Origin of the sequence: Arthrobacter psychrochitiniphilus (genome assembly GCF_003185915.1) — a bacterium.
In the GTDB taxonomy this organism is placed as follows: Bacteria; Actinomycetota; Actinomycetes; order Actinomycetales; family Micrococcaceae; genus Specibacter; species Specibacter psychrochitiniphilus.
Genome location: NZ_QHLZ01000010.1, coordinates 57,672 through 114,435, shown reverse-complemented (window position 1 = coordinate 114,435; position 56,764 = coordinate 57,672). Strand labels below are relative to the sequence as shown.

General features: G+C 61.7%; 55 protein-coding genes and 1 tRNA gene (2 of these 56 only partly in view). 22 read left to right on the top strand and 34 right to left on the bottom strand.

The genetic code is table 11. From position 1 onward, the window contains the following. Both CVS29_RS14735 and CVS29_RS14730 read left to right on the top strand, forming a co-directional pair. Positions 1-989, top strand: partial view of an AAA family ATPase gene (locus CVS29_RS14735; RefSeq protein ID WP_245932259.1) — the 3' portion only. The gene continues 142 nt to the left of window position 1, outside the view; the window shows 989 of its 1,131 coding nt (coding positions 143-1,131); its start codon lies off the left edge, out of view; its stop codon occupies positions 987-989. A gap of 12 nt (positions 990-1,001) precedes the next feature. After that, positions 1,002-2,294, top strand: coding sequence for a DUF58 domain-containing protein (locus CVS29_RS14730; RefSeq protein WP_110107083.1), 1,293 nt, complete (start codon positions 1,002-1,004; stop codon positions 2,292-2,294). 28 nt (positions 2,295-2,322) lie between these two features. Here CVS29_RS14730 and CVS29_RS14725 read toward each other — a convergent pair whose 3' ends face one another. The 11 genes from CVS29_RS14725 to CVS29_RS14675 form a co-directional block, all read right to left on the bottom strand. Next, positions 2,323-3,555, bottom strand: coding sequence for a uroporphyrinogen decarboxylase/cobalamine-independent methonine synthase family protein (locus tag CVS29_RS14725; RefSeq protein WP_308467747.1), 1,233 nt, complete (start codon positions 3,553-3,555; stop codon positions 2,323-2,325). Further along, positions 3,552-4,031 carry a chorismate mutase gene (locus CVS29_RS14720; protein WP_110107082.1) on the bottom strand — a complete coding sequence of 160 codons (480 nt, stop codon included), beginning with the start codon at positions 4,029-4,031 and terminating at the stop codon, positions 3,552-3,554. Before CVS29_RS14720 ends, CVS29_RS14725 begins: the two co-directional genes overlap by 4 nt. Positions 4,032-4,109: 78 nt before the next feature. Beyond that, complete coding sequence (locus CVS29_RS19115; RefSeq protein WP_110107081.1) at positions 4,110-5,834, bottom strand: ABC transporter ATP-binding protein; 1,725 nt, start codon at positions 5,832-5,834, stop codon at positions 4,110-4,112. Then, the gene (locus tag CVS29_RS14710) at positions 5,831-6,781 is read right to left on the bottom strand and encodes an ABC transporter permease (RefSeq protein WP_110107080.1); all 951 of its coding nucleotides are present in this window, start codon (positions 6,779-6,781) and stop codon (positions 5,831-5,833) included. Before CVS29_RS14710 ends, CVS29_RS19115 begins: the two co-directional genes overlap by 4 nt. A gap of 3 nt (positions 6,782-6,784) precedes the next feature. Further along, complete coding sequence (locus tag CVS29_RS14705) at positions 6,785-7,876, bottom strand: ABC transporter permease (RefSeq protein ID WP_110107079.1); 1,092 nt, start codon at positions 7,874-7,876, stop codon at positions 6,785-6,787. A 134-nt stretch (positions 7,877-8,010) separates the two neighbouring features. Continuing rightward, positions 8,011-9,645, bottom strand: a complete 1,635-nt coding sequence (locus tag CVS29_RS14700) for an ABC transporter substrate-binding protein (RefSeq protein ID WP_110107078.1) — start codon at positions 9,643-9,645, stop codon at positions 8,011-8,013. 182 nt (positions 9,646-9,827) lie between these two features. Beyond that, a complete protein-coding gene (locus CVS29_RS14695) occupies positions 9,828-10,451 on the bottom strand; it encodes a TIGR03086 family metal-binding protein (RefSeq protein ID WP_110107077.1) in 624 nt (207 codons plus the stop codon). A gap of 180 nt (positions 10,452-10,631) precedes the next feature. After that, positions 10,632-11,771: a tRNA 2-thiouridine(34) synthase MnmA gene (gene mnmA / locus CVS29_RS14690; protein ID WP_110107076.1), complete on the bottom strand. Its 1,140-nt coding sequence runs from the start codon at positions 11,769-11,771 to the stop codon at positions 10,632-10,634. A 51-nt stretch (positions 11,772-11,822) separates the two neighbouring features. Beyond that, complete coding sequence (locus CVS29_RS14685; RefSeq protein ID WP_110107075.1) at positions 11,823-13,043, bottom strand: cysteine desulfurase family protein; 1,221 nt, start codon at positions 13,041-13,043, stop codon at positions 11,823-11,825. A gap of 26 nt (positions 13,044-13,069) precedes the next feature. Further along, entirely contained in the window at positions 13,070-13,822 is a 753-nt protein-coding gene (locus CVS29_RS14680) for a hypothetical protein (RefSeq protein ID WP_110107074.1), read from the bottom strand. A gap of 64 nt (positions 13,823-13,886) precedes the next feature. Then, entirely contained in the window at positions 13,887-14,624 is a 738-nt protein-coding gene (locus CVS29_RS14675; protein ID WP_110107073.1) for a helix-turn-helix transcriptional regulator, read from the bottom strand. A 118-nt stretch (positions 14,625-14,742) separates the two neighbouring features. On the opposite strand from CVS29_RS14675, the gene folE reads away from it, so the two are divergent. Genes folE through CVS29_RS14655 form a run of 4 tightly spaced genes read left to right on the top strand, consistent with a single transcriptional unit; the run spans position 14,743 to position 18,442 of the window. After that, positions 14,743-15,348, top strand: a complete 606-nt coding sequence (gene folE, locus CVS29_RS14670; RefSeq protein WP_110107072.1) for a GTP cyclohydrolase I — start codon at positions 14,743-14,745, stop codon at positions 15,346-15,348. 57 nt (positions 15,349-15,405) lie between these two features. Further along, a complete protein-coding gene (locus tag CVS29_RS14665) occupies positions 15,406-16,677 on the top strand; it encodes an NAD(P)/FAD-dependent oxidoreductase (RefSeq protein ID WP_245932258.1) in 1,272 nt (423 codons plus the stop codon). A gap of 8 nt (positions 16,678-16,685) precedes the next feature. Then, complete coding sequence (gene folP, locus CVS29_RS14660; RefSeq protein ID WP_110107071.1) at positions 16,686-17,657, top strand: dihydropteroate synthase; 972 nt, start codon at positions 16,686-16,688, stop codon at positions 17,655-17,657. Between the two features lie 29 nt (positions 17,658-17,686). Continuing rightward, a complete protein-coding gene (locus CVS29_RS14655) occupies positions 17,687-18,442 on the top strand; it encodes a pyrimidine reductase family protein (protein ID WP_110107070.1) in 756 nt (251 codons plus the stop codon). Between the two features lie 51 nt (positions 18,443-18,493). Here the strand turns inward: CVS29_RS14655 and CVS29_RS14650 are convergent, their stop codons facing one another. Continuing rightward, complete coding sequence (locus CVS29_RS14650) at positions 18,494-19,612, bottom strand: DUF2855 family protein (RefSeq protein ID WP_110107069.1); 1,119 nt, start codon at positions 19,610-19,612, stop codon at positions 18,494-18,496. A 55-nt stretch (positions 19,613-19,667) separates the two neighbouring features. Continuing rightward, positions 19,668-20,396 carry a hypothetical protein gene (locus CVS29_RS14645; RefSeq protein WP_146213069.1) on the bottom strand — a complete coding sequence of 243 codons (729 nt, stop codon included), beginning with the start codon at positions 20,394-20,396 and terminating at the stop codon, positions 19,668-19,670. A gap of 116 nt (positions 20,397-20,512) precedes the next feature. Between CVS29_RS14645 and CVS29_RS14640 the strand changes: the two genes are divergently transcribed. The 3 genes from CVS29_RS14640 to CVS29_RS14630 all read left to right on the top strand — a co-directional run bounded on the left by CVS29_RS14640 (position 20,513) and on the right by CVS29_RS14630 (position 22,937). Next, on the top strand, positions 20,513-21,493 hold the full coding sequence (locus CVS29_RS14640) for a J domain-containing protein (protein ID WP_110107067.1): 981 nt from the start codon (positions 20,513-20,515) through the stop codon (positions 21,491-21,493). 86 nt (positions 21,494-21,579) lie between these two features. Then, on the top strand, positions 21,580-22,053 hold the full coding sequence (locus CVS29_RS14635) for a tRNA (cytidine(34)-2'-O)-methyltransferase (protein ID WP_110107066.1): 474 nt from the start codon (positions 21,580-21,582) through the stop codon (positions 22,051-22,053). Positions 22,054-22,130: 77 nt separating this feature from the next. Then, positions 22,131-22,937 (top strand): class I SAM-dependent methyltransferase, encoded by an 807-nt coding sequence (locus CVS29_RS14630; RefSeq protein ID WP_110107065.1) that lies wholly within the window; start codon positions 22,131-22,133, stop codon positions 22,935-22,937. Between the two features lie 13 nt (positions 22,938-22,950). Here CVS29_RS14630 and CVS29_RS14625 read toward each other — a convergent pair whose 3' ends face one another. The 3 genes from CVS29_RS14625 to CVS29_RS14615 form a co-directional block, all read right to left on the bottom strand. Next, complete coding sequence (locus CVS29_RS14625; protein WP_146213068.1) at positions 22,951-23,427, bottom strand: hypothetical protein; 477 nt, start codon at positions 23,425-23,427, stop codon at positions 22,951-22,953. Positions 23,428-23,921: 494 nt separating this feature from the next. Continuing rightward, the gene (locus CVS29_RS14620) at positions 23,922-24,890 is read right to left on the bottom strand and encodes an electron transfer flavoprotein subunit alpha/FixB family protein (protein ID WP_110107063.1); all 969 of its coding nucleotides are present in this window, start codon (positions 24,888-24,890) and stop codon (positions 23,922-23,924) included. Between the two features lie 12 nt (positions 24,891-24,902). Beyond that, entirely contained in the window at positions 24,903-25,694 is a 792-nt protein-coding gene (locus CVS29_RS14615) for an electron transfer flavoprotein subunit beta/FixA family protein (RefSeq protein WP_110107102.1), read from the bottom strand. Between the two features lie 288 nt (positions 25,695-25,982). Here CVS29_RS14615 and CVS29_RS14610 point away from each other — a divergent pair, with 288 nt between their 5' ends. Both CVS29_RS14610 and CVS29_RS14605 read left to right on the top strand, forming a co-directional pair. Further along, positions 25,983-26,753, top strand: coding sequence for an ABC transporter ATP-binding protein (locus tag CVS29_RS14610; RefSeq protein WP_110107062.1), 771 nt, complete (start codon positions 25,983-25,985; stop codon positions 26,751-26,753). Between the two features lie 5 nt (positions 26,754-26,758). After that, the gene (locus tag CVS29_RS14605) at positions 26,759-28,096 is read left to right on the top strand and encodes an FtsX-like permease family protein (protein ID WP_110107101.1); all 1,338 of its coding nucleotides are present in this window, start codon (positions 26,759-26,761) and stop codon (positions 28,094-28,096) included. 255 nt (positions 28,097-28,351) lie between these two features. Here the strand turns inward: CVS29_RS14605 and CVS29_RS14600 are convergent, their stop codons facing one another. After that, positions 28,352-30,157 carry a trypsin-like peptidase domain-containing protein gene (locus CVS29_RS14600; protein WP_110107061.1) on the bottom strand — a complete coding sequence of 602 codons (1,806 nt, stop codon included), beginning with the start codon at positions 30,155-30,157 and terminating at the stop codon, positions 28,352-28,354. Between the two features lie 276 nt (positions 30,158-30,433). On the opposite strand from CVS29_RS14600, the gene CVS29_RS14595 reads away from it, so the two are divergent. Both CVS29_RS14595 and CVS29_RS14590 read left to right on the top strand, forming a co-directional pair. Then, on the top strand, positions 30,434-32,461 hold the full coding sequence (locus tag CVS29_RS14595) for a TPM domain-containing protein (protein WP_110107060.1): 2,028 nt from the start codon (positions 30,434-30,436) through the stop codon (positions 32,459-32,461). A gap of 232 nt (positions 32,462-32,693) precedes the next feature. Next, entirely contained in the window at positions 32,694-33,470 is a 777-nt protein-coding gene (locus CVS29_RS14590) for a PspA/IM30 family protein (protein ID WP_110107059.1), read from the top strand. 117 nt (positions 33,471-33,587) lie between these two features. Here the strand turns inward: CVS29_RS14590 and CVS29_RS14585 are convergent, their stop codons facing one another. Then, positions 33,588-34,445, bottom strand: a complete 858-nt coding sequence (locus tag CVS29_RS14585) for an aldo/keto reductase (RefSeq protein ID WP_110107058.1) — start codon at positions 34,443-34,445, stop codon at positions 33,588-33,590. A 151-nt stretch (positions 34,446-34,596) separates the two neighbouring features. On the opposite strand from CVS29_RS14585, the gene CVS29_RS14580 reads away from it, so the two are divergent. From CVS29_RS14580 to CVS29_RS14565, 4 genes are all read left to right on the top strand, one after another. After that, on the top strand, positions 34,597-35,007 hold the full coding sequence (locus CVS29_RS14580; protein ID WP_110107057.1) for a TOBE domain-containing protein: 411 nt from the start codon (positions 34,597-34,599) through the stop codon (positions 35,005-35,007). A gap of 44 nt (positions 35,008-35,051) precedes the next feature. Further along, positions 35,052-35,882: a molybdate ABC transporter substrate-binding protein gene (gene modA, locus CVS29_RS14575; protein WP_110107056.1), complete on the top strand. Its 831-nt coding sequence runs from the start codon at positions 35,052-35,054 to the stop codon at positions 35,880-35,882. A gap of 103 nt (positions 35,883-35,985) precedes the next feature. Further along, positions 35,986-36,774, top strand: coding sequence for an ABC transporter permease (locus CVS29_RS14570; RefSeq protein ID WP_245932261.1), 789 nt, complete (start codon positions 35,986-35,988; stop codon positions 36,772-36,774). Next, positions 36,771-37,901 carry a sulfate/molybdate ABC transporter ATP-binding protein gene (locus CVS29_RS14565; RefSeq protein WP_110107055.1) on the top strand — a complete coding sequence of 377 codons (1,131 nt, stop codon included), beginning with the start codon at positions 36,771-36,773 and terminating at the stop codon, positions 37,899-37,901. The genes CVS29_RS14570 and CVS29_RS14565 overlap by 4 nt, the downstream gene beginning before the upstream one ends. Positions 37,902-37,914: 13 nt before the next feature. Here CVS29_RS14565 and CVS29_RS18250 read toward each other — a convergent pair whose 3' ends face one another. From CVS29_RS18250 to CVS29_RS14540, 6 genes are all read right to left on the bottom strand, one after another. After that, positions 37,915-38,250, bottom strand: coding sequence for a hypothetical protein (locus CVS29_RS18250; protein ID WP_146213067.1), 336 nt, complete (start codon positions 38,248-38,250; stop codon positions 37,915-37,917). A 107-nt stretch (positions 38,251-38,357) separates the two neighbouring features. Next, positions 38,358-38,434 (bottom strand) — tRNA-Met (locus CVS29_RS14560). A gap of 202 nt (positions 38,435-38,636) precedes the next feature. Next, the gene (locus CVS29_RS14555; protein ID WP_110107054.1) at positions 38,637-39,413 is read right to left on the bottom strand and encodes an enoyl-CoA hydratase; all 777 of its coding nucleotides are present in this window, start codon (positions 39,411-39,413) and stop codon (positions 38,637-38,639) included. Between the two features lie 54 nt (positions 39,414-39,467). Then, positions 39,468-40,430 (bottom strand): 3-hydroxyisobutyrate dehydrogenase, encoded by a 963-nt coding sequence (gene mmsB, locus CVS29_RS14550; protein WP_110107053.1) that lies wholly within the window; start codon positions 40,428-40,430, stop codon positions 39,468-39,470. Between the two features lie 21 nt (positions 40,431-40,451). Further along, positions 40,452-41,513, bottom strand: a complete 1,062-nt coding sequence (locus tag CVS29_RS14545; RefSeq protein WP_110107099.1) for an enoyl-CoA hydratase/isomerase family protein — start codon at positions 41,511-41,513, stop codon at positions 40,452-40,454. Positions 41,514-41,531: 18 nt separating this feature from the next. Further along, positions 41,532-42,668, bottom strand: a complete 1,137-nt coding sequence (locus CVS29_RS14540) for an acyl-CoA dehydrogenase family protein (protein ID WP_110107052.1) — start codon at positions 42,666-42,668, stop codon at positions 41,532-41,534. Between CVS29_RS14540 and CVS29_RS18525 the strand changes: the two genes are divergently transcribed. Beyond that, a complete protein-coding gene (locus CVS29_RS18525) occupies positions 42,667-42,831 on the top strand; it encodes a hypothetical protein (protein WP_170120998.1) in 165 nt (54 codons plus the stop codon). The genes CVS29_RS14540 and CVS29_RS18525 overlap by 2 nt on opposite strands. Before the next feature lie 4 nt (positions 42,832-42,835). On the opposite strand, the gene CVS29_RS14535 is transcribed toward CVS29_RS18525, so the two are convergent. Next, on the bottom strand, positions 42,836-43,789 hold the full coding sequence (locus tag CVS29_RS14535; protein ID WP_110107051.1) for a cytochrome b/b6 domain-containing protein: 954 nt from the start codon (positions 43,787-43,789) through the stop codon (positions 42,836-42,838). Positions 43,790-44,208: 419 nt separating this feature from the next. On the opposite strand from CVS29_RS14535, the gene CVS29_RS14530 reads away from it, so the two are divergent. Beyond that, entirely contained in the window at positions 44,209-44,745 is a 537-nt protein-coding gene (locus CVS29_RS14530; protein ID WP_110107050.1) for a MarR family winged helix-turn-helix transcriptional regulator, read from the top strand. 199 nt (positions 44,746-44,944) lie between these two features. Here CVS29_RS14530 and CVS29_RS14525 read toward each other — a convergent pair whose 3' ends face one another. From CVS29_RS14525 to CVS29_RS14505, 5 genes are all read right to left on the bottom strand, one after another. After that, the gene (locus CVS29_RS14525) at positions 44,945-46,006 is read right to left on the bottom strand and encodes an MBL fold metallo-hydrolase (protein ID WP_146213066.1); all 1,062 of its coding nucleotides are present in this window, start codon (positions 46,004-46,006) and stop codon (positions 44,945-44,947) included. 166 nt (positions 46,007-46,172) lie between these two features. Beyond that, the gene (locus tag CVS29_RS14520; RefSeq protein ID WP_211315151.1) at positions 46,173-46,397 is read right to left on the bottom strand and encodes an AMP-binding enzyme; all 225 of its coding nucleotides are present in this window, start codon (positions 46,395-46,397) and stop codon (positions 46,173-46,175) included. 98 nt (positions 46,398-46,495) lie between these two features. Then, positions 46,496-47,362, bottom strand: a complete 867-nt coding sequence (locus tag CVS29_RS14515) for a crotonase/enoyl-CoA hydratase family protein (RefSeq protein WP_110107048.1) — start codon at positions 47,360-47,362, stop codon at positions 46,496-46,498. After that, positions 47,362-49,542: a 3-hydroxyacyl-CoA dehydrogenase NAD-binding domain-containing protein gene (locus CVS29_RS14510; protein ID WP_179442458.1), complete on the bottom strand. Its 2,181-nt coding sequence runs from the start codon at positions 49,540-49,542 to the stop codon at positions 47,362-47,364. The genes CVS29_RS14515 and CVS29_RS14510 overlap by 1 nt, the downstream gene beginning before the upstream one ends. A 4-nt stretch (positions 49,543-49,546) precedes the next feature. After that, a complete protein-coding gene (locus tag CVS29_RS14505) occupies positions 49,547-50,770 on the bottom strand; it encodes an acetyl-CoA C-acetyltransferase (RefSeq protein WP_110107047.1) in 1,224 nt (407 codons plus the stop codon). A gap of 317 nt (positions 50,771-51,087) precedes the next feature. On the opposite strand from CVS29_RS14505, the gene CVS29_RS14500 reads away from it, so the two are divergent. Continuing rightward, complete coding sequence (locus CVS29_RS14500) at positions 51,088-51,966, top strand: enoyl-CoA hydratase-related protein (protein WP_245932256.1); 879 nt, start codon at positions 51,088-51,090, stop codon at positions 51,964-51,966. After that, positions 51,930-52,577: a TetR/AcrR family transcriptional regulator gene (locus CVS29_RS14495; RefSeq protein WP_110107046.1), complete on the top strand. Its 648-nt coding sequence runs from the start codon at positions 51,930-51,932 to the stop codon at positions 52,575-52,577. Before CVS29_RS14500 ends, CVS29_RS14495 begins: the two co-directional genes overlap by 37 nt. A 31-nt stretch (positions 52,578-52,608) precedes the next feature. Here the strand turns inward: CVS29_RS14495 and CVS29_RS14490 are convergent, their stop codons facing one another. From CVS29_RS14490 to CVS29_RS14485, 3 genes are read right to left on the bottom strand one after another with little or no spacing between them, the layout of a single operon-like run. Continuing rightward, positions 52,609-53,514, bottom strand: a complete 906-nt coding sequence (locus tag CVS29_RS14490; protein WP_110107045.1) for an SDR family oxidoreductase — start codon at positions 53,512-53,514, stop codon at positions 52,609-52,611. Next, the gene (locus CVS29_RS18700) at positions 53,498-53,854 is read right to left on the bottom strand and encodes an AMP-binding enzyme (RefSeq protein WP_211315150.1); all 357 of its coding nucleotides are present in this window, start codon (positions 53,852-53,854) and stop codon (positions 53,498-53,500) included. The genes CVS29_RS14490 and CVS29_RS18700 overlap by 17 nt, the downstream gene beginning before the upstream one ends. Then, a complete protein-coding gene (locus CVS29_RS14485; protein ID WP_211315149.1) occupies positions 53,820-54,776 on the bottom strand; it encodes an AMP-binding protein in 957 nt (318 codons plus the stop codon). The genes CVS29_RS18700 and CVS29_RS14485 overlap by 35 nt, the downstream gene beginning before the upstream one ends. 285 nt (positions 54,777-55,061) lie before the next feature. On the opposite strand from CVS29_RS14485, the gene CVS29_RS14480 reads away from it, so the two are divergent. After that, positions 55,062-55,796, top strand: a complete 735-nt coding sequence (locus CVS29_RS14480; RefSeq protein WP_170120997.1) for an AI-2E family transporter — start codon at positions 55,062-55,064, stop codon at positions 55,794-55,796. Positions 55,797-55,864: 68 nt separating this feature from the next. Here the strand turns inward: CVS29_RS14480 and cls are convergent, their stop codons facing one another. Next, positions 55,865-56,764: the 3' portion of a cardiolipin synthase gene (cls, locus tag CVS29_RS14475; protein WP_110107043.1), read on the bottom strand. 558 nt of this gene lie beyond the right edge of the window; 900 of the gene's 1,458 nt are visible here — the last part of the coding sequence; the start codon falls outside the window, past its right edge; it ends in the stop codon at positions 55,865-55,867.

The following is a 56,764-nucleotide window of genomic DNA, read 5'->3' as shown; positions in this document are numbered from 1 at the left end:
AAGCACAGTACTCAGAGTCTGCTCAGATTCCAGCCGCGCCCAGCCCGGCGGCTCTGGCCCTGTTGGCGGTTCGTGCCGAGGTGGCCAAGGCCGTGGTGGGTCAGGATGACACCGTGACCGGTCTGCTCATTGCGTTGCTGGCCGGTGGGCATGTGCTCCTTGAAGGCGTGCCCGGTGTGGCTAAGACACTGCTGGTGCGGACACTGTCAACAGCGTTAAGTTTGGACACCAAACGCGTACAGTTCACCCCGGATTTGATGCCCGGCGATGTGACAGGCTCACTGATTTACGATTCCAGCACCTCTGCCTTCACCTTCCGTGAGGGTCCCGTGTTTACTAATATCCTGCTGGCCGATGAAATCAACAGGACACCTCCCAAAACGCAGGCGTCCTTGTTGGAGGCGATGGAGGAACACCAGGTGTCCGTGGATGGGATCTCGCGCAAGCTGCCGGCTCCGTTCATGGTGGCTGCCACGCAGAACCCGGTCGAATACGAGGGTACGTACCCCCTGCCCGAAGCTCAGTTGGACCGTTTCCTACTCAAACTCACCATGGATCTGCCGGGCCGGGATGATGAAATTGAAGTGATACGCAGGCACAGCTTGGGCTTTGACCCGCAGGATCTGCACGCCGCCGGAGTACGCCCTGTGGCCGGTGCCTCCGAGCTGGAGCAGGCTCGTGAGGAAGTTGCACAGGTCACTGTGGCGGGCGAAATCCTGGCCTATGTGGTGGACTTGGTGCGGGCTACCCGCACGGCGCCTTCTTTCCAACTGGGTGTTTCGCCCCGTGGGGCCACAGCCATCTTGAAGTCCGCCCGGGCGTATGCCTGGCTCTCTGGGCGGGCCTTTGTCACCCCCGATGACATCAAGGCGCTGGCGCTGCCCACCCTCCGCCACCGTGTTGCCCTGCGCCCCGAAGCCGAGATGGACGGGGTTGCCGTAGACGGGATACTTCTCTCAATCCTGGCCACCGTGCCGGTCCCGCGCTGATCGGCACACGCTATGGCTATTTCGGGCAGGTTTTTCTTTTTGGCGCTGGCAGCCCTAATCCCTATCGTCGCCTTTCCCGGTCTACTGACGTGGGTTCTGGCCGTATCCGTTCTGCTTCTGGTCCTTGTGGTGGATGTGGCGCTGGCGGCCTCACCCCGTCAAGTTGCCGTGCGCCGAACTCTGCCTTCCGGAGTCCGGCTGGGCGAGCCCGCAACAGCCGTGCTGCGGCTCTTCAACAACTCATCCGTCATGTTGCGGGCCCAGGTCAAGGACGGCTGGCAGCCCTCAGCCGGTGCTCTCAATGCACTGGCGCAGGTCCGGATCAGGGCCGGCGAAAGAGCAGCGCTCAACGTTGACTTATTGCCCACCCGGCGAGGAGATTTAGCAACCCACCACGCCACTATCCGCTCCTTTGGCCCCCTGGGGATGGCCGCACGGCAACACACCATTACGGCACCTGGAGTGTTGCGCGTGCTGCCGCCCTTTCACTCCAAACGTCACCTGCCCTCCAAATTGCGCAAACTGCGTGAGCTCGATGGCAAGGCCGCCGTACAGATCCGCGGTGCCGGCACGGAGTTCGATTCGCTGCGTGATTACGTCCGTGGCGATGATGTGCGCTCTATCGATTGGCGCGCCACTGCCCGGCGCCAGGACGTAGTAGTGCGCACTTGGCGGCCGGAACGTGACCGCAGGGTAGTCATTGTGTTGGATACTTCCAGAACCTCCGCCACCCGGATTGAGGATGAGAGCGCCCTCGACACAGGCATTGAAGCGTCCTTGCTGCTGGCCGTCTTGGCCGAGCGGGGCGGGGACCGTGTGAGCTTGGTGGCCTACGACCGGCGTGTCCGGGCCAAGGTTTCCTCCACCGGCAAGGGCAATATGCTCAATGCCATGGTGCAGGGCCTGGCACCCTTGGAGCCTGAACTGATTGAGCTCAACGCCCAAGGCATCGCCGGGCAGGTCCGCGACGTCACTGCACACCGCGCCTTGGTGGTTTTGGTGACTTCCCTCGATGCCGGAGCCGCCGAGGAAGGCCTCATTCCCTTAGTCACCACGCTCTCACAGAAGCATCTGGTGGTTGTGGCCTCAGTGCGAGATCCCGCGCTGGAGCGGGCGCGCTTGGACCGCTCCACCAGCACCCTTGCCTACCGGGCCGCCGCCGCCGAATTCGCTCTCAACCGGCGTGAAGCCATCACGGCCTATCTCAAACAGGCGGGCGTGGAAGTGGTTGACGCTGCGCCCCAAGAACTGCCGCCCAAACTGGCAGACCTGTACATCCGGCTCAAGGCGGCCGGCCGGCTCTAGGGCTGGCCAGCTCCAAGGCAGAGAAACGCTAGGAGTTGCGAGTATCCCCGAGCGCCGCCGCCACCTCCAACGACCTGCCCAACACCGCCCGTGCCGCCTGAGGAGAGACGCCCGCGAGGCTTCCCTCCGGGGTGATCCGCAGCTGGTTGAGCCCGGAGTCGGCCAGCCCCAGCTTCCGCCACGGGCGCATAATCCGCTCCACCAAAACAGCATACGACGGCGGAACCTGCCCGGCACTGGCCGCCCCAGCCCCAGCGGGTAGCGTCCCAGCTGTCAGCAGCCCCGCGGGCACAGTCCCAGCCCAGATACCCAGGCCCGATTCGATGGCACCCGCCAGATGCTCCCAGTGCCCGGCGTCAAGAAGCTGCAGTGGCAGCGCCACTGCATCAACACCGCATTCCAGAGCCATTTCCAGTCCACGGCGCCACTGCTCGGACTCCGCGGACAAACCGTTGGTGTTTCCACTGCTTTTTTGGCCGTTGGCCCCGTTGGCAGGACCTGGCAGAGACAGACTCGAGGCCTGGCCCAATCCTGTCTCGGCGGGGGTCAGATTCAACGCCACCTGCTCGAATCCGGCGTTCCGCGCCGCTGCGCACAAATCATTCCAGCACTGGCGAACTTCGGCACGGCCAACAGAACGCAATGTCCGGTATCCCGATGCGGTGGGGATACTGCCGGCCAGGATTGCTCCAATATGCGGCTCATCCACTTGCAGTGTCAGTGCGGCCCCGGGTACGGCGGCCTGCACCTTCCGGGCATGGACCTCTAATCCGGCAGCCAGTGACTGGGCAATATCTCGCCGGGCCCCGTAGTCCGCCAGTGCGCGTTCGCCATAATGCAGGTGGATGGCTGCCGCCAACGAGAACGGGCCCACCACCTGGACCTTCAACGATTCCGGTGAGAGCCCGGCGGCACCAACCACGTCAGCGAGTACATTGATATCCGTGGACAGAGCAGATTCAGCACGCCTAAAGTCCAGCCCTGGTCTGTCAACAAAGCGCCAACCATACGGCTGGGTGTCCACGGCCAGTTCTTGGAGCAGCACAGCCGTACGCCCAACTTGTTCCGAACCCGGGCCACGGGCTGGCAGCTGGGGAAGGAATGGCAGGTGCGGGCCGGGGAATACGCCCACGGAAACCTTGGCGGCCTCCTCCGGATCTACTCCGGGCCAGGGGCCCAGGGCTGTTGCGGTGGGTGCTTCAGGGAAGGCCGGGGCCTGCTCCTGTGAGGGGGCCGGGGTGTGCTCGGGTGAGGGGATCACTGAGGCGCCGTGCCGCTGGCGTCCATTCTGGCAGCAGTCTGCGGATCCGCCACAAACCCCTGCCCATCTAGGCTGACTACGGGAACGCCACCCGTGGCCGCCGCCGCAGAATGGCTTTGCGAAATGGCCTGGTGGTGGTGAATGACCTCGCTGATGATGAAATTCAGGAACTTCTCCGCGAAGGCGGGGTCCAAATTGGCTGACTCGGCCAGGGCACGCAGGCGGTGGATCTGCGCCTTCTCACGGTTGGGATCACCGGCAGGCAGCCTGTGCTTGGCCTTGAGAATCCCCACGCGCTGGGTGGCCTTGAAACGCTCAGCCAGCAGGTACACCAAGGTGGCATCAAAGTTATCGATGCTGGAGCGGATGGACAATAGCTCAGCCATGACGGCCGGTTCCACGGCTCCGGTCAGCGAACTGGCCGCCGGGTCAAAGTCGTCGACGGACAGGTGTTGTGCGTGGCTCGATTCGCTCATGAAAACAGTTTAGGCGGTGCCCGGCGCGGACAAAAATACTGTCCATGCCAGGCACCGCCTCTTACTGTGCCAGCTAGTTTACTTTGCGCCCAGCAATGCTTGGTGGAGCGCCCGGCGTTTGGCCTGCTCCTCCGGGTTGGGCACAGGCAGTGAGGCGATCAGACGCTTGGTGTAGGCGTCCTGCGGGTTGCCCATGATCTGGTTCCCGATCCCCTGCTCCACCATCTTGCCCTTGTAAAGCACCCCAACCCACTCGGCCAGGATGTCCACCACGGCAAGGTCGTGGCTGATGAACAGTGCCGCAAAGCCCAGTTCGTTCTGAATCTCGCGGAATAGCTCCAGTACCTTCGCCTGCACCGAAACATCCAGGGCAGAGGTTGGCTCGTCCGCAATGAGCAGCTTGGGCTTGAGCGCCAGGCCGCGGGCCAGTGAGGCTCGCTGACGCTGCCCGCCGGAGAGCTCGTGCGGAAAGCGCTTGGCGTAGGCCGCCGGCAACTGCACCGATTCCAGCAAATCGGCAACCTTCTTGGAGACCGCCTGGCTGTTCAGATCGGTGTGAATAAGCAGCGGTTCCGCCACACATTCGCCAATGGTCAGGTGCGGGTTAAAGGACGCCGCGGGATCCTGGAAGACAAAGCCAATGTCTTTGCGCAATGGCCTAAAAGAACGCTCCTTGTAGTTGAGCATCTCGTAGCCGAGCACGTTCAAGGAACCGCCTGTGGTGCGGTTCAGCCCTGCAATGGCACGGCCAATGGTGGTTTTGCCCGAACCGGACTCCCCCACCAGACCAAAGACTTCTCCGGCACTGATAGTGAAGGAAACCTTGTCCACTGCCTTAAAGGCGGGGCTGCCCAGACGGCCAGGATACTCAATTTCCAGATCCGTGGCCCGGACCAAAACTTCCTTATCCTGGAAGGCTCGTTCGGTGAAACCGGCAGAGGCAGAATCGCGGCCCAGGTGCGGCACAGCGGCCAGAAGCTTCTGCGTGTAGGCCTCTTTGGGCGCGGCAAACAAAGCTGATGCGCTGGCTTCTTCCACCACATCACCTTCGAACATGACCACCACCCGATCGGCCAGGTCAGCCACCACCCCCATGTTGTGGGTAATCAGGACAATGGAAGTTCCGTAACGGTCCCGCAGATCACGGAGCAACTCCAGAATTTCAGCCTGCACGGTGACATCCAGCGCCGTGGTGGGTTCATCGGCCACAATCAGGCCCGGGTTCAGAGCCAGTGCCGCGGCGATGACAACACGCTGTTTCTGTCCACCGGAGAACTGGTGAGGATAATAATCCACACGCTTCTCCGGCTCCGGAATGCCCACCTTGCCCAGCGCCTCGATGGCCAACTTGCGGGCTTCCTTCCTGCCCACACGCTTTCCCTCGGGACGGTGGGCGCGCAGCCCCTCAGCAATTTGCCAGCCCACCGTGTAGACCGGGTTCAGGGCCGTTGAGGGTTCCTGGAACACCATGGCCACGTCGCGTCCACGGATCTTACGCAGTTGTTGCGGGCTGACCGTAAGGACGTCGTTACCGCTGATGATCACGGCGCCGCTGCCCTGGGCGGTCTCTGGCAGCAGACCCAAAATGGCCTTGGCCGTCACCGTCTTACCGGAGCCCGATTCACCCACAATGGCCACAATCTCCCCCGGGGCCACGGTGAAGGAAACATCCTTCACAGCGGGAACATCCCCTTGGTCCGTGGCGAAGGTGACACGCAAATCATCGATCTTCAGGACCGGCCGCGGTGTGCTCTCCCCGGAGGGTGTCCCACTAACGGCTGCCTTTTCTGTGGAGCGGCTCATGCTTCCACCAACTCCTCTTGCTTCTGAGCGCCGTTTTTCTTGGCCTTCTTGCGCCCCCGCAGTCGCGGATCGTTGAGATCATTCATAGATTCACCCAGCAACGTCAGGCCCAGCACCGTCAGCACAATGGCGGCACCCGGGAACACACCCGTCCACCAGATACCGGCGGTGGCGTCCGACTGCGCATGGTTGAGGTCATAACCCCACTCTGCCGCCGCGGATGGTTCAATACCGAAGCCCAGGAAGCCCAAGCCGGCCAGGGTCAAAATGGCCTCGGACGCGTTCAAAGTGAAAATTAGCGGCAGCGTCCTGGTGGCGTTCTTGTAGATGTGCCGGGCCATGATGCGCACGCTGGAGGCGCCCACCACAATGGCAGACTCCACAAACGGCTCAGCCTTCAGACGGATAGTCTCGGCGCGGATCACTCGGAAGTACTGCGGGATGAACACCACCGTGATGGAGATGGCGGCCGCAAAAATACCCGACCACATATCCGAACGGCCCTGGCTCAGCGCAATGGACATGACCATGGCCAGCAGCAGTGTGGGGAACGCGTAAATCGCATCCGCAACCACCACAAGAATCCTGTCCAGCCAGCCGCCAATATAGCCGGAGACCAGACCCAGAATCACACCAATGAAAATAGAGAGCGCAACGGCAACAACAATCACTATGAAGGCAGTCTGGGCCCCCCAAATGGTGCGGGAGAAAACATCGTAACCTCCCGCCGTCGTGCCCCAAATATGGGCCGACGACGGCGCTGCCTGGGTCAGATCAAAGCGTTGGGTTGCACCGTAGGGGGCAATCAACGGCGCCAAGGCGGCGGTCAGCAAGAAGATCAGTGTCAGAACAATGCCGGCAACGAGCATGCCGCGCTGGAGTCCCACACTCTTTTTGAGTTGGGAAATGACGGGTAAGCGGGAAAAAAGTGACTTTTTATTCTCCACGGCCTAGTACCTCACCCTCGGGTCAATCAAGGCAGCAATAACATCCACGATGAAGTTGGTGACGGCTACAATGACGGCCAGCAAAGCGACAATGCCCTGAACAGCTACGAAGTCACGCGCTGTGAGGTAGTGGGCCAGCTGGAACCCGAGTCCCTTCCATTCGAAAGTTGTCTCGGTCAGGACCGCGCCGCCAAGCAGCAATGCAATCTGCAGACCCATAACGGTGATGATGGGAATCAGTGCGGGCTTGTATGCGTGCTTGGTGAGGAGGCGGTATTCGCTGACGCCCCTGGACCGGCCGGCTTCAACAAAGTCCTTGTTGAGCGTGCCGATCATGTTGGTGCGCACCAGCCGCAAGAAGATGCCTGCGGTGAGCAGACCCAAAGCTACGGCGGGCAGTACGGCGTGATGGGCAACATCCCAAAACACGTCCATGTTGCCGCTGCGCAGGGCATCGAGCCAGTAGATGCCCGTGGGCACCTCCAGCTGGGCCATGAAAATTTCCGTATTTGTGGTGCCGCGTCCCGCCACAGGGAACCAACCGAGCCAGATGGAGAAGACCAGCTTCAGGATCAGGCCGGCGAAGAATACCGGGGTGGCGTAGAAGGCGATGGCCAGGACGCGGGAGATGGCATCCTGCCACTTATCACGCTTGTAAGCGGCAATCATGCCCAGGGGAATGCCGATCAGCAACGCCACAACCAGTGAGTTGATGGCCAGTTCCAACGTTGCCGTGCCGTAAGTGGCCAGCATGTCTGAGATCAGTAAGTTATCAGAGATGGTGCGGCCAAAGTTGCCTGTGGCTATTTGTCCCAAGTACTCGATGTATTGGACGAAGAGGGGCCTGTCATATCCGGCCTCGTGAATACGTGCCGCCAACTGATCCGCCGGCAGCCGTCCGCCCAGGGCTGCCGTAATGGGATCGCCGGTCAGGCGCATCAGGAAGAACACCATGGTGACGAGGATAAAAATGGTGGGGAAGATCAGAACAAAGCGGATGGCGAGGTACTTGCCCAGGCTGCCGCCAGCTTTCTTCTTACTCTTGGGGGCCTGGCGTACGGGTTCATCCGCCGGCAGGTCAATCAATGCGGTCATGTGCGCCTATTTCTTTTGGTACCGTGCTCTGCAAGGGCACTTCTCTCGTGAACCGCACAAAGGGCGGGGCGTCCTTTTCAGAAAGCCCCGCCCACTGCGCAGTGATAGATGTTTCGGTAATTACCGAAGCTCCCTTACTTGGACAAAACTCCCAGACGGAACTTGAAGGAAGCGTCCAGAGTGTCCTTGGTGCCGTTGACAGCTGCACCGGAAACCGCAACCTGGGCACCCTGCAGCAACGGCAAAGTGGAGAGGTCCTTGGATTCCGTGGTCTGAATCTCTTCGATCATCTTGGTCCGCTTGGCGGGATCATTGGTGGTGACCTGCTCGGTGATCAACTTGCGCACTTCGGGGTTGTCGTAGTGGTTAGACAGGAAGTTGTTATCGCCGAAGAACGGAGTGAGGTAGTTATCAGCATCAGAGTAATCAGGGAACCAACCCAGCTGGTACATGGGGTAGGCATCCTCGGTGCGCTGTTTGGCGTAGGAAACCCACTCAGTTTGCTGCAGGTTGACCTTGAACAGCTTGGTGTTTTCAAGCTGTGACTTGATCGCTGCGTACTCATCTCCTGAGGATGAGCCGTAGTGGTCACCGTTGTACTGCAGATCCAAGGTCACCGGAGTCGGGACGCCGGCGTCGGCCAGGGCCTTGGCAGCCTTAGCAACATCGGGACCACCGTTTCCGTCGCCGTACATGCCCTTCAAGGGCTCGATGGCACCGGTGAAACCGGCGGGAACTGGAGAGTACAGGGGCAGGTAGGTGCCCTTGTAAACCTGGTCAGCAATCTTGGCCCGATCAATGGAATCGGCCATGGCCTGGCGCACGGCCAAGGACTTCGCTGCATCAGCATCAGGGGTCTTGGCACCGAAGGGCATGGTGTCGAAGTTGAACACGATGTAGCGAATTTCGCCACCGGGGCCAATATCAACCTTGAGGTTCTTATCGGTCTTGAGGCTCTCAATGTCAGTTGCCGTCAGTGAACGCCAAGCAACATCAATGCTGCCCTTCTGAACTTCAAGCTTCATGTTGTTGGAGTCAGCGAAGTACTTCATCGTCACCGAATCAGACTTGGCCGGGCCCAACAGGCCCTTGTAATCGGGGTTCTTCTTGAAGGCGATGAGCTCGTTCTTCTTAAAAGAATCGATGCTGAACTGGCCAGCGAAGGCCTTGCCCTTGATGATGTCATCATCGGTGGTGATGGAATCTGCACTAAAGACGCTGTCATCAACAATGGGACCGGCCGGGCTGGTCAAAACCTGGGGGAAGGTCTGATCGTTGCCAACCTTGAGCTTGAACACCACGGTGGTGGCATCCGGAGCTTCCACGCTAGCCAAGTTACCCAAGAGCGAGGACGGGCCGTTGACATCGTTGATCTTGATCTGACGGTCAAAGGAGAACTTAACGTCCTTTGAATCCAGCTCGGTTCCGTTGGCCCACTTCAGGCCTGCCTTCAACTTCACGGTGTATTCCGTAGGAGAGGTGAACTCGGCTGATTCGGCCAAGTCCGGCTTGGGATCGGCGCTGCCCGGTTCGGAGTTCAACACAAACGGGTAAATCTGGTTCATGACCATGAACGAACCATTGTCATAGGATCCGGCGGGGTCCAGAAAGGTGATCTTGTCCGTGGTGCCCACAATAACGGGGGCTCCGGCGGCACCGTTGCCACCTGAGTCGCTTCCGCCTGAAGGACCCGTGCATGCCGTCATGGCGAGAACGGAGACGCCAGCAACGGCAATCACCGAACTCAGTCCAAATTTATTCTTAGCCATCAGCAAACTTTCTCTTGTGCGATAAGGTGGGCGCCGCCACATTACGTTGTGTGACGATGCCCACTTCCCTGATAGTCAATCTTTATCAGATTTGCACGCGCGGACTTGCATCGAAAGGTCAGTTGCAACCAGAAGGTTACCAAAGAGTAACGACGTTGTTACTCTCATGGATGTGCCGGCCCTTAGGGCTGGCTGAAGGATTCTGCGCGCGGGCCCGCCCGGAAGTAGGGGCTGCGCCCAAACCAGCCGGCAAGCTGGGTGTAGGAATCGGAGGCTATGGGGACGCGGACCTCCACACCAATGCCCCTGTCGGTTCCTCGATGCTCAAGCTTGAGCATCCGTTGAGACCAGGCCAGCGATTGTTCAGCCAGTACCGGATCCAGAATCACAGGGACGCCTGTTGCCTTGAGCAAGTCCCAGGTATGGACGGTGAATTCTGTGATCTGCAGTCCTATCCGGCTGCGCAGGGGCGCCTCACCACCACCCGGGAGCGCCACCTGAGTGCTGAGATCCGCCGTTGCCCAGGCGCGCATGAGTAAGACGGCGCCGTCGCTAAAGCGAGTGGACCAATCAGCTCCCACTGTGGCATCTGAGGCCATCGGGTCAATGTGGGTACCCCGGGCCATAATGGTGAATTTAGGCAAATCCTGAACCACTAGATGATGCAGGAGATCCTGCACGGACCAATCAGCGCAAGGCGTGGGCCAGTCCGCTTGGTTGGCCGAGATGGCGCTGATAACTTCTGCGCACTGATTCAGCGCGCCTTCTAAGTGTTGCAGCGGGTTGGGAATTGTATGCGGGGGCATCGTGTCAACCTTCCGTGAGCCAAGTCACCTTAGAAGGAAGCTTACGCCAGCCCCGCAACCCCTCTCCCACCACTACAAATGCTCCCTCACTTTCGGGCGTGTTTTAGCGAACGCTTTTTATGAAAGTGCGGGACCGTTTGCCCAAAAGCCCCCTAAAGTGAGGGCGCGATGGGAGGGGGCTTAGGGGAGGTCCGGGCGGGCCAAGGACCTTGCCGTGTCGATGGTTGCTTGACCCAGCACACGGGATCCCTGGTACAGCACAATGGTCTGCCCCGGCGCCACCCCGCGTAGCGGCTCCACCAAGGTGACATGCAACTGCTGGCGGGTGCCGCCGTCGTCCGTCTCTTCTGTGATAAAGGCGCGGGCCGGCACGGGGTCACCATGGGCGCGGACCTGGGCGTAGCAATCAAACTCTTCGCCGGTGGCGACCTCGGCGATGGGCAGCCCGGCCCAGGAAACCTTGATGCCCTGGATGCTGTCGATGGCCAGCAGGGCGTGCGGGCCCACAATAACCTTGTTCTCCTTGGGCCGGATTTCCAACACGAAGCGGGGCTTACCGTCGGCGGCGGGCGTGCCCAACTTCAGACCGCGGCGCTGACCTACTGTGAACTGGTTGGAGCCGGTGTGGCCGCCCACTTTCGCGCCGGTTTCGTCAACAACGTCCCCGTCGGTCATCTCGATCTTCTCAGCCAGCCAGCCGGCGGTGTCGCCGTCCGGGATGAAGCAGATATCGTGGCTGTCCGGCTTCTTGGCCACGGACAGGCCGCGGGCCTCAGCTTCGGCGCGAACCTCGGCCTTGGACGGGGTATCGGCCAGGGGGAACATGGAGTGCTTGAGCTGCTCATGAGTCAACACCCCCAGTACATAGCTCTGGTCCTTGGCCCAGTCAGCAGCACGGTGCAGCTCCGGGTTGCCGTCTGCATCGGTGATGACCTTGGCGTAGTGGCCCGTGCAGACAGCATCGAAGCCCAGCGCGATGGCCTTCTCCAGAAGGGCCGCGAACTTGATCCTCTCGTTGCAGCGCATGCAGGGATTGGGGGTGCGTCCGGCGGCGTATTCGTCGATGAAGTCCTGGACCACATCCTCCTTGAAACGTTCGGAGAAATCCCACACATAGTACGGGATGCCGAGCAGATCGCAGGCCCGCCAGGCATCGTTGGAATCCTCCACGGTGCAGCAGCCGCGGCTGCCGGTGCGTAGGGTTCCGGGCATGCGGGAGAGCGCCAGGTGCACGCCGACGACGTCGTGCCCGGCATCTACTGCACGTGCCGCGGCTACGGCGGAGTCAACTCCGCCACTCATGGCTGCCAATACTCGCATTACTTGCCTTTCACTTGCTGTGTACCGCTGAAGATTGTTGCGCCGGCACCCTTAGCGGGTGCTTGCGGTCTGAATGGATGAGGCGTGCCCGGCCATGCCTGCTTTTTTTGCGCGCGCATGTGCCTCTGGCAGAGCGGCAACAAAGGCGTCAACGTCGGACGGCGCCGATGTATGCCCCAAACTAAAGCGCTGTGCGCCACGTGCGGTGTCCTCATCTAGTCCCATGGCCAACAAGACGTGCGAGGGGCGGGGGACTCCTGCGGTGCAGGCCGAGCCTGTGGAGGATTCAATGCCTGCCATGTCCAGCAGGAACAGCAGGGAGTCCCCTTCACAACCGGGGAACGTGAAGTGGGCGTTGCCGGGCAGTCTTTTATCCGGCGCCACGGCCGGGTCAATCCCGCGCAGCACCGCCTCGGGAATGGCTTCACGGACTGCGACGATGATGGCGTCCCGGAGTTCTGAAATACGGGCACTCTCAGACTCTAGATGGGAGGTGACATCGGCTGCGGCCGCGGCAAAGGCGGCAATCCCGGCCGTGTCCAGGGTGCCGGAGCGGACGCCACGTTCCTGCCCGCCACCATGCAAAACAGGGGTGAGCTTTACGGCCCGGCCCAGCAGCAGGGCGCCAACACCCACGGGGCCGCCGATCTTGTGCCCGCTGATGGACATGGCCGCCAGGCCGGAGTTACGGAAGTTCACGGGCACGGAGCCGAACGCCTGGACGGCGTCCGAATGCACCGGGATGCCGTACTTGTCGGCGAGCGCAACCACCTCGGCGATGGGCTGGATGGTGCCCACCTCATTGTTGGCCCACATGCAGGTCAGCAGCGCGACCGAGTCCGCTCCGCCGTCGGACAATTCTTTTTCCAGTGCGGCAAGGCTGAGCGTGCCGGTGGCATCGACCGGCAGCCAGATCGCTTCGGCGCCTTCGTGCTTTTCCAGCCATTCCACGGTGTCCGCCACGGCGGCGTGCTCAATGGCGGAGACCAGGATGCGGGTGCGGGCGGGCTCGGCAGCATTGCGGGCCCAGAATAGGCCCTTCACAGCGAGGTTGTCCGCCTCGGTCCCACCGGAGGTGAAAATGACCTCCGTGGGGTGGGCGCCAGCAGCCTTGGCGATGGTTTCGCGGGAGGCTTCCACAGTGGCGCGGGCGCGGCGGCCGGCTCCATGAAGGGAGGACGGATTGCCGCTACGGGCAATAACGGAAGTGAGTGCGGCGAGGGCCGGGGCCGAAATAGGCGTGGTCGCCGCGTGATCTAGATACACGGGCACTTGATAATTCTACGGCACAGACGCACTCACTGGCGTGGGGCGTTGATCACGTCACCTTCAGAGCTGAGGTTGGTGGCGGGGCTCACCTGGAGCGCCTCCAGTACCGGTGAATTGACGACGGCGGCAATCAACTCTGCGCTCCCGCCCACCAAGGTGGAATCAAAGTCGATCTCCGTGGCCAGGCACCAGCTCCGGCCAGCCGGCCAAGCCAGATTGGGAGTCTCGCGGTGCGTCCCACCTTCCTCCTCGCTCCAGGGTGGGCAGGCCAGCTCTGCCATGGCGCCGCGGAAAACCCAGTATTCGCGCAACCCGCCAGCCACTCTGAGCCGCTCGCCTGCGCCGTCCGGAATGCCGCCGTCGCCAGGCGCGAAGCTCCCCCAACCAACCCATACGGCTTGGAAAACGTCCTGCCCGGCAGCCGTGTGCCCGGCCAATATTTCAGCCAAGGCCACCAGTTGGGTCTGGTCGAGCTCTCCTTGGTCCGGCCGCCCGTAGGGTGCACCCTCAAGCACCGCGTTGCCGTAAAGCTCCGTCTGCGCCAGCCGGTGGAACTGGACGGCGGGGTGGACGGTGGTCCCTTTCGCCGCGGCGACATCTGTCCACCGCACCTCCGTCGTGGTGTTGCCGCTGACCCGGTGCAGGATCCGGGCGTACGCCTGAAAGCTATCCGGAATGGTGGTGGCAACCGTGCCAATCCATTGATCCCAGAGCTCCTTGTTCAGGTAGCGTTCCAACGCGTCGGCGATCCACTGCCCATCACTTCCGTCAACTTGTTCCATGGGCCCACATTACCAACGCCTAGGCAGTCAAATCCGAGGCAGCGAAAGTGGGGATGGTGGGAAGCTAATGCTTCAGGACCAACCGGGCGCAGCAGTGGGAGATTTCGGCGTCCGGGGCCAAGGCGTGGCGGTCGTCCGCGCAACCCTCCAGCGCACCGGCCAGCAGGGAGCCGTTGAGCGAGCACACCACACCCGTGTGATCCTGCGAAAGCCGGTGGAAGGGGCAATTGGCCATGATGGTGCCACCCTGCCCGTCGGGCTGAGGGCTGTAGCCGGCATTCAGTAGCAACTGGAGGATGTCACCGCCCTCCATGCCGAGCCGGCGGCCCTCCTCGTACGCCACGGCGGCCATGGAATCAGCCACATTCTCGCCGAAATCGATGGCCCGTTGCACGGCGGATGCGAGCAGCGCGGCCGCTAGATCGTAATGCCGCGGCGGAACAGAGGCGCTGATCTCAGCCTGTGCCACGGCATATAGCTTGCTGGGCCGGCCGGATCCCGGCCCCGTTTTCGCACCCAGTTTGCGGTACTGAACGCTGAGCAGCTTTTCCTCCACGAGCCGGTCCAATTGCAGCCGCACCGTGCTCTTGGGCAGGCCCAACGCCTGAGCACAGTCATCCCGGCTCAGCGGCGCGGAAGCGTCGCGCACCATTTCAAAGAGCTTGCGACGCACAGGGTCCCCCAGCGCAGCCACCGCACGCAGCCGTTCGCCGTCGTTGAGTCCGGAGCGCAGGGCGGTTGTCATCTCTGCCTGTTCCTTGCTGATAATCGGCTTGCCGTTGGGTTGTACAAATTCTTCCATGGCCTGGGGCCTTGCGCTTTCCGTCCGTTGACACTAAGTGTGGATTATTACGCGTTTACTTGACGCTTCGAGTCTGCACTTCTAAAGTCAATAATACAAGCTTTAGAAAGGGTTGGACATGACGATTACCAGCACGGCGTTGCCTGACATTCTTACCTTGGATGAGACGGAAATTCTGGCCGTACCCGGAATTGATCTGCCCCGCGCCCAGGCAGCCATTGCCGAATTTCTGCGTGCATTGGGCCGGGACGAGACCAGCCCGCACCTGCTTGACACTCCCCGCCGGGTGGCTGGTGCCTACGCGGAGATGCTCACACCCCGCGAGACGTCCTGGACCACGTTCCCCAACGACGATGGTTACCAGGGCCTGGTTCTGGTCAAAGCCATCCCGTTCCATTCACTGTGCCAGCACCACCTGCTCCCCTTCCGTGGCGTGGCCCATGTGGGTTACCTGCCCGGCGATCGGCTGTTTGGCCTGTCCAAACTGGCCCGCGGCGTGGAACTCTTCTCCCGCGATCTTCAAGTCCAGGAGCGCCTCACCCAGCAAGTCGCCGACTGGCTCGAGGACACCTTGGCTCCGCGCGGGGTTGGCGTGGTCATGGAAGCCGAGCACATGTGCATGTCATTGCGCGGTGTACAGACCGCTGGCACCTTGACCCGCACCTCGGTCTTTACGGGGCTATTGCACGAGGACGGCCCCTTGCAAAGGCAGTTCCCGCACTGACATTTTTCCTCACCAAATAACAGAAACACCGAATTTCCAGTGGAAAGAGTTTCGATCATGAGTCAGAGCACCAGCACAGCATCCACCAACGGCGCCGAGGACACAGCAGCCCCCGGCATGGTCATCATTGGCGGCGGACTCACAGCCGCCACCGCTGCGGAGACTCTGCGGAAGGAAGGGTGGGACGGGGCCATCACCATCGTGGCCGACGAAGCCGAGACCCCGTACCAGCGCCCGCCGCTGTCCAAGGGATTTTTGGCCGGCAAGGAGGGCGAAGACGCCCTGCTGCCGCTGCCTGCGAACTGGTACCCGGAGAACAATGTCACCCTCCGCACCGGCACTGCCGCCACTGCGCTGGACCCGGCCGCCCACACCGTCACACTGGCTGACGGAACCGTTCTTTCGTATGCCAAGGCGCTCATCGCAACAGGTGCCGCCCCGCGCCGTATCCCTTTCCCCGGCGTCGAACTCAAGGGTGTTTACACGTTCCGGACCAAGGCAGACAGCGTAGGCCTGCATGCCCTGCTCGAAGGCGGCGGCAAGAATGTGGTCATGATCGGCTCCGGCTGGATTGGCATGGAAATTGCTGCCACGGCCACCGAGCTGGGCAACAAGGTGGCGCTCATGGGGCTCGAGGAGGTGCCGCTGTCCGTGGCGATCGGAGCGCAACTGGGCACCGTGTTCACCAACCGGCACAAGGAGGCCGGTGTGCAGTTTGAGCTGCCCGCCAGTGCCGCCGAAATTCAGGGCTCCGATGGGCGTGTCACCTCCGTCCTGACCACCACCGGTGTCACCCTGCCTGCCGATATTGTCATTGTGGCCGTGGGGGTAGTCCCGAACATCTCCCTGGCCAAGGGCGCCGGGCTCACCATCAACAACGGCATCGAGGTGGACGCCTCCCTGCACACCTCGGCGGCGGATGTGTTCGCAGCCGGTGACGTGGCCAACGCCATGCACCCGGTGACCGGCATGCACGCTCGCTCCGAGCACTGGGCCAACGCCATTGCCAGCGGCAAGGTGGCGGCCAAGTCCATGCTGGGCAAGGACGCCGTGCTCGATGACATCCCCTACTTCTACACCGACCAATTTGACCTCGGCATGGAGTACTCCGGCTTCGGGGCACTGACCAAGGATGCAGAAGTGGTGATCCGCGGCGACCTGGAAAAGCGAGAATTCATTGCGTTCTGGGTGCTTGAGGGCCGTGTGGTGGCGGGCATGAACGTGAACATTTGGGACGTCCAAGATGCCATCAAGGCGCTCATCTCCTCCGGCCGCAGCATCGACACGGCCAAGCTGGCTGACCTGCAAACCCCGCTCGAGGCTATTTGATGGAGGGTATGAGGACCTCTTCCACCACCATAGGCAACGCTGCCCCGTTCTACACCCCGCCGCTGCTCCACCCGGTCCACCACTTTGGCCCGCGCACCATCGACTTCAGCCGCCAGGTGGCGCTCATGGCGATCGTGAACCGCACTCCTGACTCCTTTTACGACGCCGGGTCCACGTTTGCGCTGGATGCGGCAGTTGCGGCGTCCTTGAAAGCGGTGGAGAACGGCGCAGACTGGGTTGACATTGGTGGTGTCCCGTTTGCGCCGGGGCCGGCGCTGGGCGCCGAGGAAGAAGGTGACAGGGTGGTGCCGGTCATTGCCGCCGTGGCTGGCGCCAGCGACGTCATCATTTCCGTGGACACATTCCTGCCCGAGGTTGCTGCGCGCAGCATTGCGGCAGGCGCCAACGTCATCAATGACACCACGGGTTTATCCAACCCGGACATTGCCAGGGTGGTGGCTGAGTACGGTGCCCATTTGGTCATCACGCATTCGCTCGCCGCCCCGCGCACCGTGTACCCACGTCCGCATTATGATGATGTGGTGACCGAGGTTGCGGCGTTCCTCTCGGAGAAGGTGGAGTTGGCGTTGTCGCTGGGTGTTCCGGCGGAGAAAATCATCATCGATCCCGGCCACGATCTAAACAAGAACACGCTACACACGCTGGAAATCACGCGCCGCTTCAATGAAATTGCGGCGTTGGGCTTCCCCACCCTGGCGGCTGTGTCCAACAAGGACTTCATTGGCGAGACACTCAACCAGACCAAGTCTGAGCGGTTGGAGGGTTCCATTGCCTCCGGGGTGATCTGCATTTTGGGCGGGGCCCGGATTCTGCGCATGCACAACGTGGCGGCCTCCAGCTCCGCCATCCGCATGACCGAGGCTGTCATGGGGTGGCGCTCCCCTGCCTACCTGAAACACAACATGGGCCAGATCAACGAACCCGCCCACGCGGAACACACCACCCCGCACAGCAACTAAACGCGCAGCAACTAAAGGAGCCAGCCACCATGGAACGGATCTTCCCCGAGCCCGCCGTACTCTCTTCGGCGGCGCTGGAAGCGGAACTGCTGGCGGCTCCACCGGAGAACCGGAAGAGCAACCGGCCGTGGGTCAGCTTCAACTTCATCTCCAGCATTGACGGTGCCGCATCCATGGAGGGGCTCTCGGGCCAGCTCGGAAATGCGTGGGACCAGCGCGTGTTCTCGCTGCTGCGCCAGAGCGCGGACGTCATTGTGGTGGGAGCCCAGACCATCCGTGCCGAAGGCTATGGCGGGGAACTGCTGAGTCCGGCGGCCCAGGCATGGCGGCACCAGAATTGGCTGGCACCGCACCCTCCGCTGGCCATTGTCTCCGGTTCCCTGAACTTGGATCCGGGCCTAGAAGTGTTCACTAAGGCACCCGTGCGTCCCCTGGTTTTGACCATCTCATCGGCATCACAGGAGCGGCGGTCGGCATTGACGGAGGTGGCCGACGTTCTCAATGTCGGGGAAGAGGCCCTGGACGTGGACCGGCTCATCGGTGAGCTGAACGAGCGCGGCTACAAGAACATCCATTCCGAGGGCGGGCCCACACTGTTGGGAAGTTTCGCCGCGGCCAACCGGGTGGATGAGCTGAACGTGACCCTCTCCCCGCTGCTGGTGGGCGGATCGGCCCGCCGAATTGCACACGGCGCGGCCGGGGAAGCTGCCCACAGCATGGAGCTGGCCCGGATCTTGAAGGCCGATTCCATGCTGTTCCTGCGCTACGTCAGGCCCGCCGGCTAGTCTGCCCGGCTGCACCTGCTCGCACGTTCCCAAGAGCCGCTTTAGGGGTTTTTAGGGTGCCACGACGATCGCGCTACCCGGAGCCAGCTGCCCTTCCCGAACCAGGGCGTACCCCGCGTCCAAGCCATCGAGTCCGTTCATGGGCTCAATCGTGAGCCAGCCCTTGCTCTCGGTAAAGGCACTGCGCAGGAACTCCTGGGTCACCCGGTTGAACTCTGCGGCACCCCACTGCTTCATCCGTTTCTGGAAAACCCCGGGGGCAAAGAACATCTCGCTGCGTTCACGGATTATGCCTGTCCCACCACCGGCCTGGTCCCAGTGCGTCAGGCCCACGTTGATTGAGTGGAGCATTGCGTCCCCGAGGTGGCGATGCACTCGGCCGAGCACATCGCCGCTACCTGCCATGTCGACGACGGCGCTGGGCCGGTGGGAGAGCGATTCCTCGATCTCGTCGTAGCTCACAACCTGGTCGTAGAGCCCGAGCCCCATGACGAAGTCGCGGTTCTTGGGTGCTGTGATCCCAATGATCGCAGGAGCACTCTCATCCTGTTTCAGCGCCCGGGCCAGGCCTATGCCGGTCTTGGAAGACGCCGAGACGATGACCACCTGCTCCGCCGCGAACCATGCGGCGTCCCGCAGTTGTTCACGGAGCGCCCAGGCGGTGGTCTGCAACGGGTTCAGCAATATTCGTAGATCGTCATCGGCCGGATCGTAGTCCGGTTCCTGCAACACCCGCTGGTACGTGTTATAGGTGGTCGGAAGCTCCGCACGGTGCGCAGAGACGTCAACCACCGGGCTCACTGCAGGGCGTGCGGCGTCGGGGTGCATGAGCAGATGCGTGGCCGGAGGGAAGTAGCCGAATAGCCGCTCGCCTACCTCCAGATTGGCGCACCGGGACTCCACTACATCCCCAAAGCCCCACACCGGCATCAAACCCCACCCGTCAGCACCCGCGGCATCGTCCCCTGGTTCTGGTGCGGCGGGGAAGAACTGCCAATAGTCCATGCGGTCGCCCAGTACCACGTAGGTGATGTTGTTCGAGGACAGCCCGAAGCGGTCCACCCGCACCAAAACATCACCCTCGCCCATGGTTGCCGCATAGTCCGCAGGAGTCATCTCGATGAGCCGCGTGCGTGCCGGATCAGTCTTATTGATCTGAAATTGGGTCATGGGCCCACTCTGGCCGAAAACGCGGTAGAGGGCAATGCTTACCTCGAGGTGCGCCCTAGTTCGACGGCGGAGCCACCGACAATTTCGCCATCATTTTCGGGGTGGTTGCCGTGAGCAGCGCGTCCGTGGGGCAGGCCAGCGTGGCCACCAGACCGGTGTCTGCATTACCGAGCAACCGCGCCCAGAAAGTGCTGGCCATGACGCCCTTCGCGGCCTTAGTGTTGAACGCCAGGAAGGAAATGCCCGGGCTCTTCGCCCCTGGCTCCCCAGCCCACGGCAGCGTGGTTTCATGCAGTGAGGACTCCGTCACGGACGGGATCAAGTACTTCATGAGCTCGGTGGTGGAGGTTTTGTCGTCGCCTGCTTCAATGAGCGGTCCCTGGTTGCTCGTGGTCCAATACGCCAGCAAGCAGCCGCCTGCGTTGCTGTATTGGCTCTGGCCTGCCACATTGTTTTTGAGTATTTTCCATTCCGGCGGCCCAGGCGTGCTCATAGAACCTTCGGTGGGCTGGCCCAGTGCATCGGCGAAGCTCACCGGTTCACCAAACTGCAGCGTTTTACCTGCTTCAAAGGTCATGGGCGCGGCGGCAACGGCGCCAGCATCGTGGCCTGCCAGCACGGAGGGCGGGGCGTAGGTGGGAGCCACCGTGGTTTCCACGTCAGTGGGCGCCGGCTCTGGAATGGCAATGGTGCAACCGGACAGGGCAGCGGTGCTACCGGACAGGACAGCGAGCAGCAGGGCAGCGGTTGCCACCGTCCCCCACTTTTGAGTTCTAAGAATCACAACCCCACTGTACCGATCACTGCACCGATCACTGCACCGATACAAGATAAATTGGTCCTCCGGTGTGGGCAGTTAGACTGTTCTTTTGGCTTAACCGGGCTAGCGAAAGGCCACCAGTGAGCGAGAAGTTCCTCACGCATTACCAAGTCCTTGGACTGCCGCGCACTGCCACTGAACGCGATATCAAAATCGCCTACCGTAAGGCCGCCCGGATTGCGCATCCTGATCGGGGCGGAGATCCTGCCATGTTCCGGCAAATCACGCAGGCCTATGAAGTTCTGGCTAATCCGGACAAACGCAGTGCGTACGACAAGTCCTACGGCGCAACTGGGCCTTCGTCCTCGCCTGCCTCTAAAGCCAGCACCCACGCACAAGCACGCGAGAGCTACCGGGGAACTTCTGGGAGCACTGGCGGATTCAGTGGATTCACGGCGCAGCGTCAACAGAAGCAGCGCAATACTGCCGGAGATCCGGCGGTATATGTTCCGGCATTTGAGGACCTGGCACCCGGGGAATCCCCCATCATGCCCCGCCCCACAGCAGCCCAGCCCGTCCATGGTGCACCCCGCAAGCGTGGCGTTTTCGGTGCCGCGTCCCGGCTGGCCCGCGAGGCCCGCACGGCCCAGCTCATCATGCAGCAGATCCAGCCGGCTATTCCGGCCGCCAGGCTCATCAACGGCTTGAGCGCTCCACACAGCAACGGTTACTTGGATCATGTTCTGGTCTCCGGCTACCGGATCGCCATCATTGGTTCCATGCTGGTGCCGGAAGGGGCGTTCCGCTGGGATGGCAACGTGCTGCTCCACGGCAGCAAAGTGGCCTCGCCGCCACAACTGATCGCCGCCGCCCGGGGGTTCCAAGAACTGTTCCCGGAGTGCAACGTCACTGCCTGGGTCTGTGTACATAGCAACACCGGAAACCTGTTTGAGCCTGTCATCGACTACGCCCGCGGCACCGAACCGGACGGCTCCAACGCACTCAACGTTGCCAATGCAGCCCGGTTTGTGCGCGAGGTCAAACAGTTTCTAAGCTCCGGGCCCTCCCCCAACGTGGTGGATTTGCACGTTCTGGACCGGCTCATTGGTGGCATGTACTAGCCGCCCGCCCCTGCTGGCCCAACCCCGCAAGTGAAACTAGGTGCGCGGGTCAGTCCACGCCGGCCCCGGGCGGTAGTATGAAATACGTGTTTCGCATCCTCTTCCTGACGCCCGAGATCCCTGGCAACACTGGCAATGCCATCCGATTAGCCGCCATTACCGGCTCCGAACTGCACCTAGTGGAGCCGTTGGGATTCGACTTTTCCGACGCCAAATTGCGCCGTGCCGGCCTGGATTATCATGATCTCGCCGTTGTCACAGTCCACACATCCCTCGAAGCGGCGTGGACCGCGCTTGCCCCTGAACGAGTTTTCGCCTTCACCTCAGACGGCGAAGCCAGCTACACGGACATCGCCTACCAGCCGGGAGATGTGTTGATGTTTGGTCGCGAATCTGACGGTCTTCCCGAGGACGTCAAGGCCGATCCGCACATCACGGCCCGCGTCCGTTTGCCCATGTTGCCGGCCCTGCGCTCCCTGAATTTGGCCAACGCCGCCTCCATTGCAGTCTTTGAAGCCTGGCGCCAAAACGGATTCGCCGGCGCGCAAATCCAGGCCTAGCCCTGATCCGCTGCCGGACTCCCCGACAGCTGCACCATAGAACTTTTACTGATTCTTTCGATCCACTGGAGGTACGCATGTCCGCTCGCGATCCTGGCCTGGCGTTCACCGACGGAGCCCTGCAATTTGAGGCCTGGGCGGACAAGCTCTGGGACCCTATGGGCCGCGATGTGGCAGCCGCCGCCGTCCTGGCACCCGGTGAGAAGGTCCTTGACGCGTGTTGTGGAACCGGAGCGGCAACCCTCCCGGCCGCCTTGGCTGTGGGCCCCACAGGAACGGTCGACGGCGTTGACCTCTCCACCGGGCTGCTGCGGATCGCCGCGGCAAATCTGGGCGAACGCGGCATCCTCAACACCACTTTGACCGAGGCCGACGTCACCGAATGGCGCGGGCACCGCACCTTCGACGCCGTCCTGTGCTCGTACAGCATGTTCTTCTTCGCCGATATGGAAGCCGGTGTGGAACACCTGGCCTCCATGCTGCGTCCGGGCGGTCGCATAGTCATGAGTAGTTGGATCGAGGGAGCGCTGGAACCATTCGCCGCCCGCATCCTGGAGGCTGCCATCAAGGAACGTCCCCGCTTGGCTGGTGTGGTTCCGTTGCCTAATCAGAACATGGCCCGTATTAACTCAGTGGAAAAGTTCACCGCCTGGCTGGATCAGCGGGGCTTTGAAGACGTCTCCGTTTCTTTGCACCCCTTGACCCTGACCGTGGACGACGCCATGGCGTGGAACCTTGTCATGGGCAGTGGATGGCGCACTTTGCTGCCCCGCGACCCTGAAGCAATCGCCCGCGTCCGGCGCGACTTCATTAAGTCCGTGGGCCCTCGAATTGAGATGAATTCGGACGCCATGATCGCCACGGCATCGGTCCCCCGCACCTAGTTTCCGCAGCATTTCAGCAAATGCCCCATGGCCCTGTCATGGGCCGGCTCTGGCGCAGCCCTGCCTGGCGCAAAATGCTCGCCAATGTCTCCGTGTTCATGAGTTCCTTCCAGTCCCATCTGGCGAATCCCACGCCCTGTGACCGGATCTGGTTTTCACGCACCTTTTCAGCCATGATTCGCTCCTGCAGGGTGAGCCCACCACCCCAATTGGCACGGAGATACTTGCCCCGCCCATCAAACTCTCCAACGATCCGTTGCTCCTGGAACCAAAAGTCTGCTTTTGCCTTCTTTCCATTTCGGAGCACAAACGACTTCTGCAGAATCGGGATGGGAAACCCCAGTTGGAACATCTTTACCCGGCTTAGTGACTCCCAGGCCGAGCCGGATAAGGCCGAAGCAAATTCAATGACCTTCAATGTTCTTTGTTGAGCAGCCCTACTATGCAGCTGGAATGCCGCGGTCCGCAATTCCTCCACTGTCAATGGCATTCCTTGGGGCACCTCCGGAGCCCATGCCGGCCAGTGGTCAAAGGGCGGCGAATTGGGCGTGCGAAAGATGTTTCTATTCCACGAGTTACCGGGAGGATGCAGGCTTGAGTCACAGACAGCAACAGCATAGGGAAAGGCCAAGGTGTCTATGAGCTCCATGGTGGTGCTGAGCTTGTCTGTGACCAGAAACGGCCCACACCGCAAAATGCCTTCCGTTCATGAACCAATGTGTCTGATGACCCCGTAGCGTTCTCTGGCCGATAGTGTGCCTCACTGTGCGGAATCAACATAAATTCCCCGCCGCACCCGAACCAGCAGCCCCTTCCGTTCCCAGGTGGCCAACTTGCGGTGGTTTTGGCCAAGAAGGTCATATTTAGAAAGCAAAAATGCCGCCGTTTGACGTAAATGCCAGGGTTTGAGCCCTGGCATGTACGTCAAACGGCGGCATTTCCCGGTGCGCTGGCAAGGAGCACGCGCCCCCCGGGACGCGGCAGCTAGGCGCGGCGCTTCTTGATCTCTTCCACGGCCTGCGGGAGCACCTTGAAGAGGTCGCCCACAATGCCGAAGTCGGCAATCTCAAAGATCGGCGACTCGGAGTCCTTATTCACGGCCACAATCAGCTTCGAGGTCTGCATGCCGGCCTTCTGCTGAATGGCTCCGGAAATGCCCACCGAAATGTACAGCTGCGGGGACACCTTCTTCCCGGTCTGGCCAACCTGTGAGGCATGGGAGATCCAGCCCGCGTCAGTGGCCGCACGTGAGGCGCCCACGGCTGCGCCCAGCACGTCCGCAAGTTCCTCGATCGGGCTAAAGTCACCGTCCACGCCGCGGCCACCGGCCACAATGATGCGTGCATCCTCCAGCTCGGGTCGGCCAGAGGCTGCGCGCGGGGTGCGTGAAACAACACGCGCACCCAGACTTGCCGGTGCGAAAGCCACGTCCACTGCCTCGACAGCCGGGGAAGTTGCCTCAGCCGCAGCGCCAGCCTCAACACTGTGAGCCTTGACGCTGATGACGGACACGGCAGAAACCGCCTGCGCCTGCACAGTCCAGGACCCGGCAAGGATCGATTTGTGCGCAACCAAGGTACCGCCGTCGTACGTCACGGAGACAGCATCGGTGATGACGCCAGCGTTCAGGGCCACGGCGGTGCGTGCAGCGATCTCCTTGCCCGCGGCGCCGTTGTCGACCAGCACGGCGCTGGCGGAAACGGCTGCTGCGGCCTGGGCGAGGAGATCGGCCTTGGGCGCCACCAGGTACTGGCCCAGCTCGGCCTGCTCGGAGTAGAGCACGCGGGTCACGCCATAAACGCCCAGATCTGCCAGCACGTCGGCAGCGACAGGCCCGGCCACCACGGCCACCGGCTCGCCGGCGCCGCGGGCCAAGGTCAGCAGCTGGCGGACGGTGGTGGAAAGTTTGCCCGGAGCATCCAGCTGATCAATGTAAACAACAATTGCACTCATAAAATGGGTTCCTTAGATCAGTTTCGCAGCGGCCAGGAAGTCAACGAGCTGGATGCCGGCGTCGCCCGCATCGGTGATGATGGTGCCAGCTGTGCGCGCGGGGCGCTCAGCAGCCGCCGTCACCTTGGTCAAAGATCCGGCATGTCCAACGGCGTCCGCCGAGATCCCTAGATCCGTCAGGGACACCGTGGTCACCTTCTTCTTCTTCGCAGCAAGAATGCCCTTGAAGTTGGGGTAGCGGGGATCGTTGGCCTGATCGGTCACCGAAACCAGCGCCGGGAGGGTGGCCTGAATTTCCTCAGAGAATTCATCGCCGTCACGGCGGGCGGTGACAGTGTTCCCGTCAACCTCCAGCGCCGAAGCGAAGGTGATCTGTGGCAGGCCCAGACGCGCCGAAAGCTGCGCCGGAACAATGGAGGTCTCACCGTCGGTGGACGCCATGCCCGTAATGACCATGTCAACCGGCCCCAAGGACTTGATGGCGGCCGCCAAAACCAGGGAGGTTGCCCAGGCATCGGAGCCTGCGAGTGCATCATCGCACACATGCAATCCCTGTGTTGCCCCGATCTGCAGCGACTTCTTCACTGCCACAGCAGCCGATGCCGGCCCAACGGTGAGCGCCGTAACAGTGTTTCCACCCTTAACTCCACCCCGTGCATCGGTCAGCGCAAGCGCTGCTTCCAAGGCATATTCATCGAGTTCGGAAAGGATGCTCTCACTGCGATCTAGCGCGTGAGCAGCTCCGGAGAGCTGACGGTCAAATTGCGCATCTGGCACATATTTGACCAGTACGACAATATTCAGTGCTGAATTTTCCACTGCTGTCCTTTGTGTCATGGACGGATGGTTCGCGCAGCACCTGCCCCGAGTCGGGGCAGGTGCTGCAGCGTCGTCCTTGGCCTACCCCATCAGCTTAGTTCGTGGCAGCGCAGGGACGGAATTTTCTTGGTCGATTCTTTACTCCCAGCGAACACCGGCGCCGCTTTGCGTGGGCTGTGCGGGCTGGCAACTCCCACCATGGGTGGAGCGAGCGCTTCCGTTTACCCACCACGGACCGATGAATCATCCGAGCATCCACGACAAAGTTGAAGCATGAACACAACAATCTTGAGCGCACGCTCCCTGTCCAAGCGCTACGGCGACGGCATTGCCTTGAACAACGTGGACCTAGACATTGCCGCCGGCGAATCCGTGGCCATCATGGGCGCGTCCGGCTCCGGCAAGACCACCTTGCTGCACACGCTGGCCGGTATCACCTCCCCCGACGCCGGCTCCGTGAACTATGCCGGCACCGAGGTGAGCGCCCTGAATGAAACCCAACGGTCCAAGCTGCGGCGTGAGGCGTTCGGTTTCGTGTTCCAAGCCGGCCTCCTTATCCCGGAGCTGACGGCCATTGAAAACGTGGCCCTGGCCCTGATGCTCAATGGCGTGCCCCGGCGCGACGCGGAGGCGCAGTCGGCCGGTTGGCTGGCCCACTTGGGTTTGGCCGGCATGGAGGCACGCCGCATCGGTGAACTCTCCGGCGGCCAGGCCCAGCGCGTTGCCATTGTCCGCGCCCAAGTCACCGGTGCCCGGATCGTGTTTGCCGACGAACCCACCGGCGCCCTCGACTCGCACACTTCCGCCAACGTCATGAGCGCACTGCTCGCCGCGACGGCAGGGCGAGGCAATACCTTGGTCCTGGTCACGCACGATCCCACCGTTGCCGCCCGTTGCTCCCGCACGCTTTACATGCACGACGGCGTCATCTCCCTTGCGCCGGCTGCCCACCCGGATGCCACTCCCCCACCTGTTGCACACCCGGTTTCCACACAGGATGGCAGCACGTTCATGCAGAACCAGAACTGGGCGGGCCAGCCGTGAACAAAATGAAATCAACGTTTTCCATCCTGTGGCTGACCTCCCGCCCCTCCTCCGGCAGCAAGGCCGTCATCGCCCTGCCCGCCGTCGCATTCGCCCTGGTCACTGCCCTGTTGCTGATTGTTTTGGCAGGCGGGCTCAGCTTTTTCACCAACCCCGCACAGGACGATGAGTTCGGTACCGCCGGCGCCTACCAAATGCTGGCCGCGCTGGCAGTGTCCCTCATGGTGTTGCCCATCCTCACGCTGGGCGGTTCGGCCGCCCGGCTCTCAGCCCGGCGCCGCGACGAACGCCTCTCCACACTACGGCTCCTGGGTGCCACTGCGGCACTGGTATCCGTCATGACAATTGTGGAATCCACCGTCATCGCTTGTGTGGGGGTGCTGGCCGGGGTTGTGCTGTACGTTGCCGCCCTGCCCGCCATTGCGCTGATCCCCTTCCAAGGCCAAGCCTTGGGGTTAGATAAGCTGTGGCTCCCCGCGAACGTGCTGGTGATTGCTGCCGCGGCCCTGATCCTGTTGGCCGCAGTAAGCGCCGCGGTGGGGCTGCGCCAAGTGGTGCTCTCCCCGTTGGGTGTGCGCACGAGGCAAACCGCGCCCACAGTGCACTGGCTCCGGTTGGCGCTTGGGGGTGTGGCCGCCGTCGGACTATATGCGGTGATGAGTACTGCCATGTCCAGCCCCTCGCTGGCCATCGTGGTGGTCATGGTCTGCGGAGGTTTTGCCGGCGGGCTGGCAGTGCTGAATCTCATGGGACCGTTTGTGCTCAAGTGGCTGGCAGGAATTGGGCTGCGCAGGGCGCAAACTCCCGTGAAGCTGCTGGCCGCTCGGACCGTGCTGGAATCGCCCAAGGCGGCGTGGCGGCAGGTTAGCTCGCTATCCATGACGAGCTTCATCGCCGTGATCGCCGGGACGGGGTTGGCGCTGATTTCCGCGGCAGGCGAGAGCAGCAACCCCGCAGAAATGTACCTGACCGGCGACATGCGCACAGGCGTACTCATTACGGTGGTGGCGTCATTCCTGCTGGTGGCTGCCAGCGCCGGCGTCAACCAGGCCGCTGCTGTGCTGGACCGGCGCGAGCTATATGTGAGCCTGGACCGGCTGGGCATGCCACGCTCCGTCATGGATGCTGCACGCAAGCGGGCCGTGATGTCACCGGTTCGGCTGGTCACTGTTGGATCCGCCGCGCTGGCTGTGATCCTGCTGTTCCCGCTGACCGGTGCCGCATTGTTTTTTGCGCCACTCTCGCTCGTGGTCATCGCAGGGGTACTGGCGTGCGGAATTGGACTCGTAAGATTGGGGCTGGCCGCATCCACCCCGGTTCTAGGCAAAGTACTGGCGCAGTAGCCACCGCGCCCAACATCCGCGCCCGGACCCCACACCACCGCGCAACATCCGCGCCCGCCTCCCACATCCGCGCCCGGTTGTACGGGCGCGGATGTGGGGGGGGGGGGGGGCGGGCGCGCCAATGGTTGGAGCAAGCGAAAAGAGTCCCCGCCGGAAGCTCCAAAAGTTGGTAGCTCCCTGCGGGGACTCTCTTATGGACTCTGCCGGTGCCAGCGCGTCCAGTGCGGACTTGCAGGGACCCGGCAGGGCTCCGATCTAGCTAGCTGTCATGGTATCCAGTGTGACGTCCACGCTCTGGGCCTTGCCTGCCCGGGTGAAGTCCACCTTGACGGTGGCGCCGCCCGCTTGTTCACGAACGGCGGCTGTCAAATCTGCAGGGTCCGAGATGGTGCGGTTGCCCATTTGAGTGATGACATCGCCCTCCTTCAAGCCTGCTTTCGCAGCGGCGCTTCCTGCCGTCACCTTAGCCACGGTGGCACCAGTTGAGAAGGAACTACTTGACCCCGTTGAGGAGGTACCACCGACTGTGACACCTAGCTGGCCGTGGGTGGCCTTACCGGTTTTGATGATGTCCTGAGCAATCCGCTGGGCATGATCCATGGGGATGGAGAAACCCACACCGATGTTGCCACTTTGGCTGCTGGAGCCGGATGAACTGCCCGTTGAGGCGATAGCTACGTTGACACCGATGACCTGGCCTTGTGCATTGACTAGGGCACCACCGGAGTTGCCGGGGTTGATGGCTGCGTCGGTCTGGATCACGTTCAAATTCACCGTTCCCGTAGGCGTTGTGCTGGATTGCCCACCGCCCGGAGGCGAGAATTGGAAGCCATTGCCACCATCGCCTTGATTCGGGGAGGAGTCTCCAGGGGTTTCCGGAACAGCAGAGGACGCCACTTGGATGGTGCGGTTCAGCGTGGAGACAATACCTTCGGTGACTGTGGCATTGAGGCCTAGCGGCGAACCGATCGCGATCACGGTGTCACCGACATTGATCTTGTTGGAGTCACCCAGCGTGGCCGGAACCAGATTGGGTGCATCAATTTTGATGATGGCAAGGTCTGAGAGCGGGTCAGTACCAACGATCGTGGCGTCATAAACCTTGTTATTGCTGGTCTGGACCTGAATAGTGGCGTGCGCGGCCGCCCCGTCCAGCGTGACAACGTGCGTGTTGGTCAGGATATGACCTTCCGTGTCCAAGATGATCCCTGAACCTGTGCCGCCGGAAGTGCCGCTCGTGGCCGAAATGGTGACCACCGACGGCATGGCCTTGGCAGCGGCCGCCGTCACCTGATTGACCGAGTTGGTGTTATTGACCACCAAGGGGGCACTCTGCTGGCTGCTACCGGTGGCGGTGTTGTTATTCTGCTGGTCGAGCAGGAACAAGGATCCGCCGCCCACCAGCCCGCCCACTAATGCTGCGGCCAAAACACCGGAGGTGAACATGCCCATGCCCACCTTCCTGCCTTCCTTGCGCCGGCTTTGCGGTGCAACGGCCGGTGCCACTGAGTGCGGATAAGCGTTCGACGCCGGATAGCCCGGCCCGGCATATCCCTCACCAAATCCTTGGTGACCAAAGCTCTGCGGGATGGGTTCCGTGGGGTTCTGGGACGTTGCGCTGTGGGATGTTGCGCTGTGGGATGGGGCCCCGTAGGCCGGCGGAGCAGCATATCCGGGGGACGGAGCTCCGGCTGGGGGCTGCTGGGGGGCTTGCGATTGCTGGGTTGGCCTAACGGGCTGGGCCTGAGGAGCCTGGGTATAGGGAGCTTGTGGAGCCTGGGTATAGGGAGCCTGTGACTGCGGAGCTTGAACAGGGGCGGCCCAGGGCTGCTGTTCCTGCCGTGGCGCAAAGGAGGGGCTGGCAGGTGTAGCGCCGGTATGGGGTGCTTGCGCGAATCGCGGCTGCTGGGGCTGCTGCGATGCAGATCCCTCGGGCTGGGAAGTTTCGGGCGCAGTTGCTTCGGGCGCAGTTGCGGCACCGTCGTGCTGGGAGGGGGTGGGCTGGTCCTGCTCGGATTGTTCGTTGCTGCGTGTGGTGTTTTCACCGTTGTTCTCAGACATCAGCTGTCCCTTCATTGAAATCCTGTGTGATGAATCCTTGCTTGAGTTTCATCATGTCGTTCGTGGCTGGAGCCTTGACGAACGTTCGCTGGAAGGTAGCTGTGAAGGTTCATCAGCTCCCATTATCTCCCCTGCCCAGCAGCGGTGGCATTATCCGGACAGCGAAAAACTTGCTGTGCTTAGCCAGGCCAATCGAAACTGCCCCATAGTATCGTGTGAAGTATTAAGCCCGATTCCCAGAGTGGTCCCGCTGTGGTCCCACACCAAAGGTGAGCGATGTTTGCACGGTTGAAGGTATATCCCCCAGTTCTAGCAGTCTTGGCATTGGTGGCACTGATGTTGTTCCCGGCAGCTCTGGCACACGCCGAACCGCCCGTGAGTATTCCCGGCGGCACCTACATTGTGGACAATGCCAATGCTCTTGGCAATCAAAAGGCCGAGGTTCAAAACGCGATCACGAAATTGAGCAAGGACCACGGTGTGACGCTCTTCGCGGTCTATGTCGACTCCTTTGATGGGCAGGCCCCGGAGGCGTGGGCCCAAACTGTTGCCACCGAGAAAAACATGGGCCAGTTCGATGTTCTGCTGGCCGTGGCTGTCCAAACAAAACAGTTTGGATTCGTTGGCGGCACCAACACGTTCCTGACCCCAGCCCAAGGCTCCACCATTCAATCGAGCGCCATCAAACCCCAGCTCTCCGCTGGAAACTGGGCGCAGGCCGCCATCGATGCAGCCGCAGCCCTGGGCGATGCAGCCAGCGGAGGTAAGGGCAAGGTCCCCGACCCAACCGGTGGATTCGTTGCGTTGGGAGTGGGAGGCGTCGTGGTGGTTGGCGGTGCCGGTACGGCCCTCTACATGCGTAGGAAGCGCAAGAAGAACGCTGCTGAAGCCACCGCCAAGGGTTACGGACCCGACGGGGCAGCCCTGGACCCCAATGCCGGCATGACCATCCCGGAGCTGCGTTCCAAGGCCGGTTCCCTGCTGATCGCCGCCGATGACGCCATCAAGACCAGTGAGCATGAGATTGGTTTCGCCCAGGCATCCTATGGAGATGCGGCCGTCAAACAATTCCAGGCAGCGTTGGACAGCGCCAAGACGCACCTGTCCGAATCGTTCAAGCTCCAACAACAACTCGACGACGAAGTTCCGGACACCATTGAAGAACAGCGGACGTGGCTCGGAGAAATTATCAAACGCAGCGAGGACGCCAACGCTGCATTGAATGCCGAGAAGGCCGGCTTCGATGAGCTCCGCGAGCTGGAACGGACGGCTCCAACCGTGCTGGCCAGCCTTCGGGCCCAGGCCGCCGAAGCTCGGAAGGAAGTTGCCGGTGCCGAACAAAAGTTGACGGCGTTGACAGCTCAATACTCCGAGACCGCATTGGCACCGGTGCGCGACAACGTTGCCGAAGCCACCGAACGCCTCGATTTTGTTGACACTGCGGCAGCCGAGGCTGATACCAAACTGGCGGGATCGGATACGGCAGGCGCTGCTGTTGCGGTCAAGGCCGCCGAGGAAAGCCTGCTACAAAGTAGTGTGCTGCTACAAGCCATCACCAAAACCGAGGCTGCCATTAATGACGCGGCCACCACGTTGCGGGCTGCACTTCCAGCAGCCGTTGCTGATCTTGAACAAGCTAAGTCCATGGTGGCATCGGCTCAGTTTGCCCGCTACGCACCCACCGTCCAGGCCGCAGAAACCTCACTCGACGATGTGCGCATGAACGCTGCTGCAGGTAAACCGGACCCCGTTGCGCTGCTTACCGCTGTGCAGACTGCTCACACTCAGCTCGATGAACTGTTGACGGGCATCCGAGATCAGCAACAGCAAGCCCTGCGCGCTCAGGCCTCACTACAACAAGCTCTTGCCGGGGCACAGGCAACTATCGCCACCGCCAAGGACTTCATTGCCGCCCGTCGCGGCGGGGTTGGATCAGCGGCCAGGACCCGGCTCTCCGAGGCGGAACGCAACTTCGACTACGCCGTGAGCATTGCCGATTCTGATCCCAGCAACGCATTAACTTACGCCCAACAAGCACAAGCACTGGCCCAACAAGCCATCCAGTACGCGCAGAACGATGTTGATCGCTTCGGCGGAGGCGGAGGGTACGGCGGAGGAGGCCGCGGATCCATGGGCGGAGGAATGGGCGGCGCCATTCTCGGCGGCATCATTGGCGGGCTGCTGTCCGGCGGTGGAGGCGGAGGCTTTGGTGGAGGCGGTTTTGGTGGCGGAGGCGGCGGTGGCTTTGGTGGTGGAGGCGGTGGAGGCGGCGGCGGCTTTGGTGGTGGCGGCGGTAACTTCTAGTTCCGCCGGGTGCACTGCGCCCACACTTGTTCCTCTGGCTGCGAAGCTACTGCGCAACATAACGGCAGGCACCCAACCCAGGAACCGGCGTCGAACGTTCACGGCATTGCACCGCCGGGTAGGCTGGGCAAGAATTCAGGAAGGTCCTTTAGACTCAAACACTATTGGACGCCTCGCACCGTACTTATTGAGATTTCTATTTGATGCAACCAGCAAATGTAAGGGGTAAAGAATGGCAAAGCAGTCAATTTTCGGCCGTATCTCACAGTTGGCCAAGGCCAACATCAATGCGCTTTTGGATCAGGCCGAGGACCCTCAGAAGATGCTTGACCAGATGGTGCGCGATTACAAGGCAAACATCACCGAGGCTGAAAGTGCCGTTGCTCAGACCATCGGCAACCTGCGCATGCTCGAAGATGACTACAACGAGGACGTAAAGAACGCCCAGGATTGGGGTTCCAAGGCCCTCGCCGCAAGCCGCAAGGCTGATGAATTCCGCTCCGCAGGTAATCCTGCCGACGCTCAGAAGTTCGACAACCTGGCCAAGGTGGCGCTGCAGCGTCAGATCTCCTCTGAGAATGAGGCCCGTGCGGCACAACCGAACATCGCCGCTCAGACGGATGTGGTTGACAAGCTCAAAACTGGTTTGCAGCAGATGAACGGCAAGCTCAGTGAATTGGCCAGCAAGCGCAATGAGCTGATTGCACGCTCCAAGACGGCGGCTGCGCAGAGTCAGGTGCACGATGCGCTCAAGAGCATCGACATCATGGACCCCACCAGTGAGGTGAGCCGTTTCGAGGAGAAAATCCGCCGCGAAGAAGCTAAGGTGCGTGGACAGAACGAGCTCGCCGCCTCCAGCCTGGATGCCCAGTTCAACTCCCTCGAGGACTTGGGCGAGCAGACTGAGGTTGAAGCCCGTTTGGCTGCTTTGAAGGCTGGCGGATCACCGGCTCCGGCTGCCATCACGGCAGCGGATCACATTGACGAAGCTGAGTTCGATTCGCTCTAATTCCTAGCCGCTGCGACTGGGCAGCTACAAAAGTGTGGCTCCACATGGGTGGTTTCGGATTCCTCCGAAACCACCCATGCTTATTGAGCAGATATGGGACCTGCGCCGTCCGTGCGCCTACATCTGGGTGAAAGCGGCTACGGCAGGATCGGCCCCAATCCGTTCGCCAGTTTCCAAGGCGGAGATAGCTGCTATTTCCTCGGAGCTCAGGTTAAAACTCGTGGCGGCCAAATTCTCTCGGATGCGTTGCGGGGTTACTGACTTAGGGATCACAATATTCCCCAGGCCCAGATGCCAGGCAAGCACAATCTGGGCCGCAGTCGCCCCATATTTGGCAGCCAATTCGCTCACAACGGGGCTGGACAAATCCCGGCCCTGTCCCAGCGGGCTGTAAGCCTGAACCGCAATATCATGACTGCGACTCTTTTGTGCCAGCGCATCCTGCGTGAAACTAGGGTGCACCTCAATCTGGTTGACTGCCGGCACCACTGTGGAGTTGGCCAGCAATTCGTCAAGGTGCTCAGGGAGGAAGTTGGAAACTCCAATGGCCCTGATGTGCCCCTCGGCGTAGAGGATCTCTAGTTCCCGCCAGGCCTGCACGTAGAGTCCTTGAGATGGGACGGGCCAATGGATGAGGTACAGATCGATCGTGTCCACGCCCAAGGCCTTGCGGCTTGCCTCAAACGCTGCCCGGGGGCTGCCCTGTTCTCCGTTGCGCAGCTTGGTGGTCAGGAAAATCTCGTCCCGCGGTATACCGGATTCCGCAATCGCGGCACCCACACCGGCCTCATTGCGGTAGGCGGCGGCTGTATCAATATGCAGGTAACCAGCAGCCAGCGCCTCGCCCACGGCGAGGCGGGTCTCCTCCGGCGGAATCTGGAAGACACCGAACCCCAACTGCGGGATGGTGACGCCGTTGTTCAAAGTCAGCACAGGTACGGCTCCTGCAAGTCCGGTATTAATAGGTGCATTCATGTCCAACTCTTTCCTTTCGGGCCTCCCCTACGTGAAGGCAACTCACTTCAGCTTAGAGCCACCAGCCCGCCAGCGCAGTAGCTGTCCGCGCCTGAAGATTACTGCACGCCAAACAGTCCTAGATGCCGTATTTGCGGATAGAATGGCCTATATGACACCTATTCGCGTTTCAGAAGCTGCTCGTTTCCTTGGTGTCAGTGACGACACCGTGCGCCGCTGGCTCGAGAATGGCACCTTGCACGGCAGCAAGGACCAACAGGGGCGGATGGTGGTGGACGGCGTTGAGCTGGCTGCCTTGGCGAAGAAGCAATCACAGCTGCCCGACGATCCCACCGGAATTGGCAGCTCCGCACGCAACCGTATGGTGGGCCTTGTAACCAACATTGTGATGGATAGGGTCATGGCCCAAGTTGAAATGCAGTGCGGGCCATTCCGTGTGGTCTCGCTCATGAGCAGTGAAGCCGTGCGTGATTTGGGGCTTGAACTCGGTTCAGTGGCCACAGCAGTAGTGAAGTCAACCAACGTCATTATCGAAGTGCCGGCAAAGGGGAAAACCGCATGAAAATGTTCACACGATCGTCATGGAAAGCATCTGGATCTCGGAGCATGGCCGGGCGCCTAGGCTCCGGGCACAGGGGAATCCGGTACACAGCCCTCGCGGCCGGTGCCGTGCTGGCGTTAGGCTTGGCCGCATGCGCTCCCTCCGCGGATCCAGCCCCGCAAAATTCTCCTTCCGCTCCTGTCATGGACAGTCCGGAACTCTCCGGCACGCTCAATGTCTACGCCGCCGCCTCACTGAAAAAAACGTTCACCGAGATGGCAACACAGTTCGAAGCCGCCCACCCGAAGGTGAAGGTCTCACTCAGCTTTGACGGCTCCTCCACACTGGTCACCCAGATCAAGGAAGGCGCACCCTCGGATGTGTTCGCCTCCGCGGACCAAGCCAACATGAGCAAACTCAGCGACGCCGGGCTCGTCCAGGGAACCCCCGTTGAGTTTGCCAATAACTTCTTGACCTTGGTGGTCCCGCCCGGCAACCCCGCGAGCATCACCTCCTTTGCCGATGCCGCCAAGGAAGGCGTAAAACTTGTCATTTGCGCACCCCAGGTGCCGTGTGGCGCCGCCAGCGCCTCAGACGCCAAGTCCGCCGGCCTGACGTTGAAACCCGTCAGCGAGGAACTGAACGTCACCAGCGTTCTGGGTAAAGTCACCTCCGGTGAGGCAGACGCCGGACTGGTCTACGTTACAGACGCCAAAACCGCAGGGGACAAAGTGGTGAGCATCCCGCTCGGGCTCAAGAAGCCCACCATCAACCACTACCCCATTGCCGCCGTCAACACTTCACAATCCCCTCAGGTAGCTCAGGCCTTCATTGCCTTGGTGACCGGGGAGCAGGGCCAAAAGACTCTCCGGGACGCTGGATTTGGCGCTCCCTAAGACCTTCTCCCCTCACCACGGCGCCCCAACCGGCCCAGATGCCGGGGCCGCGCGTGGTGGTAGCTGGCGCCGTTCATGGCAGTACTCAGGGGTCCCAGCGTGGATTTATGCTCTCGCGGCGTTGGGGGCATTGTTCATTCTGCTGCCACTGACCGGTATGGTGGCACAGGTCAACTGGGGGCAGTTCCTGCCACTTATTAGCTCAGAATCCTCCGTGGCTGCCCTGTTGCTAAGTCTGCGAACTGCGGCTGCGAGTACCGTGCTGTGCATCATTTTTGGCGTACCGCTGGCGTTACTGCTGGCGCGGACGCAGTTTTTTGGACAACGAATTCTACGCGCTTTGATACTGCTGCCGCTGGTGGTGCCTCCAGTGGTGGGCGGTTTGGCGCTGCTGTACACCTTTGGCCGAGCCGGACTGATGGGCAAGTCGCTGCAGCTGGTGGGCATCAATATTGCGTTCTCCACCACGGCCGTCATCATGGCGCAAACCTTCGTGGCACTACCGTTTCTGGTGCTGAGCCTCGAGGGGACGTTGCGCACCGCCGGACAGAAATATGAGGCCGTTGCCGCAACGTTGGGAGCCCGTCCCGGAACCGTGCTGCGCCGGGTGACCGTGCCGCTGGTGCTGCCGGGGCTGATCTCCGGGGCTGTGCTTTCCTTTGCCCGCAGTCTGGGTGAATTTGGCGCTACGCTGACGTTTGCCGGTAGCTTGCAGGGTGTCACACGGACCCTGCCGTTGGAGATTTATTTGCAGCGTGAAACGGACCCTGAGGCCGCCGTGGCACTATCCTTCCTACTCATTGCTGTGGCCGTGATTGTAGTGGCGTTGACGTACCGGGCGCCGAAGCCACCGCAACACTCTTCTGTGTCCGGACGGGCGGATGCCTTATGACCCTGCAACTGAAAGCAACCCTCGCCGTCCGGAATGTAGATTTTGAATTACATGTGCAGCCGGGCGAAACCCTCGCCATCATGGGCCCCAACGGAGCGGGCAAGTCCACGGCCGTGCATATGCTGGCGGGCCTGCTCAAACCCGATTCCGGACTCGCTACTTTGGACGGGCGCACCCTGTTCCGGCTCTCCCCCGGCGGCGGCTCCAGCGCTGGCTCCGGCGGCGGCAAGGGCCGCGGCGGTTCGCTGTGGTTGCCCCCGCATGAACGCGGCATTGGCTTGCTGGCGCAGGAACCACTTCTTTTCCCGCACCTGAAGGTACTAGACAATGTGGCCTTTGGCCCGCGAAGCCAAGGAGCCACGAAGAAGGCAAGCCGCGAAACAGCCCGCCATTGGTTGGATGAGATAGGCGCGCTGGAGCTTGCTCGACGACTACCGGCAGCGTTGTCCGGCGGGCAGGCACAACGGGTGGCTCTGGCCCGGGCACTCGCCACAGATCCAGAATTGCTGCTACTCGATGAACCCATGGCCGCACTCGATGTGAACAGCACCCCGTTCCTGCGCAGCCTGCTCAAACGCGTGCTGACCGGGCGCCGTGCCATCATCGTCACGCACGACGTCCTGGACGCACTCATGCTCGCGGACCGCATCATTGTGATGGCGCACGGACGGATCGTAGAATCCGGCCCCACCGCCGCGGTGCTGTCCCATCCGCGCAGCGCCTTTGCCGCCTCATTGGCCGGACTCAACGTCCTCTCCGGCTCCTTGTCCGGAAACATTCTTTCCATGCCCGACGGCGTCCAAGTCACCGGCCAGCCCGTCGGTAGCCAAGCAGTCGGCGCCCAAAGTGACGGAGCCGGTAGTGGTGCCCGTGGTGAGGTGGCCGCGATAGCCGCGTTCCCGCCGTCGGCGGTGTCAGTGTTCTTGGCCCCGCCGGCGGGAAGTCCGCGGAACTGCTTCAGGGTACGGGTGAGCGACTTGGAGCCCCACGGCGGTCACATTCGCGTCCGGGCCGGGCAGATGTCCGCCGACATCTCCCCCGCCGCCGTCGCCGAGCTTGGATTGGCACCGGGTGCCGAGGTGTTCTTCGTGGTTAAGGCAGCAGAAGTACTTCTTTACCCGGCCTAATCCTCCGGCCCTACTACCAACGCTCCTGCAGCGGCTGAGGCAGACGTGGGCCACAAGGGTATTCAGGGGCGCAGGTCCACCGGCAGGGATCGGTAGACCTGCCAGGCGGCATCCATTTGTGCCTCAAACCAAGCGCGCAGGAGCTGGCTGCAGCGCTGGCCCGCCGGGACTCTTGTGTCCGCGGTGACGGCTCCGCTGAGTTGCCGCGTTCCAGTGCCGTAGAGACAAGGGCGTAGCTGCGGGCAAAGTCAGGCAGCTCGGTTTTCAGCCAGTACCAGCGGGAGAACTCCGTGCCGGTCAAGGAACGCTCCAGCGCTGGACGCTGCGGCACGCTTTCCGCGGAAATCACAACGACACCTTCACCCAATATTTGGCTCTCGAACCCGGCGCAGCCCGCTAGCGACGGCACGGGGAAACGAAAAACCCCCGGTCATCTGACCGAGGGTTTTCCTCATCTGGTTGCGGGGACAGGATTTGAACCTGTGACCTCCGGGTTATGAGCCCGGCGAGCTACCGAACTGCTCCACCCCGCGTTGCGTCCTCAACAGTACATGCATTTTCGCCAATCACCAACTCGAGTGGTTGTTGGGCCTGAAACGCCGGTTTTGAGGGTGGTTCCGTGGGGCGCCCGGCCGCCCCACATCATGGGGCAACCGGATCGGGACTAGGATTCGCGCCCCTGTGAGGGAGGGTTTCCCAAAAAGCCGCCAAAGGTGAGGGAGCGTCGGAAGGAAATTAGCGGTGTTTGAAATTGGCCGGGCGTTTTTCGGTGAAGGCTGCCATGCCTTCCTTCTGATCCTCGGTGGCGAAACAGGCGAAGATCCCGCGCCGCTCGTGCCGAACTCCCTCGGCAAGGGTGGACTCAAAGGCCGCGTTGACGGCTTCCTTGGCGATCATGGCCACGGGCTTGGACATGGAGGCGATGGTGGCAGCGGTTTCCATGGCCTCCTCCAACAGCGCATCAATAGGAACCACCCGGGCCACCAACCCGGCCGCCTCGGCCTCAAGCGCGCCCATAACCCGCCCGGTCAGCACCATTTCCATGGCCTTGGCTTTACCGATGGCGCGGGTCAGCCGCTGCGAGCCGCCCATCCCCGGAATGACGCCCAACTTGATCTCCGGCTGGCCAAACTTTGCGTTCTCCGCGGCAATGATGAAGTCCGCGATCATGGCCAGCTCGCACCCACCGCCCAAGGCATGGCCAGCCACGGCGGCGATGAGCGGGGTCCGGACCCGGGCCAGCTCATCCCAGGCTGAAAACCAATCGGCAAGGTACATGTCAACGGAGGATTTACTCGCCATCTCCTTGATGTCCGCACCTGCGGCGAAGGCCCGTGAGGATCCTGTGATGACAATGGCTCCCACCCCGGGGTCGGCATCAAAGGCCCGTGCCGCGGCCAGAATTTCACGGCCCATGGTGTCACTGAGTGCGTTCAAGGCTTCGGGACGGTTGAGCGTTATGAGGCCAACCCGGCCGCGTTGTTCGGTCAGGATCAAGGAATACTGCGTCATGAAAAGGTCTTCCGTTTCAGTAAATGGAGAGGTGTCTGGGAAAAAGGAGCAAGCTCAGTCGGAGGTGGCACCGTCCGAGGCAGCCCGGATGGTATTGATGATGCCGGAGAAGTCGGTCCCAGCTCCGCCTTCCAGAGCGAACTCACGGTATATTTCCTCTGCGGAACGTCCCAGCACCGCGTCAACACCTGTCGCATTCAGGGCCTCCACGGCCAGCCCCAGGTCCTTAGCCATGAGCGCCCCGGCGAACCCGGGTTGGTAGTCGCGGTTGGCGGGGCTGGCGGCAACGGGCCCCGGTACCGGGCAGTTGGTGGTCAGCGCCCAGCATTGTCCGGACGCATTGGCGGCAACATCGTACAGCGCCTGGTGTGTCAGCCCCAGCTTTTCACCCAGCACAAACGCCTCGCTGACGGCGATCATGGACACACCCAAGATCATGTTGTTGCACACCTTGGCGGCCTGCCCCGCGCCGGGGCCACCACAGAGCACAATCCGTTTACCCATCACCTCAAACAACGGCATGCCCGCGGCAAAGTCCTCCTCGGAGCCGCCCACCATAAACGTCAAGGTGCCAGCCTCGGCCCCCATGACACCACCGGACACGGGAGCATCCAGGCCACGGTGGCCGGAGTTGGCCACCATCCAATGTGCGGCCCGTGCGTCCTCGACGGAAATGGTGGAGCATTCCAGGAACAGGGCACCTGGTTTAGCTGCGGCCAGCAGCCCGCCACCGGGACCTTCGCCCTCGAACGCGGCAAACACGTGCTTGCCTGCTGGCAACATGGTGATGATGACATCAGCGCCATCCGCGGCTGCGGCTGAGGATTCCGCCACCACCACACCGGCCGCGGCTGCCGCTTCCAGCGCCGCGGGCACCACATCAAATCCGGTGACTGAATAGCCCGCCTTCACCAGGTTGGCTGCCATGGGGCCACCCATGTGTCCCAGACCGATGAAAGCCACCTGCGCATCAGTACCAACGCTGGCACCTGCCCCTGTTGTTGAGTCCTCGCTCATGGTCCTGCTCCCTTCATCCACTTACAAAACGGCATCGGCGGCTGGTGCCACCAGGCCCAGTTCCCGCGGACCCAAATCCGCAAAGGCACCGTCCACCACAGCGGCGGACACTTCCGCCAGCGTGGTGGGTGACCACTTCGGGTTCCTGTCCTTGTCCACCAACTGCGCCCGGATTCCCTCGGCAAAGTCCGGCCACGCCAGTGCCCGTAAGGACACCCGCAGCTCCTGGTTCAGCACCTCTTCGAGGGACCCCAACGCCTTGGCTCGCCGCAGCGCAGCCAACGTCACGGTCACGGCCGTGGGCGACTTCGCGGCGATGGTCTCCGCCGCCGCCTGGGCCACCGGATCCTCAACACGCGCCAAGCGCTCAAGGATGGTGCCGGCGCAGTCCGGGGCATAGCACTCATCAATCCACCACCGGGCCGCAGCCAGCGCAGATTCCGGGGGCACCTGCCCATGACGGGCGACGACGGAGCTTGCCCCCCGCTGTGCCAGCTCGGCCACCAGCGTGGGCAGGACCGCAGAGTCAACAAAGTGGGTGGCCAGGCCCATGGCGATCGCGTCGGCACCGCTGACCATGGCCCCTGTCAGCCCGGCGTGCGTGCCCAGCTCCCCCTGTGCGCGGGAGAGCAGGAACGTGCCGCCCACGTCAGGGACGAAGCCGATGCCCGTCTCCGGCATGCCGATCCGGGAACGTTCGGTGACAATCCTGTGCGAGGCGTGCGCAGAAATGCCTACACCGCCGCCCAGCACCACCCCGTCCATGAGCGTCACAATGGGCTTCGCATAGCGGGCGATGCGGGCATTGAGAAGGTACTCGTCACGCCAGAACTGCTCGCTGGAATCCCCTCCGGTCCGGGCATCGTGGTAGATGGAGACAATGTCCCCGCCGGCACACAACCCCCGCTCACCGGCACCCGAAATGAGAACGGTGGTCACGGCGTCGTCCGTTTCCCACTGGTCCAGGGCTGCGGCGATGGTCAGTATCATGCCGTGGTTCAGCGCGTTGATGGCTTTGGGCCGGTTCAGGACCAGGTGCCCCAGCCCACCGCTGCGCTGCACAAGAACTTCATTGGGTTCCATGGTTACATCCTCCACGTCTTAACGCTCCACGGCCAGACGGCCAATGATCAAGCGCATAATTTCATTGCTGCCTTCAAGAATTTGGTGCACTCGCAGGTCCCGGACCAGTTTTTCCAGCCCGTACTCGCTGAGGTAGCCGTACCCGCCGTGCAACTGCAGGGCCTGGTTGGCCACGGTGAACCCGGCATCTGTGGCCACGAGCTTGGCCATGGCACACAGTTTCACGGTGTCTGGGGAGCCTGTGTCCAGGGCATGCGCGGCGCGCATCAGCATGGTCCGGGAGATTTCCAAATCCGTCTCCATCTGCGCAATTTGAAACAGCAGGTGCTGTTTTTCAATCAGCGGCCCACCGAATGCTTGCCGTTCCTTCAGGTAGGCGATGGACTTTTCCAGTGCCGCCCTGCCACCGCCGAGGGAGCAGGCGCCAATGTTCACGCGCCCACCGTTGAGTCCCTTCATGGCGATGCCGAAACCGTCGCCCTCCTCACCGAGCCGGTTCGCCACAGGGATGCGCACGTTCTCAAACACCACCTGGCGTGTGGGTTGAGCCCGCCAGCCCATCTTCTTCTCATTCGCCCCGAAGCTGAGCCCGGGTGCGTTATGGGGAACTACCACGGCGGTGATCCCCTTTGCGCCCTGGTCCGCCGTGCGGACCATCACCAAATACCAAGCGGAGGAGCCTGCCCCGGAGATGAATTGTTTGGTGCCGTTGAGCACGTAGTCATCGCCGTCGCGTACGGCCCGGCTGGTGATGGCGGCCGCATCGGAGCCTACGCCGGGCTCTGAGAGGCAGTAGCTGGTCAGCTCTGTCATGGCTGTGATTCCGGGGAGCCATGCGGCACGCTGTTTTTCATTGCCGAAGGCGTCGATCATCCAGGCCACCATATTGTGGATGGAAATGTAGGCGGCAATGGTGGGATCCACTGCCGAGAGCTCCTCGAAGATCAGCACCGCGTCACTCCTACTCAGGCCGGAGCCGCCATATTCCTCCGCGACGTAGATCCCGCCCATGCCCAATGCCCCAGCCTGAGCCAGTACATCCACCGGAAAATGCTTGCTCTCATCCCATTGTGCCGTGTGGGGGGCAAGTTCGGTGGTGGCAAAGTCTCGCACCATCTCCACGACTGCCTGCTGCTCGGGGCTGAACTCATTCATGGCGTCTCCTTCGTACCGCATCTTTGCGGCCTCAGTAGTGGAGGTGGCGCGGCGCCAACTCCTGGTGGTGACGGGGATAGTGGTGACGGGGATAGTGGTGACGGGGGTAGTGGCTGCGGGGCTGGCGTGCCCACTGTGGTGGGTGCCGCCGTCGTACTTCTAGGGAACTATTTGGTGACCTTGCCCATCAGGGAGGCCACGGGGCGCAGGAAGAGCGGTTGCGCCAGGAACCAGGCGGCGGCCATGACCACCAGGGATGCGGCGAAGATGCCAAAACCCCACCAGTTCACCTCGTTGGAGGAGGCGTACATGTGGTTGAGGTTGCGCAGGGCGCCGGTGGCCAGGACCAGGGTTACGTGGATGACGATGAAGCCCACGAAGTAGAGCATGACCGGGAAGTGCAGTGCGCGGGCGGCCTGAATGGGGTAGATCTTGTTCAGCGTGGTCGCGTTTTTGGGCCAGGCACCGGACATGCGCAGGCCCGTGATGATGGCCAGCGGCGCGGCGATGAAGACCGTGATGAAGTACGTCAGCAGCTGCAGGCCGTTGTAGTTGACCCAGCCGTCGTCGGTGGGCCAGTCGAGTGAGAGGTATTGCAGACCGGCCGAGATGGCGTTGGGGAACACGTCCGCGCTGGTGGGCACAATGCGCATCCACTGGCCGGTGAAGAACAGGACCACAATGAAGATGGCGCCGTTGAGGACCCAGAGGGCGTCTAGGGTGAGGTGAAACCACAGGTCAAGGCTGATCTTGGTGGGATTGCCGGGGGTCTTGATCAGGCCCTTGTTGTTCCGGATCCAGTGCGCGGCTGGGCGTTTGGTGGTGCGAACCTGCCAGCCTGAACGGATGATGAGCAGGATCAAAAACGTGTTGATGAAGTGTTGCCACCCAAGCCAGGCGGGCAGCCCCACGGGGGCGTTCGCTGGCAATTCAGAGGCGCCCGGGTAGGTGGTCATGAAGTCCTGGATCGCCGTCAGAGAGGTCAGCCACCTGACTACTAGGACGGCAACGCCCAGCAGCACGATCAAACCGACCGCTGAAACGCCAATTTTAGCCCACAGGCCTAGACCATTCCAGCGCTCTAAGATGCCGGCGGCCTGCTTACTCTTGGGGGTCGACATTCTCTTGATCCTCTTTCATGTGCTTGCTTCACTCGGGCGGCACCGGCACCGCTGTACAACAATCTTTATGTCTAACAATCTCTATTTCTAACAGTCCGTGTTGCGTTTGCCTCCATTGTCCGTCATGGAGGCCCGCCTGCCACGTACCGTGCCTAGTGGGTCCGGGCACTAGAGAGCAGGATCCTGACGCTAAAAGATGCTGGCGCTAGAAGATGCCAGGAACGCGTCACCCTGCGTCTTTGCGGTGTTGCTTTATCAAAACAGCCATCATCAGCCACTGCCTTTATCGTCATGCACTGTCCTCACAGTGCAGAATACTAGGTACCACTAGCATTTACTAGGTATACCAAGTAAATTATTGAACTAGCCAGTTTCTCTCCGAGGAATTTGCCTCCAGGAACCCGTAGGAAAGGACTCCCATGGCTTCCCCCACACCGCTTCCTCTGGACCCCATCGCCGAGGCTAAGCGCCAATGGATCGCCCACGGTTGGGCTGATAGTGCGGATGCCATGGCCGCGTATTCATCCGTCATGCGCGCTCATCAACTCATGTACAGCCGGGTCGATGCCGTGCTGAAGCCTCTGGGACTGTCCTACGCCCGGCTTGAATTATTAAGGTTGTTGTCCTTCACGCGTGGAGGTGCGTTGCCCATGGCCAGTGCCAGCGCACGCTTGCAGGTACACCCTACATCTGTGACAAGCGTGGTTGATCGCCTAGAAAAAGACGGCATGGTGCGCCGCGAAGCCCACCCAACGGATGGCAGGGCAACTTTAGTGGTGCTCAGCGATCTTGGGCGGGTGTTGGTGGAGAAAGCAACCACTGTCTTGAACGAAGAGGTGTTTGCCAGCCCTGGCATCCCGGCCGAGGAACTGCGCACCATGACCAGCATCCTGGCCCGCTTCCGCCGCGACTGCGGCGATTTCACCGACCCAGCCCCCACCCCGGACCCCCTCTAGCCCCTCTAGCCCCTCTAGCCCCTCCACCGGACGCTATCCCACTAATGGTCACTCTTTTTGCGACGTTATCCCACCAGTGGCTGCTTTTTCCTATCCCTATCCCACCATTGACGACTCACGCTAAGGAGACGGAGATCATTGCGATAGCGTCCGGCAAAATCATGCCATTAGTGGGATAGCGTGCCCATAAAAGTAACCATTAGTGGGATAGCGTCGGTAGAAGGTTGGGGGTGGCGGGAGTACCTCTCGATACTGAGATCCCCACGTTGCGGCCTTGCTCCGTCAGGTACACCAGATGGCTGGCCGTTTCGGCAAGTGCCAGCCGCAGCGTGAAACCGCGCAGCGATTCAAAGCCGCGCGACCACGTCAGTTCCTTCGACACGTCCCATACGCTCGCAGCCGCCCCGGATTCCAACACAGCAATGACCTCGCGGGAGCGTTCCAGCGTGTGTTCCTTCAGCTCAGCGGCACGGGCCAGCAGCCCTCGGAAACGGTATTCGTGCGCCGGCAGGACCTCCATCTCTGCGCCAGCTTCCATAATTTCCAGCGAGTCGAGGTAATCCCCCAGCGGGTTGGCATGACTGGCAGCTTCGAGCGAGACGTGCGGGGTGATGCGTGGCAGCACGTGGTCGCCCGTGAGGATCAGCGAGTTCCTCTCGTCGATGAGGCAAATGTGCCCGGGCGTGTGCCCGGGTGTGGCCAACACGCGTACCGAAAGCCCAGCAACTGGCAGCAATTCGCCATCTGCCAGGCGCCTCTGCGGCTCGGCTACGCCGGTCATCTGCGCCCAGGTGTCCGCTTGAAAACTCACTTCCTCCAAGCACTGCGCCGGCACGCCCCACGCGACAAATTGTGCCCTATCCTCCTCAACAAACTGTGTGGGGTCCACGCGCCAGTGCGTGGGCAGTGGCTCGTCGGCACCGAGCGCAACCCATGCCCCCGACGCTTCCCGCAACCGCGCAGCCATGCCCAAGTGGTCGGGATGGAAGTGCGTCACCACAATAGCGGTGATGGACGCGGGCGTGAGCCCAGCAGTCGCCAGCCCTGCCTTGAGCATCTCCCAGCCAACATCCGAATCCCAACCGGGATCCACCAGCGCCGCCTCGCCGTCACCAATCAGCAGGTAGGCGAGCGTGTAGCGCATGGGATTATTAATGAAGGGCACGGGGATTGACCACACTCCGGGCCGGACTTCTTCCGCGGCAGGGAGCTCCTTCGCCTTCCACGCCTGGAATTGTTCCTCTGCTGTAACGGTGATCAAGATGCCCTCCAAGAGCTCAGTATGGTTGAAAAATTCGTGTTTCCGCGTGGCTGCCGGGCCAAGGACGCCGCTGCTGCTTTAGAGAGCCTGCGCCGCGGCGTAGCTCTCGCGTAGCTCACGCTTGAGGATTTTCCCTGCGCCGGAGATAGGCAGCGTCTCGGGGAATTCAAAGCTGGCAGAATCTTGTACCCGGCAATATGTTCACGGCAAAAGTCCCGCAGTGTTTCGGCAGTGGCATCTGCCCCGGCGCTAGGACAACCACTGCGTGCACGCGCTCACCGTAGTGCTCATCCGGGATGCCAATGACGGCCGAGGAGGCCACCGCCGGGTGCTTGCTCAAAGCGTTTTCCACCTCTGCCGAGTACACAACCTCCCCACCGGTGACGATCATGTCCTTGAGTGAGGTACATGAAAAGCTCCTTTTGGTAAAAAACGACTCTGACTTTTATCGTGGATATGCCATCATGACCCTTGAATCCCTTGAAGCCTCTAGTGACCCATGAACACTCCCGGACGGCGCTCCCCCATCGCAGCTACGGCCTCAAGTAGGTCCTCACTGTGCAAAAAGGCGGAGTTCCACAGGGAGACGTGGCGCAGCCCGCGGGCCACAATTTCTTCCCTATCTTCGTTCAAAATAGCCTTCGTGCCTGCCACAGCCAGCGGGGAATTGGCGGCGATTTCCCCCGCCATACCTAGCGCTGCTTCCAGAAGTGCCGCCGCGTCCGGATACATGTCATTGACTAGGCCGATCCTGCCGGCCCGCTCCGCCGTGATGTCCTTGCCTGTCAGGGCAAGTTCCCGCAGCGCACCCTCGCCAATGATGCCGCGCAGGCGCTGGAGACTTCCAACGTCGGCAACGATCGCCAACCGTGCCTCCCGGACACTGAACTTCGCATCGGCGGAGGCCAGCCGCACATCCGCAGCACTGACCAGGTCCACTCCGCCGCCAATGCACCAGCCGGACACAGCCGCAATCACGGGCTTGCTACAGGTGGCAACGGACGTGATGCCGGCCTGCATTTCCCGGATCAGCCCGAGCAGTTCCGTGCGCTGGGCTGCTTGGGCCACGGATCCGGGACCCAGTTTGCCCATCCAGCCGCCCAATACCTCCGCCACGTCCAGGCCCGTACTGAAGTGATTACCGGCACCCGTGAGCACCACGGCCCGGACGGATTCATCGGCGTCGAGCGCGGCAAAGACCTGCGGCAGTTCTGCCCAGAAGGCGCGCCCCATCATGTTCCCGCGGCCGGGACCCACCAGATTCACGACGGCGACACCCGGGGTGGGTGCCGTATCAACAGTGAACGCCGTCCAAACTTGGGTGAAAGCGGGACCGACCGCGGCAAGAGGGCTCATCAGTAAGTTTCGCCCTTCTCAGCCTTGGCCACCAGAGAAGCCGGGGGGAGGAAGTGTTCGCCATACTTGGCCGCCAGCTCACGTGAGCGGGCCACGAAACCTGCCAGGCCACCGTGGTACCCGTTCATGTACTGGAGCACACCGCCGGTCCAGGCCGGGAAGCCGATGCCCAAGATGGAGCCGATGTTAGCGTCCTCCACACTGCGCAGCACGCCCTCATCCAGGCACTTGACGGTTTCCAAGGACTCGGCGAAAAGCATGCGCTCCACCATGTCCTGGAACGGGATTTCCGCTGTGCCGCCGTAGGTTTCCTTGAGCCCTTCCCAGAGTCCTGTGCGGTGACCGTCGGCATAGTTGTAGAAGCCGGCGCCGGCGAGTTTGCCCTTGCGCTCAAACGTTTCAATCATCTGATCCACTACGTCGTAGCCCGCATGGTGGCGGTACTTTTGCACCCCATTGTCTGCGTCCAGGCCAGCTTTGGTTTCCTTTTGAATCTTGGAAAGGAGGCTCAGGTTCAGTTCGTCTGCCAGCTGCAGCGGGGCCGCCGGGTAGCCAGCCTGCAAACCGGCTTGTTCGATGGACGGCGCAGCGAGGCCTTCGCCGAGCATGGCAATGGCTTCGTTTATGAACGTGCCGATGACACGGGAGGTGAAGAAACCGCGGGAATCGTTGACCACAATGGGGGTCTTGCGGATTTGCTGGGCAATATCGAATGCCTTGGCCAGGGTTTCATCCGAGGTGTTTTTACCGGCGATGATCTCCAGCAATGGCATCTTATCCACGGGTGAGAAGAAGTGCAGGCCAATGAAGTTCCCCTGATCCTTCACCCCCTGCGCCAGTTCGGTAATGGGCAGGGTGGAGGTGTTGGAGCCGAGCACGGCGTCCTCCCCCAGCAGGTCCTGGATCTCCGCAAACGCTGCCTGCTTCACCGCCACGTTTTCAAAGACGGCCTCGATGACAAGGTCCGCCCCGGCCACGTCCGCCGCCGTTGCGGTGGGGGTGATCTTGGCCAGCAGGGCGTCAGCCGCTTCATGGGTTTGCTGGCCGCGGGAGACGGCCTTGTCGGTGAGGGTCTTGGAGTAGGCCTTGCCGCGTTCTGCCGCCTCGAGGGAGACGTCCTTCAGGACCACGTCCATGCCGCCGCGAGCACACACATAGGCTATGCCCGCACCCATCATGCCGGCGCCCAGTACGGCGACCTTCTTGGCCGTGTACTTCTCAAACCCGGCAGGTCGGGACCCGCCGGCGCTGATGTGGCCCATGTCAAAGAAGAACGCCTTGATCATGTTGGTGGATACCGCCCCAGTCACCACTTCCACGAAGTAGCGCGATTCAATCTCCAGGGCCGTGTCCACATCCACCTGGGTGCTTTCCACAGCGGCGGCAAGAATGGCGCGTGGGGCCGGGTAGTTGGCACCCTTGAGCTGCTTGCGCAGGTTGGCCGGGAACGCCGGCAGATTCGCGGCGAAAGCGGGCGTGCTGGGGGTGCCACCGGGTATCCGGTATTTGGGCACGTCCCACGGCTGCACGGCGTCCTTATTGGACTTAATCCACGCCTTCGCAGCCGGAATGAGTTCCTCCACCGTGTCCACAACCTCGTGAACCAGGCCAACCTCGAGCGCCTTGCGGGGCTTGTACTTCTGTCCCTGCAGCAGCACCTTCATGGTGGCGTCAACAACACCCATGAGACGCACGGTGCGCACAATGCCACCACCGCCGGGCAGCAAGCCCAGCGTGACTTCCGGCAGTCCGATGACCGAGCCGCGCGTGTCCGATGCAATACGGTGGTGGGTGGCCAAGGCAATTTCCAGCCCGCCGCCCAGTGCCGCACCGTTGATGGCGGCGACCACGGGCTTACCGAAGGTTTCCAGCGTGCGCAGCTGCGCCTTGATTTGCTGGCCCAGGTCAAAGACGCTTTGCGCGTCCTCCGGGGTGGAAGAGACAAGATCCTTCAGGTCCCCTCCTGCGAAGAAGGTCTTCTTCGCAGATGTCAGCACGACGCCGGAGATGTTCTCCTTCTCTGCCACGAGACGATCCACGGTTGCCTGCATAGAGGCGATGTAATCAGCGTTCATGGTGTTGGCCGACTGGTTTGGGTCATCCATGGTCAGGATGACCACGCCGTCGGTGTCCTTTTCCCAGCGGATGGTGTTGCTGTGCTGCACGTTGTCCTCACTCATGGTCCTAGACCCTCTCAATCAAAGTTGCCACGCCCATGCCGCCGCCAATGCACAAGGTCACCACGGCCCTGCGCTTATCGGTGCGTTCAAGTTCGTCCAGCACGGTGCCCAAAATCATGGCACCGGTGGCGCCGAGCGGGTGGCCCATGGCGATGGCGCCCCCGTTCACGTTCAGTTTCTCGTCCGGGATGCCCAGGTCCTTCTGGTACTTCAGCACCACGGAGGCGAAGGCCTCATTGATCTCGAAGAGGTCAATGTCCGCAACGCCCAGCCCGGCCGTCTTGAGCAGCTTCAAGGTGGCCGGGGTGGGGCCGGTGAGCATGATGGTGGGGTCGGCGCCGGAGGTGGCGGTGGCCACGATCCTGGCCCGCGGCTTCAGTCCCAGCTGCTTGCCGACCTCCGCGCTGCCCACCAAAACCAGGGCCGCGCCGTCGACAATTCCGGAAGAGTTGGCGGCGGTGTGGACGTGGTCAATCTTTTCCACGGCATGAAACTTTTGCAGGGCGACGGCGTCAAAGCCACCGGCCTCTCCCATCGCCGCAAAGGCGGGCCGCAGACCCGCCTGTGACTCCGGGGTTGATTCGGGACGCATGTGCTCGTCATGGTCCAGCACTACCAGGCCGTTTTGGTCCCTGACGGGAATGACGGAGTTGGCGAAGCGGCCCTCTTTCCATGCCTGTGCGGCCAGACGCTGTGAGCGTACGGCGTAGGCGTCGACGTCCACCCGGCTAAAGCCCTCCATCGTGGCAATGAGGTCCGCGCCCACGCCCTGCGGGACAAAGTAGGTGTCATAGTTGGTGGCCGGGTCCATGGCCCAGGCGCCGCCGTCGGATCCGATGGGAACGCGGGACATGGATTCCACGCCGCCGGCGATGATGAGCTGGTCCCAGCCGGAGCGCACCTTTTGGGCGGCCATGTTCACGGCCTCCAGACCCGAGGCGCAGAACCTGTTGATCTGCACGCCGCCCACCGTGTCCGGCAGGCCGGCGGCGATGACGGCGGTGCGGGCAATGACGGCGCCCTGGTCACCGATCGGGGAGACGACGCCGAGGATCAGATCGTCGATAAGGTCTTCGTCCAGGCCGGGGTGGCGAGCCCGTAAGGAGTTGATCAGACCCACCACGAGGTCGATCGGCTTGGTCCCGTGCAGGGCACCCTTTTTGCCGCGGCCGCGCGGGGTGCGGATGGCGTCATATACGTAGGCTTGCGGTGCAACTTCTTCGCTCACGTGAGCTTTCCTTCCATTGTCATCTCGTTCGCTGCAGTGCGGACGGACGGTTGGCAAAACTGACTTTTTGGTGGAACGGGTGGTTGGTGCTGCGTCAGAGGGAGGTGGCAATGAGCTCCTTCATGACCCCATTGGCGCCGCCGAATTTCTCTGCGAGCGGGTTGCCTCCTTGGTGGAAAAAACCCTCGCCAGGGATGCAACGTCGCAAAGATCTTCATCGATCCAGCGGGAAACAAGCCGAGTTGTTGACATAATGCCCATAGTGCAAGACTATTGACACCGTGTCAATAGATGACGCAAGTCTTTACTTTCCATTCATGAAAGCGATGACCATGACAGCTGAAGTCCCCCTCCCCTACACGGCCATCAGCTACGCCGTTGCCGAGCGAATTGCCACGGTTTCCTTGAACCGCCCCGAGGCACGCAACGGCTACACGCTGACCATGGCAAACGAACTGGAGCACGCTTTTCTGGCTGCCGACGCCGATCCGGAGGTCCAGATAGTTGCTTTCACCAGCGTTGGCAATGACTTCTCCGTGGGTGCTGATCTGAGCGGTGGCGGCTTTGATGTGACCATGACCGGCTCCACCCAGGACTGGCAGGAACCGGCCGGGCGCTGCTCCAAAACCATCTACACCATGAACAAGCCCGTCATCGCCGCCCTGCGCGGGGTGTCCGTGGGTGGCGGCATAACCATCACGCTCTCCTGTGACTTCCGCCTGGCCTCCACCGATTCCCGCTTCTCCTTCCCGTTCAGCCGCCGCGGCATCTTCCCTGAGGGGGCCTCGGTTTGGTATCTGCCACGCCTGGTGGGAGTGTCCAAGGCGAGCGACTGGATGCTGACGGGCCGGCTTTTCGGGGCGCAGGAAGCGCTCGACGCCGGACTCGTCACCTCGGTGCACGAGCCCGAAGGCGTACTGGAGGCCGCCTACGAACTGGCCAGGGACCTCATCGCCAACACCTCGGAGGTCTCCACCGCCGTCATCAAGCAGATGCTCAACCGGCTGAGCGCTTTGGACTCACCCGTCCCCGTCCATGCAGTGGATTCGCGCCTGATTGCTAGCACACCAGGGCACAGTGACGCCGTCGAGGGTGTCACCTCGTTCCTGGAAAAACGCCCGCCGCACTTCCCCTTGACAGTGCCCGAGGGTATCCCGGCATGGCTGCCGTGGATGCAGACGGGCCCAACACCGTGATTCCCGATGACCGCACCGAGCCCCGCAGGCAGCGGCTGAGCCCCGATGAACGCCGTCAACAAATCTTTGAGTGTGCGCAAAAGCTGTTCAATGAACGCGCCTATGAGGACGTTTCAGCAACCGACATTGCCGCTGCTGCAGGTGTTGCCCGTGGGCTCATCAACCATTATTTCGGCAACAAGCGCGAGCTGTACCTGGAAGTCATCAAGGTCAATTCCACGGTCTCAGAGGTGGCGGTGGCCAAGCTGCCCGACGGCTCCTTTGAGGAACGTGTGGAGGTGGCGGTGGCGTGGTTCCTGGACTCACTGGAGACCTCCGGTGCCAGTTGGCTGGCGCTGGGTTCAGGCAGTATAGGGCGGGATCCGGATTTGGAAAAAATCTTGATCGCGGCTGAAAATGACTCAATTGAGCTGCTCATCGACGCCACTGGACTGGCCGAGCGCACCAAGAACCGGGAACAAATTCGGGCCATGTTCCGAATTTATACCCAACTGGTCCGCAGCGGTGGCCGCGAGTGGCTGCTGCGAAAAACTCTCACCCGACCCCAGGTCCACACGCTGCTGGCCAGCACCTTGCGCGTCATCGTGACAGAAGCCGTTCCCGCCATCTGACCGGCTTCCGCCATGACTGCGGAGGTAGTAATTACGGGTCCACGTAGAGGTCGATCATGAGCTCCGCCGCCGGATCCACGGCATAGTGCGAGAAGTCAGTCTCGCCACGGGAGCGCAGCAGTTCCTCGTCAAGGATGTTCTGCCCCGTCAACTGGCGGCTGTCGGTGGTGAGGATGGCGTGGGCAGCGTCGGCCATGATGATGGCATGCCGCGAGCGCCGGATCATCGCCTCCCCGCCGAGAAGGTTGGCGACGGCGGCCGTGGCGATCGTGGTGCGCGGCCACAGCGTATTGGAGGCCACGCCCTGCTCGGCGAACTCCGCAGCGAAGCCCATCGCCGTCAGCGTCATGCCGTACTTGGCCAGTGTGTAGGCCGGGTTCGCACCGAGCCATTTCTGGGACATGTTCAGCGGCGGGCACAGCGAAAGAATATGCGGGTTCGACGCCTCCAAAAGGTGCGGCAGCGCAGCCTTGGACAGCATGAAGGTACCACGCACGTTCACATCTTGCATGAGGTCGTACCGCTTCGGTGAAACCGTCAGCGTCCCGTCCAGGGAGATGACGCTGGCGTTGTTCACCACGATGTCTATCCCGCCAAAGCGTTCCACCGTCTGTGCAACGGCGGAGGCGATGGTGTCGTCGTTGCGCACGTCCCCCGCCACGGCCAGCACCTGCCCGCCCGCCGCCTCAATGGATGCAGCGGCGGTGTGGATTGTGCCCGCCAGCCGCGGGTCCGGGGTGTCAGTCTTGGCCAGAAGCACCACGTTGGCGCCATCCTGGGCTGCCCGAACGGCGATAGCCAAGCCAATGCCGCGGGACCCTCCAGACATGAGCAGGGTTTTGCCGGCAAGGCTCCCACCAGCGGGCGGGACGGTGGCACCCGAGGCCGCGTCCGCCGTCGTGCCTGAACTATTGGAACTGCTAGATGTTGCGGTCATGGTCCCTCCAATATGGTTCGCGCAGATTGCGCTTGAGAATTTTCCCCGTCGCATTGCGGGGCAGTTCGTCCGCAAAATCCACCGAGGTGGGGCACTGGTTGTGGGCTAGGCGTTCGCGGCAGAAGGCGATGATGTCCGCTTCGCTCACCATACTGCCGGGGGCACGCACTACAACAGCGTTGACTGTTTGAACCCAGCGCGGAACAGGGATGCCTATGACAATCCGCTCAGCCATTTCGGGATGGGCCATGAGCACGTTCTCAACTTCGGGGCAGTAAATGTTCTCGCCGCCGGAGCACAGGAGCTCATGGCTGAACGGATCGGCAATCCGAATGTCCACCCCAGGAAGGGGCCTTGCCCGCAGATTGCAGAACCTCGGACCGGGGCGGGTTCCTATGGTCTTCGTTCTGGAGCATGGCGCCGATCATAGTGGCAGCCGAGGTTTCACGCAGGTGGACAATTTCGACACCGGCATAAATGCCGACCTTGAAGTAGTAGGAGCCGCCCACATGAAACATGGGCATCCCCACCATGGTCATCTCCCCGGGCTTCATCCCAAACCCTGCTTTGGCAACCACACTGTGCTCGTTGACGCTTGCGTGCGTCAGTTCCATGCCCTTAGGTTTGCCGGTGGTCCCGGAGTTATACATGAGCAGGACCGTATCCTGGGGCCCGACGCCGGAATAGTCAGCCCCCGTTGTGGCACCGTTTGATCCGGTTGCAACTGTTGCACCGACAACACCGGTTGCCAGGAACTGCTCGTAGTCACAGTGCTCGCCACCGATGGCAACCATGCGCGGCAGCGGCGTTTCGGCTTCGGCTTTCGCCAGCACACTTTTCAGCTCGGCACAGTAGAACACCATTTTGGGTCTTGAATCTTCCAAGATGTGGGCCAGTTGGCTAGGCCCAAGCCTGAAGTTGCCCACCACGGTGCCGGCACCGAGAGCCGAGGCGGCAAAGGTGAGTTCCACAATGGCCAGGTGATTCAGATCGAAGGAAAGAGTCCTGTCCCCGCGTTTGCTGCCGGCCTTCGCCAACGCGTCGGTCGGCTGCAGAATTCGGGTGCGCCATTGCGCCCAGGTGTAGCTGGTTTCGCCCAATACTGCGGCGGTAAGGTCGGGTGTGCGCTGTGCCCAATGGTCGAGTCTGTCTCGTGGAAACACTGGCTGAGCGAGGGTTCCAAGCGTTATGGCAGGCCTTTCGTGGGCGCCAGTGCCGGTGTGAGCTGAGGGAGGGTGATCCAGACTGCTGTGTGATGGCATTGTGTGCGCGAATCTAGCAACAGTACAGCGATCGGAACCGAGCCAGACCCCAACCATGGCTCCTCCGGAACCAAGGTCCTTTTCAGTTTGGCTGCAGCCGTCATTGTACTGCTCGGGACTGGCCGCATTTCCTCAAGTCTGGGCCCAGTCTTTCAGGCATTAGTGCTAACGATTTGTGCCTACCCCGTGAAGCAGCAGCTCATGGCTCGTGGTGCCCCACTGTTAAAGCTGGCATGGCAGACATCCTGTCCGTCTAAGCCATGCTCGGGGCATTTTGTAGCCTCATTGTGGATCTCTGGCGTTCAACTGAGCTGGGTTCTGCCGCAAATCACCCCACAGGTCGCCGAATTTCATGCAGATCTGAGAGTCTTCCTGCACAACACCTTTGGCATCGCGGACAAGCAAGTGCGTGCAATTGCCGATTCAATTGACCTTCGCGTACTCCTGAACACTGCATCCAACCTGCTTGGCGGTGTGATGAGCATTGGCTCGGGCGGACTTTTCCTGCTGCTGCTGGTGATATTCATGGGCATCGACGCCAACTACTTCCCCACTATCCTTGCTGTGGTCAAGGAAAAGCGTGCCCCGGTCGTGGTGGCCCTGAGTAACCTCGCGAAATTGTCCCGCTCATTCATGATCATGACCACCATTTTCGGCGCCATTGTTGCCGTCTTACACTTGATCCTGCTGCTTGCGCTGGGTGCGCTGGGTGCGCTGGGTGCGCTGGGTGCCATCATGGCCCTTTTAGCCGGCGGCCTCCCCACGTTCATCGCCGTGGTGGCCTTCTACGGTGTGACTAATTCGCTGATCCAGTCGCTCATCCAGCCCAAGTTCGTCTCCGGCTCGGTCAATCTGAACATGACCTTGACCTTCCTGTCAGCCATCTTCTGGTCCGCACTCTTGGGACCACTCGGTGCTCTCATGGCCGTTCCGCTCACACTGTTTGTACGGGCAGTTTTGGTTGATGCGCACCCGCAAGCCACCAAGGGCCCCAAGACCGCAAAACCGGGCCACGGCTGAACCTGCCACTAGTAAGAGAGCGTTGTGAAAAAACGCGCCATTGGTGCGATACCGTCGGAGGGGGCAGGCTATTGCAGGTTGGAGGTCAGCCGGGCCGCGCTGTCCCAGAACTTCTCCCACCGGGGCCGCTTGATCCAATCATGGAGTTCAAGCTCGCTGCTGTTGGCCCTGTACCCGTCCTCCACTTCGCGCATCTGTGTCACGAAGGTGGCACTGTGGATCAATACCGATATCTCCATGTTCAGTGAGAACGAGCGGATGTCCATGTTTGACGAGCCGATCACTGCGACATCCGAGTCGATGCTGAAGTGCTTGGAATGCAGCACTTCCGGGGATTTATACAGGTAGATTTTTACGCCGGCGCGCAGCAACGCCTCGTAATAGGAGCGTTGGGCATGGTAAACCATCGCCTGGTCGCCAATCTCGGAAACGAATAGTTCCACAGACAGGCCGCGCCCGGCCGCACTGATGATCGCCAACAGCACTGATTCTTCCGGTACAAAGTAGGGGCTGGTAATGCTGACCCGCTCGGTGGCCTGGTGAATCATGGAGACGAAGAGTTTCAGGCTGTTGTCGTTTTCAAAGCTGGGACCGCTGGGCACCACCTGGGCATCCACCAGGTGCGACGCCTGGTCCAGCACAACCGGTGAGGTATCCAGTTCCAGCAGGACATTGGTTTCACTAAACCAGTCGGTGACGAAAACGGCGTCGAGCTCGCGCACCACAGGGCCGTGGACCCGCATCATCAATTCGTGCCAACGAAGCCCGCGGGAGATGTTTTTTTTCTTGTTGTAACTCTCATGAACCATGTTTTGCGATCCAGCAAAGCCCACCTGCCCGTCGACCACCACCAGTTTGCGGTGGTTGCGAAGATCCACCCGCTGCCAATTCCCTTTCCACGGACGCAAGGGCAGCATAGCGTGGTATTCGGCACCCATCACAGCCAGCCGCGACAAGGTCTCCTTCCT

Coding starts and splice junctions, on each gene's coding strand:
- CVS29_RS14730 (WP_110107083.1), top strand. CDS start 1,002: ATGGCTATTTCGGGCAGGTTTTTCTTTTTGGCGCTGGCAGCCCTAATC.
- CVS29_RS14720 (WP_110107082.1), bottom strand. CDS start 4,031: ATGAGCGAATCGAGCCACGCACAACACCTGTCCGTCGACGACTTTGAC.
- CVS29_RS19115 (WP_110107081.1), bottom strand. CDS start 5,834: ATGAGCCGCTCCACAGAAAAGGCAGCCGTTAGTGGGACACCCTCCGGG.
- CVS29_RS14705 (WP_110107079.1), bottom strand. CDS start 7,876: ATGACCGCATTGATTGACCTGCCGGCGGATGAACCCGTACGCCAGGCC.
- CVS29_RS14700 (WP_110107078.1), bottom strand. CDS start 9,645: ATGGCTAAGAATAAATTTGGACTGAGTTCGGTGATTGCCGTTGCTGGC.
- CVS29_RS14695 (WP_110107077.1), bottom strand. CDS start 10,451: ATGCCCCCGCATACAATTCCCAACCCGCTGCAACACTTAGAAGGCGCG.
- mnmA (WP_110107076.1), bottom strand. CDS start 11,771: ATGCGAGTATTGGCAGCCATGAGTGGCGGAGTTGACTCCGCCGTAGCC.
- CVS29_RS14680 (WP_110107074.1), bottom strand. CDS start 13,822: ATGGAACAAGTTGACGGAAGTGATGGGCAGTGGATCGCCGACGCGTTG.
- CVS29_RS14675 (WP_110107073.1), bottom strand. CDS start 14,624: ATGGAAGAATTTGTACAACCCAACGGCAAGCCGATTATCAGCAAGGAA.
- folE (WP_110107072.1), top strand. CDS start 14,743: ATGACGATTACCAGCACGGCGTTGCCTGACATTCTTACCTTGGATGAG.
- CVS29_RS14665 (WP_245932258.1), top strand. CDS start 15,406: ATGAGTCAGAGCACCAGCACAGCATCCACCAACGGCGCCGAGGACACA.
- folP (WP_110107071.1), top strand. CDS start 16,686: ATGAGGACCTCTTCCACCACCATAGGCAACGCTGCCCCGTTCTACACC.
- CVS29_RS14655 (WP_110107070.1), top strand. CDS start 17,687: ATGGAACGGATCTTCCCCGAGCCCGCCGTACTCTCTTCGGCGGCGCTG.
- CVS29_RS14650 (WP_110107069.1), bottom strand. CDS start 19,612: ATGACCCAATTTCAGATCAATAAGACTGATCCGGCACGCACGCGGCTC.
- CVS29_RS14630 (WP_110107065.1), top strand. CDS start 22,131: ATGTCCGCTCGCGATCCTGGCCTGGCGTTCACCGACGGAGCCCTGCAA.
- CVS29_RS14625 (WP_146213068.1), bottom strand. CDS start 23,427: ATGCCATTGACAGTGGAGGAATTGCGGACCGCGGCATTCCAGCTGCAT.
- CVS29_RS14620 (WP_110107063.1), bottom strand. CDS start 24,890: ATGAGTGCAATTGTTGTTTACATTGATCAGCTGGATGCTCCGGGCAAA.
- CVS29_RS14610 (WP_110107062.1), top strand. CDS start 25,983: ATGAACACAACAATCTTGAGCGCACGCTCCCTGTCCAAGCGCTACGGC.
- CVS29_RS14605 (WP_110107101.1), top strand. CDS start 26,759: ATGAAATCAACGTTTTCCATCCTGTGGCTGACCTCCCGCCCCTCCTCC.
- CVS29_RS14600 (WP_110107061.1), bottom strand. CDS start 30,157: ATGTCTGAGAACAACGGTGAAAACACCACACGCAGCAACGAACAATCC.
- CVS29_RS14595 (WP_110107060.1), top strand. CDS start 30,434: ATGTTTGCACGGTTGAAGGTATATCCCCCAGTTCTAGCAGTCTTGGCA.
- CVS29_RS14590 (WP_110107059.1), top strand. CDS start 32,694: ATGGCAAAGCAGTCAATTTTCGGCCGTATCTCACAGTTGGCCAAGGCC.
- CVS29_RS14585 (WP_110107058.1), bottom strand. CDS start 34,445: ATGAATGCACCTATTAATACCGGACTTGCAGGAGCCGTACCTGTGCTG.
- CVS29_RS14580 (WP_110107057.1), top strand. CDS start 34,597: ATGACACCTATTCGCGTTTCAGAAGCTGCTCGTTTCCTTGGTGTCAGT.
- modA (WP_110107056.1), top strand. CDS start 35,052: ATGGCCGGGCGCCTAGGCTCCGGGCACAGGGGAATCCGGTACACAGCC.
- CVS29_RS14565 (WP_110107055.1), top strand. CDS start 36,771: ATGACCCTGCAACTGAAAGCAACCCTCGCCGTCCGGAATGTAGATTTT.
- CVS29_RS14555 (WP_110107054.1), bottom strand. CDS start 39,413: ATGACGCAGTATTCCTTGATCCTGACCGAACAACGCGGCCGGGTTGGC.
- mmsB (WP_110107053.1), bottom strand. CDS start 40,430: ATGAGCGAGGACTCAACAACAGGGGCAGGTGCCAGCGTTGGTACTGAT.
- CVS29_RS14545 (WP_110107099.1), bottom strand. CDS start 41,513: ATGGAACCCAATGAAGTTCTTGTGCAGCGCAGCGGTGGGCTGGGGCAC.
- CVS29_RS18525 (WP_170120998.1), top strand. CDS start 42,667: ATGGCGTCTCCTTCGTACCGCATCTTTGCGGCCTCAGTAGTGGAGGTG.
- CVS29_RS14540 (WP_110107052.1), bottom strand. CDS start 42,668: ATGAATGAGTTCAGCCCCGAGCAGCAGGCAGTCGTGGAGATGGTGCGA.
- CVS29_RS14535 (WP_110107051.1), bottom strand. CDS start 43,789: ATGTCGACCCCCAAGAGTAAGCAGGCCGCCGGCATCTTAGAGCGCTGG.
- CVS29_RS14530 (WP_110107050.1), top strand. CDS start 44,209: ATGGCTTCCCCCACACCGCTTCCTCTGGACCCCATCGCCGAGGCTAAG.
- CVS29_RS14520 (WP_211315151.1), bottom strand. CDS start 46,397: ATGATCGTCACCGGTGGGGAGGTTGTGTACTCGGCAGAGGTGGAAAAC.
- CVS29_RS14515 (WP_110107048.1), bottom strand. CDS start 47,362: ATGAGCCCTCTTGCCGCGGTCGGTCCCGCTTTCACCCAAGTTTGGACG.
- CVS29_RS14510 (WP_179442458.1), bottom strand. CDS start 49,542: ATGAGTGAGGACAACGTGCAGCACAGCAACACCATCCGCTGGGAAAAG.
- CVS29_RS14500 (WP_245932256.1), top strand. CDS start 51,088: ATGAAAGCGATGACCATGACAGCTGAAGTCCCCCTCCCCTACACGGCC.
- CVS29_RS14495 (WP_110107046.1), top strand. CDS start 51,930: ATGGCTGCCGTGGATGCAGACGGGCCCAACACCGTGATTCCCGATGAC.
- CVS29_RS14490 (WP_110107045.1), bottom strand. CDS start 53,514: ATGACCGCAACATCTAGCAGTTCCAATAGTTCAGGCACGACGGCGGAC.
- CVS29_RS14485 (WP_211315149.1), bottom strand. CDS start 54,776: ATGCCATCACACAGCAGTCTGGATCACCCTCCCTCAGCTCACACCGGC.